Origin of the sequence: Zavarzinia aquatilis (genome assembly GCF_003173035.1) — a bacterium.
Classification (GTDB): Bacteria; Pseudomonadota; Alphaproteobacteria; order Zavarziniales; family Zavarziniaceae; genus Zavarzinia; species Zavarzinia aquatilis.
In genome coordinates, this window is record NZ_QGLE01000002.1 from 449,909 (window position 1) to 506,995 (window position 57,087).

The window sequence follows — 57,087 nt, forward strand, 5'->3', positions numbered from 1 at the left end:
GGCGAATATTCGTCGGGCATCACCGTGCCGCTGCGTCAGGCGATGGAAAAGGCCGGCGTCGTCCACATCAACTGCGGTTCGTCCTCGGTGAAACTGCGGAAGTCCGGTGGCGGCCTCGCCTTCTCGGTCATCGGCCTCGACGACGTCATGTCGAAATTCGCCGCCACGGCCCTGAGCGCCAAGGGCTTCAAGAAGGCGGCGGTGATCCTGCCCAACAATGCCTATGGCGAGAGCATGAGCGGCGAATTCGCCAAGGCGTTCACGGCCGCGGGCGGCAGCGTCGTCCACACCCTGCTCTATACCGAGGGCCAGTCGAGCTATCGCCGCGAGTTGCAGCAGATCGCCAAGTTCGAACCCGACATCTATGTCTATTCGGCCTATGGGCAGGAAGCCGCGATCATCAATCGCGAGGCCTTCGAACTCGGCCAGAAGAAGACGCCGTGGTTCGGCATCTATCTGTCGATGTGTATCAGCGACGCACCGAAGGAAACGGTCGAAGGCCAGCTCGGCGCCGAGGTCAATTTCATCGGCCCGAACAGTGCCTGGTATCAGGACGCTTACACAAAGAAATACGGCGAAGCCTTCCGCTCGGCCTTCAACGGCTATCTCTACGATGCCGTGACCATGGCGGCGCAGGCGGCCAACGCCGCGGGCAGTGCCGACGCGGCCGCGATCCTGAAGGCGGCCCATGCCCTCGACTACGACGGCGCCACCGGGCCGATCAAGCTCGACGCCGACGGCGAGCGTTCGCAACAGGAATATCTGCTGGTCACCGTCAAGGACGGCGCCCTGGCCACCCTGTAACGCAACCCGACCGAAACCGGAGAGAGCAGCCATGCAGTTCGTCGTCGACGCCCTGCTCCGCGCGGGCGACCTGATGCTCGTCACGCTCGGCCTCAGCACCGTCTATGCCCTGGTTCGCTTCCCGAACCTGGCGCAAACGGAATACGCCACGGTCGGCGCCTTCATGGGCCTGCTCTTCGCCGGTTTCGGCCTGCCGCTGTGGGCGGCGGCGCTTGCCGCCTCGGCGATCACCGGGGCCTTCGCCGTGGCCCTGCACCGCCTGACCTTCGCGCCTTTGCTGAAGGTCTCGCCGGTGATCGCCATGATCGGCTCGCTCGCCGCGGCGATCATCGTCCGGTCGGTGATCCAGGCGACCGCCGGCACCCGTTCGACCCGTTTCGATCTGCCGATCGAGGCGCCGATGACGGTGCTCGGCGCCGCCATCACCCCGACGCAGGCAGTGATCCTGACAGTTACCGCCGTCTTCGTCGCCGGCTTCCTCCTTGTCCTTTATCGCACCGGCCTTGGCCGTTCGATGCGGGCGGTCGCGACCCAACCCGAACTGGCGCGGGCCTGCGGCATCGACTCCGCCCGGGTGGTCGACGCCATCGGCTTCATGGGCGGGGCCTTCGCCGCCCTGGGCGGCGTCTTGCTCGCGGTCGGCAGCCAGGTTCATTTCAACATGGGCCAGGACCTGCTGCTGCCGGTCTTCGCCGCGGCCATCGTCGGCGGCCTCGGCAGTCCGGTCGGCGCCGTCTTCGGTTGCCTTGCCCTCGCCATCGTCGAGACGCTGGTGACCAATCTCAACTTCGGCTTCCTGACCGGGGACGACTTCCTCTATGTCCCGCTCGCCTATGGTCCGGCCGCCGGCTTCTGCCTGCTGGTGCTGACCCTGATCGTCCGGCCGAACGGCCTCTTCTTCCGGGAGAGCGCACGTGTCTGACTTTATCGTCCACATCCTCATCATCGCCGCGACCTATGGCATCGCATCGGCCAGCCTGAACCTGCAGATCGGCGTCGCCGGCCTGATGAATTTCGGCCAGATCGCCTTTTTCGGCATTGGCGGCTATGCCGTCGCCATGACCGCCAGCGCAGGTCTGCCGCCCGTCGCCGGTATTCCCCTCGGCGTTGTGCTGGCGGCCGGGGCCGGCGCCGCCATCGGCCGGCTGGGCCGCAACCTGAAAGCGGAATATTGGGCCATCGCCACCCTTGGCATCGCCGAGATCTTCCGCATCGTCCTGATCAACGAAGGCTGGGCGACCGGCGGCGCCGGCGGTATCGGCGGCGATCTCTCGCTGCTTCCCGGCATCAAGGAACCTGAGGCGACCTGGGCCATGCTGGGCATCGCCCTCGCCGGCCTCGTCCTCGCCTTCGCGCTGGTGCGCGGCCTGACCGAGCGGCAGTTCGGCCGTATCCTCCGCCTGATGCGCGAACAGCCGGACCTCGCCGTCTCCTTCGGTCACGACATCGTCGCCTACAAGGTGAAGGCGATGGCGGTCGCCGGCGCCATCGCCGCCTTCGGCGGGGCGCTCGCGACCTCCTACATCGCCTATATCAGCCCGGGTGACCTCGTCTCCTTCGGCACCTTCATGCTGTGGACCATGGCGATCATCGGCGGCATGGGCAATAACCGAGGGGCCGTGCTTGGCGCCTTCGTGGTCCAGTTCATCTTCGTCGGCGCCCTGTTCCTGAAGGATGGGCTGGGCCTGCCGTCGGAACTCGCGGGCGCGCTCCGCATGTTGATCGTCGGCGTGCTGCTGCTCGCCTTCCTGATGATCCGACCCGAAGGGCTGCTGCCCGAGAGGCTGCGCAAGATCCATGCTGAAGACTGAAGCCATCGCCAAGCATTTCGGCGGCCTCGAAGTGCTGTCGGATGTCAATCTTTCGGTCGGTGCCGGCGAGATCGTCGGCCTGCTCGGGCCGAACGGCTCGGGCAAGACCACCCTCCTCAACATCCTGTCGGGCTTCCTGCGCCCGTCCGGCGGCCGCATCCACTATGGCGGGCGGGACATCGGCGGAATGGCGCCCGAGGCCATCGCCCGCCTGGGCATCCGGCGGACCTTCCAGCTGCCCCGGATGCCGGAGAAAATGTCCTGCGCCGAGCTTTTGCTGACCGCGGTGGAGCAACCGGCCGGCGCCCGCCTGCTCGCCTGGCCGGGCCGCGCCCGGGCGGAAGCACGCGATGCCCGCAAGCGCGCCTTCGAGATGCTGGAGCATCTGGAGCTGACCCGCGTCGCGCATCAGCCGGCCTCGGGCATTTCCGGCGGCCAGCAGAAGCTGCTGGCGCTGGGCGCCGCGATCCTGGGCGGCGCCCGCCTGCTGCTCCTCGACGAGCCGACGGCCGGGGTCAACCCCACTTTGCGCCTGCGTCTGGTCGAGACCCTGCAGGACATCCGCCGGCAGGGCGTCACACTCGTCGTCGTCGAGCACGACATGGGTTTCATCGGCCGGCTGTGCGACCGCTGCGTCGTCCTTGACCGGGGCGTACTGATCGCCGACTGCAAGCCCGAGCATCTGATGGAGAACGAACGGGTGGTCGAAGCCTATCTCGGCAAGCGCGAGACGCGGCCCAAGGCGCCCGACGCCCTCCTGCGCACGGCGGAGGCCTGAACATGGCCCTGGCGTTGAACGGCATCGCCGCCGGCTATGTCCCCGGCGTCGACATCCTGCGCGGCCTCAGCCTGACCGCGGCACCGGGCGAGATCGTCACCATCATCGGCCCCAACGGCTCGGGCAAGTCGACCAGCCTCAAGGTCGCGGCCGGTTACCTGCTGCCCCATACCGGCACGGTCGCCATCGACGGCGAAGCGGTGCAGGCGCGGCCCATCGACCAGCGGGTGCGCAAGAATGGCATCGCCATCGTGCCGCAGTCGAACAATGTCTTCGGTGCCCTCACGGTCGCCGAGAACCTCGACCTCGGCGGCGGTTTCCTGCCTTCGGCCGAACGGCGTCGCCGGATCGAGGAGTTGATCGAGGCCTATCCCCTGCTAGGGCGGAAGCGGCGCGAAAAAGCCTATACGCTGTCGGGCGGCGAGCGCCAGATCCTGGCACTGGCCCGGGCCCTGATGCCTTCGCCCCGCTATCTGCTGCTGGACGAACCTTCGGCCGGCCTGTCGCCCCTGATGCTGCACGAAGTCTTCCTCGCCGTGCGCGAGATCGTGCGGAAGCTCGGCATCGCCGTCCTTCTGGTCGAGCAGAACGCGGCCGAGGCGCTGGCGATTTCCGACCGCGCCTATGTCCTCGTGCTGGGGCAGGTCGCCCTCGAGGGACCGGCCGCATCCGTGTTGGCGGACGATCAGGTCCGCCAGCTCTATCTGGGCGGCGCCGCCGTCTGATCCACCCCCTGAGGAGAAGAGAATGACTGCCATCGAACGGCTCGACATGGGCCCGCGCATGAGCCAGGCCGTGATCCACGGCGATACCGTCTATCTGGCCGGCCAGGTCGCGCTAGGCGCCCCCGGCCAGTCGGTCACGGCGCAGACGACCGATATCCTCGCCCGGATCGACGGCCTGCTCGCTCGCGCCGGCACCGACAAGACGAAGATCCTGTCGGTTACCATCTGGCTGGCCGATATCGCGAGTTTCGCCGAGATGAACGCGGTCTATGACGCCTGGGTCCCGGCCGGGCACACGGCCGCGCGGGCCTGCGTCGAATCGAAACTGGCGGCACCGGATTTCACGGTCGAAATTCAGGCCGTCGCCGCCCGCTGACCGGCGGAACAAAGGGTTTAGGGATGGAACGCGCGGCGAAACCGATATCGCTCGACGACAAATACGATCTGGCGAAGCACCAGGTCTATCTGACCGGGACGCAGGCGCTGGTGCGCCTGTGCCTGATGCAGCGCGAGCGCGACCGCCGCGCGGGCCTTGCCACGGCGGGCTTCGTCTCCGGTTACCGGGGCTCGCCGCTGGGCGGGGTCGACACCCAGTTCACCCGGGCGGGCAAGCTGCTGGCGGCCTCTGACATCCGCTTCCAGCCCGGCCTGAACGAGGACCTGGCGGCAACCGCGATCTGGGGCACGCAACAGGCGACCATGCGGGGCGAAGGCCGGGTCGACGGTGTCTTCGCCGTCTGGTACGGCAAGGGCCCCGGGGTCGACCGCACGGGGGACGTATTCCGTCACGCCAATCTGGCCGGGACCGATCCGAAGGGCGGTGTGCTCGCGCTCCTCGGCGACGATCATGTCGCCGAATCCTCGACCACCGCGCATCAGAGCGAATTCGCCCTGGTCGACGCCATGATGCCGATCCTCTCGCCCGCGGGCGTGCAGGAAATCCTCGACTTCGGCCTCTATGGTTTCGCCCTGTCGCGCTATTCGGGCTGCTGGGTCGGCCTGAAATGCGTGAAGGACACAGTCGAATCGACCGTCGCCGTCGACGGCGACGTGGAACGGGTGGCGATCCGTCGGCCCGAAGACCTGACCCTGCCCGAGGGCGGCCTCGGCATTCGCCCGCGCGACGGTTTCCTCGCCATGGAGGAGCGGCTTCACGCGGCCAAACGCCCGGCGGTCGAAGCCTTCACCCGGGTGAACCGTCTCGACCGCGTGGTGTTCCGGGGCGGCGCCCGCCCGCGCATCGGCGTCGTCACCGCGGGCAAGAGCTATCTCGACGTGCGTCAGGCCCTGCAGGACCTCGGCATCGACGAGGCGGCGGCGGACAACCTCGGCCTCTCGCTCTACAAGGTCGGCGTGGTCTGGCCGCTGGAGCCGCAGGGCATCGCCAGCTTCGCCCTCGGTCTCGATCTCGTCATCGTGGTCGAGGAGAAGCGCGGCCTGATCGAAGGCCAGATGCGCGACATCCTTTATGGCCGGGATGGCGCGCCCATGATCGTCGGCAAGCACGACGAGACGGGCGCCCTGCTGTTCCCCGCCCATGGCGCGCTCGACGTGAACGAGGTTGCGATCGCCATCGGGCGCCGACTCGGGTCCGGCACGGCCGCCCTGGCCAACCGGCTGGCGGCGATCGAACAGGCGCAGCAACGGCTGATCGAGGCCGGGGATGTCAGCAGTCGCACGCCCTATTTCTGCGCCGGTTGCCCGCACAACACCTCGACCCGCCTGCCCGAGGGCGCGCGCGGTTACGCCGGCATCGGCTGTCACTACATGGCGCAGTGGATGGACCGCTCGACCGAAGGCTATGTCCAGATGGGCGGCGAAGGGGCGAGCTGGGTCGGCGAAGCCTCCTTCTCCACCCGGGGGCATATGTTCCAGAACCTGGGCGACGGCACCTATAACCATTCGGGTTCGCTCGCGATCCGCTTTGCCGTCGGCGCCGGTGTCAATATCACCTACAAGATCCTGTTCAACGACGCCGTGGCCATGACCGGCGGCCAGCCCCACGATGGCGGCCTGACGGTCCCGAAGATCGCCGCGCAGGTCGCGGCCGAGGGCGTCGCCCGCATCGCCGTCGTCACCGACGAGCCGGAGAAATATCCCCCCGGCACCACCTGGCCCGCCGGCACGAAGGTGCATCACCGTAGCGAGCTGATCCCGGTCGAGGCCGGGCTGGCCAAGGTGCCCGGCGTCACGGTGGTGATCTACGACCAGACCTGCGCCGCCGAGAAGCGCCGCAGGCGCAAGCGCGGCACCTTCCCCGATCCCGACCGCCGCGTGATCATCAACGAACAGGTCTGCGAAGGCTGCGGCGATTGCGGCGTGCAGTCGAACTGCGTCGCGGTGCAGCCGGTGGAGACGCCGCTCGGCCGCAAGCGCCGGATCGACCAGTCGTCCTGCAACAAGGATTTCTCCTGCGTCGAGGGCTTCTGCCCCTCCTTCGTCTCGGTCTCGGGCGCCAGCCTGCGGAAGCCGAAGCCGGTCGCGACCAGGGCCGACCTGTCGGAGCTGGCGGCCCCCGTGCTGCCCGTGATCGACGGCACCTACAATATTCTGGTCACCGGCGTCGGCGGCACCGGGGTGGTCACGGTCGGTGCCATCCTGTCGATGGCGGCCCATCTCGAGGGCAAGGGTTTTGGCGTCATCGACATGGCCGGCCTCGCCCAGAAGGGCGGCGCCGTTTATTCCCACATCCGGCTGGCGGCGACGCCGGCCGATATCACGGCGATCCGCATCGGCGCCGGGGGCGCGGACCTGCTGCTCGGCGGTGATATCGCGGTCGCGGGCACGGCCAAGGCCCTGACGGCGCTGGAACGGGGGCGGAGCAAGGTGGTGGCCAACACGGCCGAAGTGCTGCCCGGCGATTTCACCCGCGACGCCGATTTCTCCCTGCCGGTGGAGCGGGTGAAGAAGGCGCTGGAAGGTGCCGCCGGCAGCGATGCCTGCCGTTTCGTCGACGCCAATCGCCTCGCCCTCGCCCTGCTGGGCAACACGATTGGCGCCAATCTGTTCCTGCTGGGCCTTGCCTGGCAGGCCGGGGCGGTGCCGCTGGCTTACGCTTCGCTTATGCAGGCGATCGAGGTGAATGGCGAAGCCGTCGCGATGAACAAGGCAGCCTTCGACTGGGGCCGCCGCGCCGCTGTCGATCCCGCGGGCATCGCCACCCTTGCCAGCGCCAAACCCGCCCCCGTGGCGGCGGAAACGCTGGACGCCCTCGTGGCGCGGAATGCCGAATTCCTCACCGCCTATCAGAATGCCGCCTATGCCGCCCGTTACCGCGATTTCATCGCGGCGGTGCGCAAGGCGGAGCCGGTGGGGCGCGACGAGCTTGGCCGCACCGTCGCCCGCAACCTGTTCCGCCTGATGGCCTATAAGGACGAATACGAAGTCGCCCGCCTGTTCACCGATGGCGCCTTCGCCCGGCAATTGGCCGAGACGTTCGAGGGCGAGACCCTGCGCCTCCGCTTCCATCTGGCGCCGCCGCTGCTGGCCAGGCACGATCCGGTCAGCGGGCGGCCGCGCAAGATGACCTTCGGCCCCTGGGTTCTGCCCGTCTTCCGCCTGCTCGCCAAGGCCAAGGGGTTGCGCGGGACCTGGGCCGATCCCTTCGGCAAGACGGCGGAACGGCGCATGGAACGCCGCCTGATCGCGGATTACCGGGCGACCATCGGCGACCTGTTGCCGCGGCTGGGCGGGCTGGACTACCAGACCGTGGTCGCCCTGGCCGCCCTGCCGGAGAAGATTCGCGGTTTCGGTCCCGTGAAAGACGCCGCGGTCGCCGCGGCCACGGCCGAACGCGGCCGGCTGCTGGTCCGTCTGGCTACGCCGGAAGTGCCCTTGCGCGAGGTCGGGACTTGACGGTGATCACCTGAATACAGGCGTGTCGAACGGTTTGACAGAAGGGGTGCCGCGTGCCATCACCGGCGCGAACAAGGATGCGAAACGCATGACCGCAGCAAAGCGCCCCGCCGCCACCGGCATTCCCCCCGAGAACGCCCCCGCATTCCCCACCGGCGCGGCCCGCCGGGGCCGGGCGGCGGCCGGGGCCGACAAGCCCGAAGGCACGGCCGTCACGCGGACCTATGACGCGCTGCGCGGCCTGATCCTGAACTACGAGATCAAGCCGAACGAGCGCCTGAACGAAGTCGAGCTGGCGGCGCGTTTCAACGTCAGCCGCACGCCCCTGCGCGAAGCCCTGAACCGTCTGGTGGTCGAGCGGCTGCTGCGCTTCGAGCCGTCTATCGGTTTCTACCGGGCCAAGATCGACGTGCAGGAGATCGTGAACCTCTACGAGTTCCGGGTGATGCTGGAGACCGAGGGCGTCAAGCTGGCGGTCGAGCGGGCGACGGACGACGAGATCGCCGAGGTCACCGCCTTCTGGAAGAATGCCTTTGCCCGCCGCGCCACCGTCACCACGGCGGAGCGGATCGCCAATGACGAGCAGTTCCACGAGCGGGTCACCGCCCTTGGCCATAACGACGAGCTTGTCCATGCCCTGCGCGGCGTCAACGCCCGCATCCATTTCATCCGCTGGGCCGACACGCAGGGCGGTGACGAGCACGAGGCGAGCTATCACCGCCACCTCGAACTTCTGACCGTCCTGCGCGAGCGCGATCAGGCGCGGGCCATCGCGGTCCTGCGCAACATCATCGTGATGCGGCAGGAGGAAATCGTGGCGATCCTGAAGGAAGGCGCCGCCCGGCTCTATCTCGCCAACGTGTGACCGGCTCGTTCTTCACGCCGATCATCCGCGTCTCGTCAGCGCCGGGCGAATGCCCGGCGCGCGATGATGACGAAGGCGATGATGATCAGGACCGTGAAGAGCAGGGCCGGTGCAAGCCCGATCCAGGCGATCCAGTTGCTGTCACCGTGGCGGTTCGCGCCGAAGGTCAAGGCGCGGTTGGATGAAAGCAGCGCCGCCCAATAGAACAATGTGTTCGCCCAGCCGGTGCCGACCAGCATGAAGCCGACGGTACGGGCGCCCCGCTCGCCGAAATCCAGCACCGGCAGGGCGAGTGCGATGACGATCACCAGGATCGCGTTCAGCATCCCGCCCAGATGGGCCCGCACCCAGGCATCGGTCGTGCCGAAGATGTCGATGGGCGTGATGCTGCCCGGTATCAGCTCGAGCCCGCCGAGCAGGCTGATCAACAACCCCACGCCCGCGCCGAATGCCACGAGCATGATGAGGGCGCCATGCCCGATCATGCGCGCCTGAAGACTGCTGCTCATATAAACCCCCGATTCAAGGAAACGGGCCGGGGCAAACGCCCGGCCCGAAGATTTCACTGCCGCTGGAGGCGGTCAGGCCGCCTGCGACGCCCCTGCGGGCTTGCCGCCGGCCTCGGCTTCGTCGAACCAGTCGGGCCAGCCGGCCAGGCGGTTCTGTTCGCGGGCGATCTTGCGCTCCTCCGCCGAGGCGAACTCGTTGTCCCACCGCTTCAGCGCCGGCTTGATGATCATGTTGTGCCAGAGCGGCGGGATCAGCGCCGACAGGAAGCAGACGAAGACGCTGGGCATCCGGATGGCGGTGCGGTCGGGCACCAGATTGTAGAAGGTCTGGTAGGAGTCCAGGTGATGGTCGGCGTGGTTGGTGATCTCATAGGCCATCACGCGCGAGAAGAAACCGAGATGGTTCCAGACGTGACGCCGGGCGATGGGCGCGCCTTCGACCCGGATCAGGCCATAATGCTGGAAGTAGTTGAAGGATTCGACCCAGACCCGGGCGATCAGCACGCCGGCGATGCCGACCGCAAGGGCGGTCCACCCGCCGATCAGGAAGATCGCCAGCTGGAACAGGGTCTGCGCCACGATCGCCTTGTACAGGCGATGGCCGATCGACCAGCGGCCCTTGCCCCGCTTCTCGAGCGCGTCGCTTTCAGCGCCCCAGGCTTCCCGCGTGCTGCGGAAGATGGCAGGACCGGTGAAGCCGTAAAGGCTCATGCCGCGGGCCGCGGTATCGCCATCCTTCGGCGTCGCCACGTCGATGTGATGCCCGATGACATGGGCGATGTCGCGCGTGCAGTCGAGATAGCAGACCTGGGCGTAATGACCGACGAAACGGGCAAGGGCGCTGCGCTGATGGTAAAGTTCGTGCGACGACGGCACCAGCGGCACCACGCCGAGCCAGGCGCAGCTGAGGGCGCAGCCGACGAGCTGCCAGCCGGTCAGTTCGCCCTGACCGATCTGCCAGGCGGCGACGAGATAGAGCGCGGGCGACAGGATGGTGCTGAGCCAGACCGGGATATAGGCAATCGACTTGCTCTTGATGCGCCGCACCGACATGTCGTCGGGCAGGATGCTGTCGAGGAGCGCGAAGAACGGAAAGCTGGCGATACCGATGAAGACCCAGTCGCCACCGGCGACGAAGCCGGCCGCCGTCGCCAACTGGACGAGCACCGGCACATAATAGATCAGGTATGAATACATCCTCGCGGTCCTCCCGTGCTGTGCCGGCGGGCTTTCGTTACCCGACTTCGGTCCGGCATCCATGATGGCGGCGGGGCGATGCACGCTCCGCCACACACTGCCGGCGAGTGTGGGGCATCCCCTCGCCCGCCGCGCCCGACGGAAGGTTGGCCCGATCACCGGACCCGCCGCGCCCGTATTTCGGTCCGCCATCCTTTCGTCGGTTTCCGCCATTCCCGGCGCGGTCTTCCATCCGTCGAGCCCTGTCCGATTCCATAGGCCAGGCAGAAGAGAACAATGGGAACGCTGGAAGGGAACCTCGCCATGAACACAGCCGCCTTCACGACACAGCAGCGAGAGCTCGAGCGTCTGCTGCAGGTCCAGAAAGCCGCGCATCTGGCCGCGGGCCCCCTGAGCGCCGAGACGCGCATCGCCTGGCTCGACCGCCTGATCGGCCTGATGGTCGACCGCCAGGACGACATTATCGCCGCCGCGAACGAGGATTTCGGCAATCGCAGCGGCGTCGCCACCCTGCTGGCCGATGTCTTCGCCGTGATCGGCTCGCTGAAATTCGCCCGCGAGAACCTGCGCGACTGGATGCGGCCGGAGTCGTTCGAGGCTGCCTTCCCCGACGCCGTGGCCCGCGTCGAATATCAGCCGCTCGGCGTCGTCGGCATCCTCAGCCCGTGGAATTTCCCGTTCAACCTGACCTTCGCCCCCCTCGCGGGCGTGGTCGCCGCGGGCAACCGCGCCATCATCAAGCCGTCGGAATTCACCCCCGCCTGTTCCGAGCTGCTGCGCGACATGATCGCAGGCGCCTTCGACGAGAGCGAAATCGCCGTGGTTACCGGCGATGCCGGTGTCGCCGCCCATTTCGCCACCCTGCCTTTCGATCACATCCTGTTCACCGGCTCGACCTCGGTCGCGAAGCATGTCGCCCGGGCGGCGGCCGAAAATCTGGTGCCCCTCACGCTCGAACTGGGCGGAAAATCCCCAGTCATCGTTTCAGAAAGCGCGCCCATCGCCGACGCGGCCGCACGGGTGATGACGATCAAGACCCTGAACGCCGGCCAGATCTGCCTCGCGCCCGATTACGTGATGCTGCCCGAAGGCAAGGTGGAGGAGTTCTCCACCGCCGCCGCCTCTGCCGTCGCGGCCATGTTCCCGACGCTGAAGGACAATCCGGATTACACCTCGATCATCAACCAGCGCCATTACGACCGGCTGCGCTCCTATATCGACGACGCAAGGGTCAAGGGCGCGCGGATCGTCGAGATCAATCCGGCGGGCGAGGATTTCAGCCAGCAGGAAGCCCGCCGCCTGCCCCCGACCCTAGTGATCGACGCGCCTGACGACGCGAAGATCATGCAGGACGAAATCTTCGGCCCCCTGCTGCCCGTGCGCACCTATCGCGCGGTCGAGGAGGCCATCGCCTATGTCAATGCCCGGCCCCGCCCGCTCGCGCTCTATTTCTTCGGCCAGGACGAGGCTGAGGAACGGCTCGTGCTCGACCGCACCACCTCGGGCGGCGTGACGGTGAACGACGTCATGAGTCATGCCTTCGCCGAGAACATGCCCTTTGGCGGCGTCGGCGGCTCGGGCAGCGGCGCCTATCACGGCAAGGCCGGCTTCCTCGCCTTCAGCCACGCCAAGTCGATCTATCGCCAGAGCAAGGCGCCGGAAGCCGAGTACTTCCTTCGACCGCCCTATGGCGATGCCATCCGGCAGTTCCTGGCCAGCGCGATCTCGCGCTGAGCCCTTACTTCCGTCAACGGTGAATTGCGACAGAGAACCATGGCAAGTCTGCTCAAGAAACTCTTCGGCCGGAGCGAGCCGCGAGTGGCGAAAATCAACCCGCTCGGCGTCGAAGTCACCGTTGACGGATCGCAGACCCTGCTCGAGGCGGCGCTCTCTCAGGGGGTCGCCTTCCCGCACAACTGCACGGTCGGCACCTGCGGTTCCTGCAAGTGCCGCCTGACCGAGGGCCGCGTCTCCGCCATCACCGATTTTGGCTATACCTTGTCGAAACAGGAGCTCGACGCCGGTTACATTCTCGCCTGTCAGGCCCTCGTGAAGGGTCCGATCACCGTCGAGATCGAGAGCGCCGGCAGCGACCTGCCCGCACCCGCGCAATTCAGCGGCCGCATCGCCTCGGTCGAAGACCTCACGCATGACATCAAGGCCGTGACGATCACTCTCGACCGGCCGATGGAATTCGTCGCCGGGCAATACGCCGACCTGACCGTGGCCGGCCTGCCCGCCCGCTCCTATTCCTTCGCCACGGCACCGGAGCGCGGCGGCCGCCAGGACATCAGTTTCTTCATCCGCAAGGTTCCCGGCGGCCAGTTCACCGAGAAGCTGTTTTCGGGCGCGCTCGACGGCGCCGAGGTCGCGGTGAACGGTCCCCACGGCCATTTCTACCTGCGGGGCGGCGAAGCCCCCATCGTTTGCATCGCTGGCGGCAGCGGTCTCGCGCCCCTGCTCAGTCTGTTGCAGCACGCGCGGAAGAACCGCGTGCGGCGGCGCTGCGTCATGCTGTTCGGTGCCCGCACGCAGGCCGATCTCTACAAGGTCGAGCAGATCGAGGAGATCGCCCGCGACTGGCTGCCGTCCCTGCGTTTCATCCCCGTGCTCAGTCACGAGCCGGCGGACAGCGGCTGGACGGGCCTGCGCGGCCTCGTGACCGAACATGTCGCCGCCGCCCTGCCCGAAGGCGAGCGCGCCGAATTCCAGGGTTACATGTGCGGGCCGCCCGGCATGATCGACGCCGCCATCGCCGAACTGACCCGCCTCGGCCTGCCGCTGGCCTCGATCCATTACGACAAATTCACGGACGCCAGCACCGGCAAGCGCTGACACCCGTGGCGGCGCCGGGGTTCAACGTCCCCGGCGCTGCATCGCGCCCTGATTGAGATAGAGATCGTAAATCTCCTGATCGTTCACGCGCATCCGGTCCCCGGACGACAGTTTCGCCACCTGTTCGATCCGGGTCATGCGGCCGGTCTGGACGTTATAGGCATGGACGTGGGTCCACGACCAATAGGGATGCTGGCCATCCATCACACGCGATGATCCGTCATCATAGAGCGAATAGGCGCCATCGAACGAGCGGAACAGGTCGCCGCGCCGGTCGAAACTGATCATGCCGATGGGCAGCATGGTGCGCAGGTCGAAACGCACCTGCTTCTTCGAGACGGGTGCGCGCGGAAACTTCACCGGTTCCGCCTCGACCGTGATCGTCTGCGGCACCAGTTCGACCGCCGTATCGTAGAAAGTGTTGCCCCTGGCGCCGCCATGGGTCGGTACCTGCCAGTTCTCCCGCGCGCTGGACCAGTTACCGGACAAGGGCGCCAGCGCCGGCCCGGTGGCGACGACCTTGTAATTGCCCCAGGTCAGGAACGGATCGCCCGCAGCCCAGGCATCGGACAGATAGAGATCGGAGCCGGGCAGCATCGGCTCGAAACGCTGGTTGGTGGGATAGCGGCGGATGCGCTTGAAGGTCGGCACATAGCCGAAAAGATCGGGAAACTCCCGCTGGTCGTAGGGCCAGATGTTGAGGAAGGAGCCACCGCGCACATCGTCGGGCGACATGAAGAAGATCGACTGGTAACGCAGCTTGTCCTCATCGCCCTCGAGATAGGGCCTGGGGTCCATGGCGACGCGGGCCACCGGCGACATCTCGGCCCAGATCGCCTCATAGCGGTAGTCGACATCGCCCTTGGTGCCGACGTCGCATTCCTTGATGGCATAAACGCATGAATCGTGCCGTCCCCACGACAGGGTGAGGCCGGCGAAAGCCTCGAGGCCATTGGTGGTCGCGGGAAACGGATTGCCACCGATCCAGGGGCGCCCGTCCTCGTTGACGACATTACCGTTGGCGTCGAACCGTGCCTTGCCGGCGTTGCGCAGCGTCGCCTCCATGTATTCCCAGGGCGAGAGACGCATGACGTCTTTGGTCTCCGGTGCCAGGCGCAGGCGCCGGCCCATGGTCCTGATCTGCGCGATCTGGATCGGATCGAGCAGGTCGGCCACCAGATCGACATTGCCGGCGTCGATGTCCTTGCCGGGAGCGAGCTTGCCCTTGGTATAGGCTTCAATCGACAGCAATTCGTCCGGAAAGGCGGCGTCGGCCGTGCCCTTGGCCGCGATCGCGGGCCAGAGCGGCGCGAGAACACCGGCGGTAACCACACCCCGCGCTATCTGATCGAGGAAATGCCGGCGTGTGAAGCCCGCGTCGAAGCGACGGATATGCATCTTGTCTTCCCGAAAAAAAAAGGAGGGGAACCGGCAAGGCCGGTCCCCCTCGAGGTGAGCCGGGGGAGATCCGGCCTTGGGAGAAATGAGCCCTCCACGTTTCAAAAAGAGAGGGGAACGGAACAGGTCCGTTCCCCCCAGTGGAGCCGGAGGAGGGCCGGCGATCAGAACTGATAGGTCACGCGCAGCGAAATCTCGTCGGCGAAGTCGATCGACGAAACCGCATTCTTGTTGTCGTCCTTGCCCGCGATCACCGTGGCGTGCAGATCGACCTGCCACTTGTCGTCGGGCTTCCACCGCACACCCGGCTGGATGTACCAGCCGCCGCGCAGGTCGTAGAGCACGGCCCACTCGAAACGCCATTCAAGCGATGGCGACGGCTGGAAGCCGGCGAAGGCGACCGCCTGATAATTGGAAATCCCGCCGTGGAGGCCGTTCTCGTCGCCGCCATAACCCTGAAGATTACGGCTGAACAGGTCACTGGCCGACTTGTAGATATATTGCGCGACCAGATAGGCGGCCGGGAAATCCTCGCTCCAGCGATACCATTTCTCGGCCACCGCGGCGAAGGCCCACTCGTCCTCGACCAGGAAATCCTTGCCGAGCGAAGGGGCCGTATAGACCTTGTTCGGCGTGTAGGTCAGCTCGACGCGGCCGATCAGCTGCTCCATGAACGAGCCCGGCGAGCCGCTGAAGACATAATTGGCGCTGGCGCCGAAGACATTCTCGTAGGGGAAAATCCGTTCGATATGACCGCGCAGGCCGCCGGACAGCCAGAAGAACGTATCGAGTTCCGCGCGGGCCAAAGCGGGATCTTCGCCGACGTTATAGGCCGTGAGCGCGCCGGTCGACGGCTGGAAATCGTCGACCGCGGAATTGAGCGCCTGCACGCCATCGAGGCGGACCGCCCCCGCGTAATAGAACCATTCCTCCTGGCTCTTCACGCCGCGCTCCTGATCGACCTCGAACGGGGTTTCGGCCAGGGTCTTGCCCGAGCCGGGCAGGATCGGAATATCCTTGTCGACGCCGGATTTCGTCCAGCGGATGGCACCGTCCGGGTTATGACGCGAGACGGCGATGAACTGCAGGCCGAGATCGCCGAGCTGGGCCCGGATACGACCGCCGACATTCCACAGGTCATCGGCATAGCCCCGATAGCGTTCGTGCAACGTGAACTGGTCGGGAATGAGGTTGTAGGGCGACGACGGCGTCGGGAAGATCGAAGGCTCGAACTTCTGGATGAAGCCTTCCACTTCCCAGTCGGGCGTCAGCTGATAGGACATGCGCAGGCCAAGGCCCGGCACGCGCTTGTCGGAATATTCCTCGAGCCCCGGGTCGAGGATCAGGTGGCGCCGCAGGTCGAGCCCGTTCGGCACGTCCATGACACGGAAGAACACCGCCTCGCCCCAGGCGATCTGCTGATTGCCCAGCTTGGCGTAGAAGGAGCCGTTGGTGTAATTGATGGTCGCGTTCGGCAGGTCGACCATGAAGTCCTTTTCGGCGTATTCGAGCGGCGTGCCGCCCCCGCCGCTGTGGAACTGGGTCTCGTAGAAATTATTGTTGCCCGAAACGTCCTTGTACGGGTTCCAGTCATAGACCGCGCGCACCGTCGCCGACGCACTCCAGTTCGCGTCGATCGCCGCCTGCATGTTGACCTCGATGCGGGTCATCATCAGGTTGAAATCGTTGCTGGTCGAGCGCACGTCGCGGTACCCGGTCGGCGGCACGGTCACCGACGAGCCAAGGAGCGGATTGGTCAGATCGTTGAGCTGCGGCAGCGACAGGGACGACAGGAGGTTGTTCACGGCCTGCAGGCTGCCCAGGTCCGCGCCCAGCGGCTCGAGCGGCACCTTCTTGCCGTTGAAGGGATCGCCCGCCTGATTGTTCGGATTCTCCTGGTCCGTGATCTTCACGGCGATCTGCTGCTGGACGAAACCCGATATCGAGAAATCGACACCAAAGGCAGGCATCACCAGACCGACCAGCGCGCAGCTTCCCATAAGGCCGGCGATCAACCTTTTTTCAGAACGCTTCATGTTTCATTCCCCCTGACGTCCCCGCTCGTTTTCGTTCGTGTTCGGCGCTTATTCCGCGGTCACCCTGACCACGCGCCCTGCCTGCCCACCGAGCAGCCAGGCGCCATTGCCGCCCCGGGCGATGCCCTGGTACCAGCCGGTCGCGATGTCGCCGGGGGCGATGGGCGCCAGCGCCGAGCCATCGTCGGCACCGACAAGCAGCGAGCGAAGCCCGGTCACCAGCACCTTGCCGGCGCCGTTGCGCCTGACGCCGAGGAGATTGGTGGTGACATTCGTGTCGACCACGCTCCAGCTGACGCCCTTGTCCGCGGTCCGCAACACACGGCCTTCCTGGCCGACGGCGTAACCGATGCCATCCTCGCCGATCGCGATATCGAACAGCGACGCCGTGCCCTTGTGCACCAACGCCCAGGTCTTGCCCTGATCGGTGGAGCGGAGGATCGACTCGAATTCCGCGGTCGCGACAATCGTCCCGTCCTCGGACACGGAGACGGCATAGACGTGCGGCTCGAAACCTTCGGTATTGGTGGTCGACCAGTCATAGCTCACCGGCGCCCAGCTGCGACCAGCGTCGGTCGAGATCAGGATGGTGCCGAAGCCGCCCACGGCGACAGCGAGACCGGCCGCGTTCATGTCGACGGAAAACAGGCGCGCGTCGCTGACCTTGGGCACGACCGACCAGGTGCCGCCGTCCTGCCACAGGATCAGGCCCTGCTGGCCGACGATGAGGCCCATGCCGTCCTTGAGCTGACAGCCGAAGGGCGCGCCGGTGAAGGAGGCCGTCGCGTCCCGCTTCCAGGTCGCGCCACCGTCGGCGCTGTCGAAGATCAGGTTGGGCGCGCCGACGGCGACCATGCGGTCGTTGTCGCGGCTGAGGCAGTAAAGCGCTTCATGCGCGGTGCCCTGATTCAGGACGTCGAAGCCGATGGTCCCGGCCGAGGCCCCCGCCGGCGCGAGGCCGGCGAGGGACAGGGTCAGGGCCAGGGCGAGATGGCCACGGATACGCATGGACCTCTCCCCCCGCCACATCACGAGCTGCCGAGGCGGCGGATCGCCTGGATGGTGAGGAACTGTTCGTAGAGATTGCCGCTGTTCCAGCTCGGCTTGTAACCGCCGCCGATTTCCTCCGCCATGTAGAACCGGCTGAGGCGATTGGACTGGATGTCGTGGGCCATGCAGGACTGCACCGACCACACCACCTCGCCGTTGCCATCCTTCACGGTCTTGCCATTGCGCTCGTAACGGCCATAGGGCGCCTCGACCAGCTTCCACAGCTCGCCGCGGCGGTCATAGGTGTTGCTGACCAGGCCCTGCATGTTGCGAACGTCGACATAGGTGCGGCGCTTGCCCACCGGGGCGCGGGGGTAGCCGGTCGGCTCGGAATCAATGACCAGGACTTCAGGCTTCAGCTCATACTCATATTCATAGAAGCTGATGCCCTTGGGGCCGCCATGCACTTCCGGCTCCCAACCCGGCCGGTCACCGTGCCAGTTGGAGCCCGCCGCCGCGAGATGCGGCTTGGTGTCGACGATCTTGTAGTTGCCCCAGGTCAGCATCGGATCGCCCGCGTGCCAGGCGTCCGACAGGAACAGGGTCAGACCCGGCACCAGCGGCTCGAAACGCTGGTTGGTCGGGAAGCGGCGTTCGCGCTTGAAGGCCGGCAGGTAACCGAACAGGTCGGGGAACTTGCTCTGGTCGTAGAAATGGTTCGACAGGAAGGAGGTGCCGCGCACGTCGTTCGGGGACGAGAAGAACACCGTCTGGAAGCGCAGCATGTCGTCGAAGCCCTCGAGATAGGGCTTGTTCGGATCGCTGGTCAGGCCGGCAACGTTCTGCTCCACCCAGCAGAAATCGTATTTGTAGGCGATTTCGCCCGAAGGCGAGATGTCGCAGTCGCGCAGGGCGTAGAAACCGACATCGTTACGGCCCCACGACAACGACAGATTGGCGTAGACCTCCTCGCCGGTCTTGGCATTGGGGAAGGGATTGCCGCCGATCCAGCGCTTGCCGTCCTGGGTAACGACATTGCCAGCGCCGTCGAGCTTGGCCTTGCCGGCATTGCGGACGGTCGCCTCCAGATACTTGTTGCTGTTCAGCACCAGGGGATCGGTCGCGGTCTTCACGATCTTGATCCGCCGGCCCATTTCCTTGATCTGCTTGAAGGTAATGGGATCGAGCAGGTCCTTGACGATATCGACATTGCCGGCATCGACGATGTCGCCGGTCTTGATCTTGCCCTTGGTATAGGCGTCGATCGACTGCAGCTCTTCCGGATAGGCCTTGGCGGTGTCCTGCGCATTGGCGATCAGCGGCCACAGCGGCTGCAGGACACCGGCGGCGACCACGCCCTTGGCAGTCCGTTCCAGGAACTGACGACGACTGAAGCCGGCATCGTACTTGCGGATATGCATGTTTATTCCTCCCGATGGATATGGATTCTGGTCGTGCGGCGCATTACTGCGCCGCCGCCATGGGCTTCAGCTCGGCCTGCTCGAGGGCGCGGCCTTCGGTGTATTGGGACAGGTCGATGGATTCGCCGACCAGCAGGTCGTCGCGGGTTACGAAGTGCGGCTTGAACAGCCAGACCATCAGCGGCACGACGACAATGGCGAGGACCATGTTGATGGTCATGACCATGACGAGGAGCAGGCCCATGTCGGCGAGGAACTTCAGGTCCGACAGGAAATACCAGGGCAGGATGCCGACCGCGACGATGGAGGCGGTGAAGAAGATCGCCTTGCCGGTGGTCATGATCGCCGCGCGGATGGCGTGATCGTAACGCTTGGTCGCCTGATATTCCTCGCAGATGCGCGAGAGCAGATAGATGCCGTAGTCGATGCCGACGCCGATGCCGATCGAGGCGATGGGCAGGGTGTTGACGTCGAGGCCGATGCCGAGTTCGACCATCACCGCGCCCAGATACAGGTTGGCAAGGTTCACCGGGATCAGCAGGAAGAAGCCGGCGGTGATCGAGCGATAGGCCAGCGCGCAACCGATCAGGATGACGAGGTTGAGCGCGCCGAGGATGATGTATTCGTAATGCGCGACGGTGTCGTTGATCGACTGCTGCAGGGCGATCGTGCCCGTCGCCAGCCGGATGGTGAAGGCGGGGTGATCGGCACCCACCATTTCGACCGCCTTGCGCACCTGGGCCAGGGCGTGATCGACCGTTTCCTGCTTGTTGTCCTTGTACCAGAGCGAGACCGTGGCGTTCTGCTGCTCGAAGTCGGTGACATGCAGGAAGGCCTTCGGGCTGGTGCCCAGCATGACCGCGCCCACCGCCGCGCCCGTCGCCTCGTTGGTCGGATCGAGCGGCGACCACTTCGGGTTGCCGCCGGCGAACAGGCGGTTGGCCTCGGGCAGATAGTCGGCGAAGGACAGGCTCGCGCGGGGCGGATTGTCCATGTGCTCGATCAGATACTGCAGCTTGGCCATGATCGCGATCGTCTCGGCCTGGCGGGCGACGCGGTCGGGATTGGTCTGGTTCTTGGCCTCGAGCACGATCTCGAGCGTGTTCACGCCGGGGAAGCTGCGATTGATCGCCGCGACCGCCGTGTTGAACTCGCCATCTTCCTTGAGGATGTTGCTGCCCTCGACCGGGTTGCCGACCTTCATCTGCAGGAACTCGTAGGTCGAGACCCCGGTGATGATCAGGAACACGACCGTCGTGACACGGGCCGCGCGGCCATAGGTCAGCGTGGCGACATGGCCGAGGAAGCGCTTGATGGCAGCGTGCAGGCCGTGGTCGCCGTCGGCGCCGGTGATCTGGCGCACATTCTTCGGCGGCGGCAGGAACGAGAGCACCAGCGGCGACAGGAAGACGTTGGCCGGCACCAGCATGGCCGCCCACCAGCCGCAGAACACCGCGAAGCGTTCCATGGCAGGGATCGGCGCGACGGCGATGAGCAGCAGGCCGGCGACATCGGTGAAAATGCCGAGCACGGAAGGCGCCATCATGACCGAGAGCGCGATTTCCGCCGCCTTCCGGCGGTTACCGACATGCAGATAAATCTCGTAATAGCGCTCGGTGAACTGCACGCAATGACTGAACGAGCGCGCGACGAGCAGCAGCGGCACGACCATGATCAGCGGCTCGATCGCAAGGCCGAGCCAGCCGACGAAGCCGAAGCCCCAGATCGCCGTGACCACGGAGGTGACGAGCGGCGAGAGCACGCCCGCGAGATTGCGCATGTAGAGCACGAGGCAGAGGATGAGAGCGATGCCGGTGATGGCGAAGATGCCGATCATCTGCTGCTGGTAGCGATAGACCCATCCGGTCAGGGCCGGCATACCCGCCATATGCACTTCATGCTGACCGTCGCGCGCCTTCTCGACGATGCCCTGGAGATATTCGAAAGTCTGACCGTAATCGAGCAGGCGCTCGATGAAGGTCGCCGTGATGATGGTCGCGGTACCGTCCTGCGAAATGTAAAAGCGGCGGGCCAGCGGCGCCATGTCGACCCGGCGCTTGAACTCTTCGATGTCGGCGGCGCTCTTCGGCGCCGAATCGCCCATGACCGGCTGGGTGTCGATGCCATAGGGGGTCGCCTCGGCGTAGCGCACTTTCTCGGTCGAGATCGAGATCACCTGGTCATGGTCGACCGCGGGCGCCAGGTCGACGTCACGGGTCAGGTTCCAGATCTTCTGCAGGGTCTCGACGTTATAGATATCGCCGTCGGTGCGCTTGACCATGATGGTCACGGTCAGCGGATTGCCGAAATTCGGGTGATCCTTGAACGTCTCGACGAAGGGATGCTCGGCCGGCAACAGGTCGGAGAAGATGGTCTTCAGCTCGACATTGCGGCAGCCCCACCCGAAGAAGGCCGTGATGAGGGCGATGACGAGAATCGAGATGCCCCGATTGTTCATGATCGCGTGTGAGAGGCGGTAACTGAAGTTCTGCACCTTCGCGAACCTTCCGCTGGAATAAGCACGAGATGGGGGCTAACCGTCGTCGATGGCGACGGCCGGCGCCGGGGGATGCCGCGCCGCGGGGCGCGCCGGATCAGGCGAAGGCTTCGGCCCCGCCGGTGGTAATTGATCTGATTACTGTTCGGAACCGGGCAAACCGATGCCCCGCGCGCAGACGTCCCGTCATCGCTTCCTTCCCCAGCCGCATGTCTTACGACTTATGTTGTTAGTTCGATTCCCGCCGATGGTACGCATACGAACGGAAATCATTCTTGCCTGCAGAATGGCCGTCGCGGTTGGGTATTGGACCAGCCAGAAGGTTGGCCCCTGCCCCCGTTTCGGTTTGAACCGCGGGAGCCTGGCGGCAAAAAGAAAGCGGCGCGGGAATGACCCGCGCCGCACGGCGTTACTTCAGGAAAAAATGAGGATCAGGCGAGGTCGGCGAACTGGCTTTCCGCGAACTCCTGCGGAGCGGATTGCTCGCCCCTTGCCTCTTCAGTGCGGCGCAGATCGACGCGGCGGATCTTGCCAGAGATCGTCTTCGGCAACTCCTCGACGAATTCAAGGCGGCGCACCCGCTTGTAGGGTGCGAGGCGGGCGCGCAGATGGACATAGATCGAGCGCGCGGTGGCTTCGTCCGGTGCCGCGCCCGCGGCGAGAATGACGAAGGCCTTGGGCACGGCGAGGCGCAAAGGATCGGGCGACGGCACCACTGCCGCCTCGGCCACCGCCTCATGTTCGATCAGAATGCTCTCCAGCTCGAACGGGCTGATGCGGTAATCCGATGCCTTGAAGACATCGTCCGCCCGGCCGACGAAGGTCAGATAGCCTTCCGCGTCGCGCTCCGCGACATCGCCCGTGCGATAGACCTCGCCATCGGTTGCGGTCATCCGCCCCTCGACCTCGTAACCGAGCATCAACCCGGCCGGGCGCGCGTCGCCCGATAGCGGCAGGCAAACCTCGCCCTCACCCGCGACATTGTCGTCGGCGTCGAGCAGCACATGGCCGTAGCCCGGCAGGGACCGACCCATGGAGCCGACCTTCAGCTTCTGCCCCGGCGGATTGCCGATCTGCGCCGTGGTTTCGGTCTGGCCATAGCCATCGCGGATGGTCAGGCCCCACACGCGCTCGACATGTTCGATCACCTCGGGGTTCAGGGGTTCGCCCGCCGAACACAATTCCCGCAAGGCGGTCTTCCAGCCGGCCATGTCCTGCTGGATCAACATGCGCCAGACCGTGGGCGGCGCGCACATGGTGGTAACGCCTGTCGTTGCCAGAACGTCGAGAAGCTGACGCGCATTGAAGCGCGGCTGGGTGACGATGAAAACCGTCGCGCCCGCGTTCCAGGGCGCGAAGAACGAGCTCCAGGCATGTTTGGCCCAGCCCGGCGACGAGATGTTCAGATGCACGTCGCCCGGCTGCAGGCCCAGCCAATACATGGTGCTGAGGGCACCGACCGGATAGCTCTGGTGCGAATGAACCACCAGCTTCGGCTTCGCCGTCGTGCCCGAGGTGAAATAGAGCAGCATCGGATCGGTCGCCGGGGTCGGCGCATCGGCGACGAAAGCAGAATCATGGCTGCCGTCATGAGCCGCGGCGAGGCTGGTCCAGCCCGGCGCGCTGCCGTCGACGACGATGCGGCCGACCGCGTCGACACCGGGCAGGCCGGAGAATTTGCCGGTCTGGGCGGCGTCCGTGACGATGTGGCGGACACGGCCCCGGGCGAGGCGATCGGCCAAATCCTCGGGCGTCAGCAGGGTCGTCGCCGGGATGATCACCGCCCCCAGCTTGATCGCGGCCAACATGCATTCCCACAAGGGCACGACGTTACCGAGCAGCAGCAGGATGCGCTCGCCACGTTTCACGCCCTGCGCCCGCAGAAAATTCGCGACCCGGTTGGATGCCGCCGACATCTGCGCGAAGGTGACGGAGATTTCCGCCCCCTCCGGATCGTGGATGCGCAGCGCCGGACGGTCGCGGAATTCGGCCTCGGTCGCCAGGACGGCGTCGAACCAGTCGAGCGCCCAGTTGAAGTGCCGCGGCCGGGGCCAGCGGAAGCCGGCGAAGGCGGTATCGTAATCGGTGCGGTGGCGCAGCAGGAAGGCGCGCGCCTCGGCGAAGGTGGGGGCCTGTTCGATGGCCATGATCAATCTTCCTTGTTGGCGGCGAAGGCGGCCCGGACCATGCCCAGCCCTTCGATGGCGGCCTCGTAGCAACGGCCGCGTTCCACGGTGACCATGGGGCCGAGGGCCCCGGACAGGACGGTATCCCCGGCCAGCAGCGGCCGGCCGAGCCGCGCCATGGTCTGCGCCAGCCACAGGGTGGCATTCAGCGGGTGCCCGAGGCAGGCGGAACCGACACCGGCGGAAACCTGCCGGCCGCCCTCGGTCATCGCCATCTTGGCGTCGCGCAGCTCGATATCCTTCAGGAGGCGCGGCGTGGTGCCGAGGACATAGAGGCCGGATGAGGCATTGTCGGCCACCGTGTCGAGGAAGCTGATCTTCCAGTCGGCAATGCGGGAATCGACGATCTCGATCGCCGGCAGGGCGAAGTCGATCGCCCGCAGCAGGTCGGCGACGGTCAGGCGCTCGTCGGTCAGATCGCGGCCGAGGACGAAGGCGACCTCAGCCTCCACCTTCGGCTGGATCAGCCGGTCGGCGGCGACGTCCCAGCCATCGGGCACCGCCATGTCGTCGAACAACATGCCGTAGTCCGGCTGGTCGACGCCGAGCTGGCGCTGCACCGCGGGCGAAGTCAGGCCGATCTTGCGCCCGACCAGTCGCCGCCCCTCGGCGAGGCGCCGGTTTGTGTTGACCTCCTGGATCGCATAGGCGCCCGAAGGGCCATCGGCAATTTCGGTCTTGATCGGCGAAATGGCGGCGCGGTCACGGCCGGCGGCGTCCAGCCGGTCGGCCAGCGCCTGAATGATGCTGTCGCTCATGATCCGGTCAATCCGCGATGAAGTCGGCGACGAGCTTGTTGAAACGCGCCGCGTGCTCGATCTGCGCCCAGTGGCCGCACTGGCCGAAGACGTGAAGTTCCGAGCGCTCGATCAGCCGGTGCAGCCCGAGCGAGACGTCGAGCGGCACCACCTTGTCGTCGCGGCCATGGATGATCAGGGTGTGGTGCTGCACCTTGGCGATCTCGGCCGGATCGCTGCCCAGCGCGTCGAGCCAGCGCTGATGCGGCTTCGGGAACAGGGCGGCGAAGGATTCCTGGAACCCCGGCCGAATGCTGGCCTGATAGCGCAGCTCGGCCAGTTCGTCGGTCACCAGCCGGCGGTCATAGGCGAAAATGTCGAGAAGACCCTTCATCGCCTCGAAGGACGGCTCGTAACCCCAGACGGCGGCGAGTCCATCGGTCACCGGGAAGGTGAGGCCGGCGCTGCCCATCAGGACAAGGCGGCCGACCCGGTCGGGATACTGGATCGCCATGGCGAGGGCGATGGCCCCGCCGAAGGAATTGCCGACGATATCGACCTGCGGCAGGCCGAGTTCGTCCATCAGATCGACCAGCTGCCGGATCCAGGCTGCGCGGGAATAGGCGAAACCCTCCGGCCGGTCGGTGTAACCGAAACCGACCATGTCGGGCGCGAGCACGCGCACGCGCTTGGCGAGGTCCGGCATCACCAGGCGCCAGTTGGCCCAGCCGGTCACGCCGGGGCCGGAGCCGTGGATCAGCACCACGGGCTTGCCTTCGCCAAGGTCGTGGCAATTGGTGTTGAAGCTGCCGGTCCGGATCGAACGGGCGATTTCGGGGCTTTGCGTCGTCATGGTCGTTTCCTCTGGTTTCCTCTTGTTTCGCTCAGGCGCCCTTGATCAGGCCGCCGGGCCTCGCGCCCCACATGCACAGGCTGGCGGGCTCGAACGAGAAGCTGCGCGGGCGATGGCTGGCCTCGTCCTTGATCTCGTCGACGCCGCAGGAATATTCGAAGACCATGCCGTCCGGTCCCCGGAAGTAGATGAAATTGGCGCCCGAGGTCGGGTGGCGGCCGGGGCCGAAGACGATGGGCACGTTATTCCGGCGCAGCAGGTGATAGTTGCGCAGCACGTCGCCGCGCTCTGCCACCTGATGGTTGATGTGCTGGATACCCGGCCCCGCCGCCCGCACCAGGGCGAGCGTGTGGTGGATCGCGTTGATCCGCATCAGCGGAATGTCGCCGATGCGATCGCTGACCCGGGCGTTACAGACCCGGGTCCAGAAGATCTCGTCGCGCACTGGATCGGTCGAATTCAGGCCGATGTGGTTGAAACCGGTGATCGCCGCGTCCCGCGCGCCGACATAGCGCGGCCCGCGATATTCGGGCTTCAGCACGAGTTCGATGCGGTTACCACTGGGATCGTCGAAGGCGATGAAATCCTTCACCTTGCGCTCCGCCGCCCCGCCGGCCGTGCCGGCGCTGACCCTGTGGCCCAGGGCTTCGAGGCTGGCGGCGGCGGCCTCCAGTTCGGCGGCATCCGCGACCTCGAAGGCGGCGGTCTGATCGGCCGGATCGCCCGCGACATAGCACAGCGTATGCGCCCGCGCGTCGGAGCGGAGATAGAGCGACTTCGCCGTCCGCTCCGTCACCTCGAGGCCGAGGACACGGGTCGCGAAATCCTCGGCCAGCGCAAGGTCGGGCGTGCCGAGGCGGATATAGGTGATATCGTCGAGACGGATCATCGGCCGGCCTCCGTGCGCCATTCGGGAACATCGGTGCAGACGCTGCCCCAGGTGCAGAGCGAGCTTTCGGTCAAGGCAAAGCGGCGCGGCCGCAGCGGCTTCGGCCCGACCTTGTCATCACCGGCCAGCAGGGTGAAAATATGCCCCTCCGGCCCCGCGAGATGCAGGAAGGCGAGGCCCGAGACTGCCTGACAGCCCGGCCCCTGCAGCACGCGGACCTGACGCTCGCCCGCGAAATAGAGCGCCTGCATCACATGATCGAGGCCTTCGACCGTGAAGGCGACGTTCAGGATGCCGGGGCGCGCCGCCGGATGCAGGGCGATACGGTGGTGGTGCCCGTCGATACGCAGATAGGCGATATCGCCGACATAATCGCTGATCACGGCGCCAAGGGCCTGCCAGAAGGCGAGATCGCCGGAGAGATCGGTGGAGCGCAGGCCAATGCTGTGCAGGCCGGTGATGCCGCTGTCGCGCAGCAGATGGCAGCGCCGGCCGTTGAAATGGGGTCGCAGCACGAGGTCGAGCGCATTGCCGCTGCGGTCGGCGGTCAGCAGGGCGGCATCGACGTGGCGCGCGCGGCATTCGGCGGGGCTGGCCCGGCGGGCGGCAAAGCCGGCGGCGGTCAGGGCCGCCTCCGCCGCGTCGAGGGCGGCGTCGTCCCGCAGCTCGAAGCCGGCGGCGGCCTTGGCGTCGGCGGCGATGAAGGACAGGTCGTTCTGGTGCTGGCTCGCCCTGAAGCAGGCGGCGCCTTCGGTGGCGGGGCCGGGCGGCAGCCCCAGGATATCGCCCGCGAACTGGCCGGCGACGGCGCGATCCGTCACGGGCAGGCGCGCATAGGCTGGCGCGACGAGAAGGGGTTCGGTCACGTCTTCTTTTTCCTTGGCTTGATATCGGCTGCCGGTACCCGCGCCGCGACATAGGCACGGACCATGTCGCGCAGCAGGGCGAACTGGATTTCGTCCTTCTTCGGGTCGTCGTCCCAGAATTTGCGCAGCGCCTGGCCGCGCACGATGCCGAGCACGATGGACAGAAGGCCGGGCGCGGTCTCTGCCGGGATGCCGGCCTCGACCAGGGCTTTCGTCCAGGCCACCTCGACCGGCAGGCGGGCGGTGCGGGCGATTTCCAGCACCTCGTCGCGCACGGAAGGATCGGTCGCCGCCGAGACGACGATATCGACCGAGACGAGAAATGGCTTGCTGAAGAAGAAGTCGCGGGCATCGTCGATCAGTTGGTCGAGGATGTCGCGGCCGGGGTCGATGGCCGCCGCGCGTTCGCGGCTGCGCTCCAGCGCCTCGCCATAGACATGGCGCAGGGTCGCGACCACCAGCTGGTCCTTGGTCGGGAAGTGATGCAGCTGCGCCCCGCGCGAGACCCCGGCGACGCGGGAGACCTCGGCGGTGCGGAAGCCGGCATAGCCATGCGCGCCCATGACCTGCGCCGCCGCGTCGACGATCCGCCGCCGCATGTCCTCGGACCTTTCGGCCTGGGTGCGGGCGCGCTGGTCGGGCACCGGATTGATCCGGGGCCGGCCGCGCGGACGGCGGGTCGTGGACGTGGCGGCGTTGTCAGACGACGACATGGATGTTTCCTTCGATCAATTCGACCGGATAGGTCTTCAGGGCTACCTCGCAGGGCATCCCCGTGGCCTTTCCAGTCGTAATGTCGAATGTGCCGAAGTGCCAGCTGCACTCGACGGTGCAACCGTCGAGCGTGCCTTCCTCGGACAGGGAAACTTCGCCATGGGTGCATTTGTCGGCGGTGGCATAGACCGTGCCGCCGACCCTGTAGAGGGCGATGCGCGAGCCGTCGGGCAGGGTCTCGCCCCGGATTTCGCCTTCCGGGATATCCTCGAGGGCGCAGAGTTTCACGCTTTGCGTCATGTTTCTTCCCTTCAGAGCATCGTGCTGCCGCCGTTGACGCTGATCACCTGCCCGGTCACGAAACTCGCCTCGGCCGAGGCGAGATAGGCGACCATCGAGGCGATCTCGGCCATTTCGCCGGCGCGGCCCATGGGGATGACGTCGATGAATTTCCGCGCCACGTCCGGGGCTTTCGCCACGAAGGCGGCGAGTTGCTCGTTGTTCACCGCGCAGGGCGCGACGGTGTTGACGGTGATGCCGTCGCGGGCGAATTCGCGGGCAAGACCGCTGGTCATGCCGTGAACCCCGCCCTTGGCGGCGTTATAGGCGGCATGGTCCCACAGGCCGTTGCGCACGGAATCGGCGCCGAGGTTGACGATCCGCCCATAGCCCCGCCGCTTCATGCCGGGCAGCGCGTGATAGCTGCACCAGATAGCGGTCCAGAGATTGCGGTCGATGGTCGTCCGCAGCGTCTCGGGCGTGTGGTCGAGGAAGGGGCGGATGATGCCCCCGCCCGCGTTGTTCACCAGGATGTCCAGAGCGCCGATGCCCTCCTCGGCCCTGGCGATCAGGCGTTTCGCCACCTCTTCCTGCGACAGGTCGCCGGCCTCGGTCGCCGGCATTTCGCCGTGACGGTCGCCGAGTTCCGCCGCCGCGGCCGCCAGCGCCGCCTCGTCGAGATCGGCAAGGACGAGCCTTGCCCCCTCGGCGGCGAGGCGGTCGGCGATGGCGAGGCCGATGCCCCGCGCCGCCCCGGTCACCACCGCCACCCTTCCGGCGAGTTTCCCGCTCATGCCGGCGCTCACAGGATGAAGCTGACGCGGCCCTGCGGGCGCAGGCCGTCGCTGGCGAGGATGCAGCGCTTCTCGCGGATGCGGAGGCCGTCCCCGGTCTTCACCAGCTTGTGGATGTTCGAGCCGAAATAGACGTCGGTCTGGCCATCCTTCGAGCGGTAGGTGACGAAGACCGAGCCGACCTCGATCAGGTCGCCTTCCGCCTTGCGGATCAGCACGTTGCTGATCAGATGGCGCAGCTTGGAGCGCGGGTATTCGGCATGGGCCGTCCGCTTCATCAGCCGCGTCACCCGCTCGCCGAGGCGGAAGCGGTCGTCGGCGATGTAGAACAGATTGTTCTCCGCCGCCGCGTCCTCGGCCACGTCGGTCGAGGGGACGTAGTAATGGGCGTCGTCGGTGAAGAGTTTCAGCCAGTCCGGCAGCTGCCAGTTGTCGATCAGCAGGGCTTCCTGGAACAGGAATTCCTCGAGGTCGGCGCGGTTCACGTTGGTCATCGCTGTTTCCCCCGTCACGCCGCCGTGCCGCCGATGCGGCTGTTCCATTGGGTCCAGAAGGCGCGCATCTGGGCTTCGTCGTCATAGGCGGGCGGGTTGCGGTTCATGCCCTTGGAAATGTCGTTCCAGGCGACCTCGCCCGCGTTGGCGTAGCCGCGCTGGCACTGTTCCAGCGCCTCGATGTCGTCCGGGGTGGCGAAGCCGCCCGGCCCGAGGAATTCGAGGAAGTTGAACAGGCGGTATTCGCGCGCCCAGCTGCTTTCCTCGCTCGGGCCGAGGGCCCAGGCGTTGATCTGCATGTAATCGGTCGAGACCGGATAGAAGGTGCGGATCGTCACCGCCATGATGTCGTTGATGACGAGATTGGGGAAAATCACCAGATTGCGGTTGCGGGTAGCGATGCGCTCCGCCCGCTCCTGCCCGTGGCGCTCGACGAGGCGGGCAAAGATCGCGTCGATTTCCGTCTTGCCCTGCTCGCCCCACATCGGGATCCACTGGGCCACCGGCCGGCCCCAGGGCGCCTTGTATTCGACGACGGCGTGGCCATTGCCGAGGTCCCGCCCTTCGCCCACCAGCGCGACATTGGCGAGGCCGCCGTTGGTATTGCGCAGATAGTCGAGATAGGTCGCGTGATTGGTCGCGGCGTGATAGCCGTCATAGGAATTCTCGGCCAGCAGCTTCCAGTTGGCGCGGATCGAATATTCCTGCGTGCCGCCGACGACGGTCATGCCGGCTTCGGACTGATCGGCGACGATGTCGATATATTCCGTGGCCTTGCCCAGATAGTCGGTCAGGGGCACCGCGTTCTCGTCGAAGCAGACGAAGGCGAAACCGCGGTAACGCTCGAAGCGCGGCACCGGCTTCAGGCCTGACGACGGCCGGTCCTTGAAGCCTTCGGGATAGGCTTCCTCATCCGGCAGATGGCGCAGGTTGCCGTCGAGGCCGAAGATCCAGCCGTGATAGAAGCACTGGAACGATTTGGCGTTGCCGCTGCGCTCGCGGCAGACCCTTGCGCCGCGATGGGCGCAGGTGTTCAGCAGGGCGCGGAATTCGCCCTTGGGATTCTTCGCGAAGATGACGTGCCGGCCGCCGACCTGGCGGGTGACGAAATCGCCCGGCTTCGCCAGCTCGGATTCATGGCCGAGATACAGCCAGCAGCGGCTGAAAATACGCTCCCGCTCCGCCTCGAGGATCACCGGATCGACGAAGCTGCGCCGGGCGACGCTGAAACTGTGGTTTTCCCGATCAACGAGGACCAGGGGATTCTGGCCGTCCAATCCGCTCATCTGCTTCTCTCCCTGTGATTATCGTGTCGCGGCCTTGCGCAGGTCGAAGGCGGTATCGCCGGCCTCCTGCGCGCTGAGGGGACGGCCCGCGGCGACGAGGCGGCGCAGCGACGCCATGTCCTTCGGCGCATTGACGGTGACCGCGCCGATGACGGTGCCGCCCGCCAGCGTCAGCGCCGAAAACCGCCCGGTCGCCGGATCGCCCCGCAGCACGGTGGTGCCCGGCGCGGCCGCGTGGCCGACCACCTGGATGTTCAGATCGTATTGATCGCTCCAGAACCACGGCGGATCGCGATAGGCCATCGCCTCGCCGACCATGGTGCGGGCGGCGGCCGCCGCCTGATTCTGGGCGTTGGCCCAGGTCTCGATCCGCAGCACGCGGCCGTTCCACGGACAGAACCGGCTCGCGACATCGCCGGCGGCGAAGACATCCGCGACGGAAGTCCGACCACATTCATCGACCAGGATGCCCTGGTCGATCTCGGCGCCGAGGCTGCGGGCCAGCGCCAGCTCGGGCTCGACCCCGATGCCGACGACGATGACATCCGCCGGCACGGTCTCGCCGCCTTCGATCTCTACGCCCGCGGCCGATTGACCGACCGGCGCCCGGCCCAGCCGGAAGGTGACACCTTCCCGCTCGTGGCGTGCCTTGACGAAATCGGCGACCACCGGCGGCAGCGCGCGGGCCAGCAATCCCGGCGCGGCCTCGATCACCGTCGCCGTGGCGCCGGCCTTGACCGCCGCCGCCGCCACTTCCAGCCCGATCACGCCGCCGCCGACGATGGCGACGCGGACGCCGGGCGCGAGATGGCGGCGCAGGGCCTGCGCATCCTCGATGGAACGCAAGGGCAGGACCGGCAGGGGGCCCGCCTCCACCGCCGGCAGGCGGCGCGGCGTGGTGCCGGTCGCGATCAGCAACTTGTCGTAGGGGAACTCCCGCCCGTCGTCGGCCACGACGACATGGCGGCCGGCATCGCCCGTGACGATGCGGGTGGCGGGCACGACATCGACGCCGAGCGCGCGCCAGCCTTCGCCGTCGCGGATCATGATCACCGGCGCGCCGTCCTCGAGCAGGGTCGCCTTCGACAATTGCGGCCGCTCATAAGGCATGTGGGCTTCGGCGCCGATCAGGGTGATGGTCCCGGCATAGCCGGCGCCGCGCACGGCTTCCGCGGCCCGGGCGCCGGCCTGGCCCGCGCCGACGATGACGACGCCGGGCGTCGCATTCCTGTTGCCCTGCATGATGGCTTCCATCCCCTTAGCCGCGCCCCTGTCCATCGGCGCTTGTTCTTATTTTTCTACAAACAGTTCGGACTGCTTGTAAATAGAAAAAATTACAGCATAGTGGGCGCCGACGAAATCAAGTGCGGGAGGAAACCGCCGTGCCGCCAGTCATCGACACCCATGCCCACTTCGTGCCGGCGTATTTTCCCGCCGGATCGGGCCGCACGCCGCTGTGGCCGGCGATGGAGCATCGCGCCGACGGACAGGCCGCGATCGTGATCGGCGGCAAGCCGTTCCGCGTGCTGACCCCCGCCAATTGGGATGTTCCGGCCCGCCTCGCCGAAATGACGGCGCAGGGCATCGACCGTCAGGTGCTCTCCCCCATGCCCGAGTTGCTCTCGCACTGGTTCCCGGCCGATGACGCGGATGATCTTTGCCGTTACATGAACGATTCGCTCGCCGCCATGATCGCCGCGGCACCCGACCGTCTGAGCGGTATCGGCATGGTCCCCGTTCAGGACCCGGCCCGCGCCACCCGCCGCCTCGCCGAGATCAAGGCGCTCGGACTGCGCGGCATCGAACTGGGCAGCCATGTCGACGGCGTCGCCCTCGGCGATCCCCGTTTCGACGAACTCTATGCCACGGCGGAAGACCTCGACCTCTGCCTGATGATTCATCCCCTACATCCCGCGGGGAAGGACCGCCTGCCCGGGCATCCGGCGCTGGCCGCCGCGGCCGCCTTCCCGCTCGACACCGCGCTGGCCGGGGCCAGCCTGCTGTCGGCGGGGATACCGGCGCGGTTTCCCCGATTGCGCATCATGCTGTGCCACGGCGGCGGTGCCCTGCCGTGGATTCTGCCCCGTCTCGACCGGGTCTGGTCGCTGGGCGGCCCCCTTGGCGCCGTGTTCCCGGAAAGGCCCAGCGCCATGGCCCGGCGCTTCTTCTACGACAGCGTCGTCTACGACCCGGTGACCTTGCGCTACATCGCCGACGCGCTGGGCGAGGACCGGATCGTGATCGGCTCCGACTTTCCCTTCGTCATCCAGCAGGACCAGCCGGGCGATTTCGCGGCCGGAGTCCTGCCGGCCGCGGCGCTTTCCCGCGCCGCCCTCGCCTTCCTTGGCCTGCCGGCCGAACATGGTGGCTGACCTTTCCCGTCAGCCGCCGCCGGCATACCAGTAGCCGCCCAGCACGATGACGGTGACGAGCGCCAGCCAGACCTCGAACACGAGGCGCCAGGGCATCACCCGGCCGTGAAGCTCCATGAAGCGGGTGAAGACCAGCCTTATCTTCACGGCGGCGATCAGGATGACGAGCGTCACCGCGAGGCCCGGCGCCCCCGCCTCCTCGAAGACGAGCCAGCTCGCCACCGTCGCCCCGGCCAGGGCCAGCCATGTGCCCCACAGGGGGGGCGCGAAACCGTCCCGCATCACACCCTCATCAGATAGAGCATGGGAAAGAGCATCAGCCACAGGAGATCGACCATGTGCCAATAGCTGGCGATGGATTCGGTCCAGATCACCTCGCCCTCGCGCGCGGTCCCGAGGCGCAGGAACAGCACCACCAGCATGACCATGCCGCCGATGAAATGGAGGAAATGCACGCCGGTGAAGACGAAATAATAGGTGAAGAAATCACTGGTCAGCATGGTGATGCCGGCCGCGATCTTGCCCGCATATTCCGACAGTTTCAGCACGCCGAACCCGGCCCCGGCGAGGAAAGCCAGCACGATGTGCCGCCGTGCCGCCCTGCGCTGTCGGTGCCGCACCGCATGGGCCGCGCCGACCATGAACCAGGACGCCGTCAGCAGGAACAGCGTGTTCACCATGCCGATGGTCGGATCGAGCAGCCGGCGCGCTTCGTCGAAGGCGGTGACCGCCTGCGCCCTCTCCCAGACGAAGATCAGGAAGAACAGGCCGAACATGAAGATATCCGCGGCGAGGAACGTCCACAGTCCCGCGTCGCCCGGTGGCGGCACACGAGGTGCCGCCACCGTCGCACGCCCGCTCATTCAGCGGCCTGGGGCATCAGACCGGGGGCCGGCCGGCGCAGGCCGTGGCGGGCCAGCTTCTCGTCCTCAAGCCGGCGGATGGCGCGCAGGACATGGAAGGTCAGCGTCGGACACCAGACGAACCAGACCGAGAATTCGATCCAGAAATTCAGGATGCCCGCCCGCTCGAACGGGCCGCTCTTGAAGAAGGGCATCAGGCATTCGGCGGCGAAACTCACCCCGACCCAGATGCCATACCAGGCGAGCCAGCGTGGCACCAGCGGCACGTCCCGCTTGTCGCCGAGGAAGGCGACACCGAGGGCGATCATCTGCAGCGTCGTCACCGAGTAGCCAAGGTCGATCAGCAGCCACGACCAGTCGTAGAGCAATTGCAGCACGGCATCGGGCAGCGCCTCCGGCCGGTAGGCGCCGGCGAGCCAGCCCGAGCAGGAGACGAGGATCGGCACCACGGTCAGCCCCGCGCCCCAGACCGTCAGGGTCGAGAGAATATTGCTCTCGCCCTCCACCTTTTCGACCACCTTGGCGATGGCGAGGCCCCAGACCATGTAGAGCACGGCGAAGCTCATGGCGATGACCATGCCGAGGCGCACCGTGTTGGCATTTTCCCGGAAATAGGCCGCGATGTCTTCCGCCGGCAGGGCGCCGGAGAACGGGGGCAGGTTGAAGCCCATGATCCCCCAGAACACGATAAAGACAGACATGAAGGCCGGACCGGCCCAGGCGCACAGGCGCCAGTATTTGAATTCATCCAGCACGATGCGTCCTCCTCTATAGGGCTCCCCGGCCCGTGGTTGGTTACGCCTGCACAGGAAAGGGCGGGCGGCACCGCCGCCCGCCGGAACATCAGAACTGACGGGTTACGCGCATGAACACTTCGTCGGCATAATCGACGGTCGAAATGGCGTTCTTGTTGTTGTCCTCCGCCGCGAAGAGCGTGGCGTAGAGATCGACCTGCCAGTCGGTGTCCGGCTTCCATTTGACGCCCGGCTGGAACATGGCTCCGCCCTGAAGGTCATAAAGCGCGGTCAGATCGAAGCGCCATTCCAATGTCTCGGACGGTTGCTGGATCGCGACGGCGAGGGCGTTAAAGCCGCCGTCGATACCGGTCGAGGCCTGCGAGGCGGTTCCGCCGTAACCATCGAGGGGCCGGCCCAGAAGATCACTCGCCGATTTGTGCAGATACTGGAAGACGATATAGGTCGCCGGGAAATCCTCGCTGAAGCGATGGTATTTCTCGAACACGAGGGCGAAGGCGAGTTCATCCTTCTTCAGGAAATCCTGCGACAGGTCGGGACTGGTGAAGGTCTTGTCCGGCGTATAGGTCAGCTCGAAGCGACCGATCAGCTGATCGAGCAGCGTGTCGGGCTCGCCGCTGAAGATGTAGTTCGCGCCGAAGCCGAAGACGTTCTCGTAAGGATAGAGCCGCTCGATATGGCCCCGCGTGCCGCCCATCAGCATGAACAATGTGTCGAGCGAGCGGCCGACCTGCGCGAAATCGTCGGTCTGGGTGATCCCGAGGGAGCCGGCAAGCGCCCCCGCCGCCGCGAAATCGCCCAGCGCCGCATTGAATGCGCCGACGCCTGAAAGCCGCACCATGCCCGCATAGTCGAACCATTCGGTCGCCGAATAGACGCCATTGGCGCCATCGACCTCGAACGGTGTCTGGGCCAGGATCGCCCCCGTGCCCGCTAGGCCGGCGATATCCTTGTTCACCCCCGAGGCGGTCCAGCGATAGGCACCGTCGGGATTACGCCGGCTGGTCGCCATGAACTGCAGCCCGAGGTCATCGAACTGCGCCCGCAGGCGACCGCCGACATTCCAGCTGCCATCGACCTGGGAATAGCGATCGTGAACGGTGAACTGATCGGGGATCGCGTTGTAGGGCGTGGAGGGATTAGGCACCACGGAAGGCGAGAATTGCTGAACGAAGGCATCGACCTCCCACACCGGGTCGATCTGCCACGACGTGCGGAGGGCGGGCGACGACACCCGCTTGTCCGAGAATTCCTCGGCCGCCGGATCGAAGATCAGATGGCGCCGGAGATCGAGGCCGCTGGGAACGTCGAGCACCCGGAAGAACAGGGCCTCGCCCCAGGCGATCTGCTGGTTGCCCAGGCGAAAGAACAGCGGCCCGGTCGAATAATCGACATAGGCCGCCGGCAAATCGACCATATAGTCCTTGCCCGAGACCTCGAGCAGCGTGCCCCGCTCGCCACCGCGGACCGGCGTCTCGAAAAAGCTCGTATCGCCGTTGTCATCGTAGACATTCCAGTCGTAATAGCCCCGCAGCGTGGCATGGAACTTCAGCGACGGATCGAACACAGCATCGAGGTTCACCTCGAGCCGGCTGGCGAAGAGATTGAAGTCGTTTTCGGCCGAACGGGTCGGGCGGGTGACCGAATTGCCGATCGGGATCAGCGGATCGGTCGCGACGGCAACCCCATTGTAGGGATTGCCCGCGGTGTTGAACGGATTCTCCCGATCGTCGACCTTGACCGCAACCTCCTGGCGAACGAAGCCTGAAATGGAAATATCGACAGCGCCGGCAGGCGCCGACATCAGCAGGACGGGTGCAACACCAAGAGATGCAACCATCCGGTTTCGAGTAAAGGACATCGTGATTTTCCCTTATGCGTGTTTTTGTTTTTTTGGACGCACGAACCCGGCCGCCGCCGATGGTCCGACGGCGGGCGGGACGTTTCATTCACGGGCGAAAACGCCCGTAGAAATCAGATCACGAGGACGGGCTTGATCGCACGGCCGGCAACCGTGTCGTCGAAAGCCTCGTTGATGTCCTCGAACCTGTAACGCTTGACGAGGCGGTCGAACGGCAACCTGCCCTCGAGGTAATAGTTGACGAGCTGAGGAATGAAGACCTCGGGATCGCTGTCGCCTTCGGTATAGGCCTTGACCCCGGCGCCGCGCACCAGCATGTCCATGATGTTGACGGGCAGCATGGCGTCCGGCGGCGGCATCCCGACGAAGCCGAGCTGGCCATTGGGCAGCAGGGTCTGGAAGGCATTGCCGATGACGGCCGGAATGCCGGTCGTGTCGAGCGCGTGGGTGACGCCGCCCGGCCCCGCCGCCTTCACCGCCGCGACCACATCTTCGACGCCGCGCGGGTCGACGACGGCCGTCGCGCCGAGTTCGAGCGCGAGGTCGCGCCGCGCCGCATTGGGCTCGACCACGACGACATGGCTCGCTTCGGCGATCCGCGCCGCCATCACGGCGCTGAGGCCGACCGCGCCGGCGCCGAAGATCGCGACGGCATCGCCACGGCCGACCTTCAGCGAATTCAGGATGGAGCCGGCACCGGTCTGGATGCCGCAGCCGAGCGGGCCGAGAATCTCGAGCGGCGCCTGCTTCGGCACGACGACAGTGTTGCGCTCCCGCGCGATCAGATGGGTTGCGAAGGACGACTGACCGAAGAAGCGGGCATTCACCGCCTCGCCACCGCCCCGGCTCATCGGGGTGCTGCCATCGCCCGGGCGCACGGCGCCAAAATTGGACGCCATGAAATTATAGCAATAGGACGGCGCGGAGCGCGCGCAATTGGGACAGGCGCCGCAGGAATCGAAACTCATCACGACATGATCGCCGGGACGGACATGGGTAACACCGCTGCCCACCGCCTCGACGATGCCCGCGCCTTCATGACCGAGCACGACGGGCATGGGCATCGGAAAGTCGCCACGGCAGACGACATCGGTGTGGCAGACTCCGACGCCGACGACGCGCACCAGGATCTCGTCCCGGCGCGGCTTCTGCAGGCTGACATCCTCGATGGTGAACGTGCCACCGGGCGAAGACAGCACGGCCGCCCGGCCGGCCACGACTCCGCGCTCGGCGCCCGGGGACTCCCGGAGCGCATCTGCAATAGACATGTTTTTCCTCCCTTGATCGAGCGGCACGCAACAAGCAGACGACCGCCGTCGATTCACTCCGGAGGCAAATGTCCGGCCCCTTCGGCCGGGCTGTCGCCTGACGAAAGGTTTGGCCGTCTCCGATACGGGGCAAATTTAGCCGCCAACCCGAGGCAATTTTCTGGAACGGCTGACGATCCACGGCAGCGCGGCAGACATAAAAGTGATATGTTTTGAATTCTTTCTGAAGAGAAAGAGCACAACCGGATAGCCACGGCATTGCGACCATAAAAACGGCGACCGGAAACTGGGGGGTAAGGAGGATGCACCCATGCGAGGACAATCGCGTCTGGCTGAACACGCGGCAACGCAACAATCGCGCCCCTGCACGACGGACAACCGGCGGTCGTCGATGAGCGAGGTCACGGCGGAGGCGAGCGGCGCCCGCTCGATAGACGAGAATTCATTCATCGGCGCCGGCCGCTTCGAGCCGCCCCGATACGCCTTCACGCTTGCACCGACGCGCGTCATGCAATCTTTCGAGGCGGCGGGGCCGTTGCCGAAGGTAACGACCATCGTTGCGCCGACGGGTTATGGCAAGACCGTGCTGATGACCCAGATCCATCGTCTGGCGACCGCGAGCGGCGCGCGCACCTTCTGGCTCGGCATCGACGATCGCGAAGCCGATCTGCCGATGATCCTGACCCTGGTCGAACATGCGATCGGCCTGTCCCGCCTGGACCTGAACAGCGCGTCGATCGAGGACCCGCGCGGCAGTCTTCCCCACCGGGTCGACCGGATGATCGCGCATCTCGCCCGGCTGCCGGGCGAGGTCGTGATCTTCATCGACAACATCAACAGTTGCAGCGACCCTGGCCTTTCGCTCCTGCTCGACGCGCTGACCTTCCGCACCCCGAACACGGTGAAATTCTGCGTGACCTCGACGGACCCGGTGCCCTTCGATTCCGGGCGGGCCCGGATCGAAATGAAGCTGCGCCGGATCACCGTCTCGGAACTCGGCTTCGACTTCAGCACCACGGCCGCCATGCTGCGCGCCTCCGGTCTCGATCACCTGAGCAACGAGCATATCGCCACCGTCGTCTCCAAAACCGAGGGCTGGCCGGCCGCGATCCGCCTGATCCAGCTGATCCTGAGCAACGAGGGCGACAACACGGAAGGCCTCGAGCATTTCTCGGGCGCCGACGCCGATCTGGCCGCGCTGTTGTCGCGGCGCCTGATCGCCAGTTTCGATCCCGATCTGGTCGATTTCCTGCATGACATCGCCGAATTGCGCGGCTTCTCCGTCGAGCTGGCGGCGGCGGCGACCGGCAACCCGCGGGCGGCGCATTGGGTTCGTTTCCTCGTCGAGCGGAACGTGCTGATTGTCCCGCTCGACCGGGGCCAGACCTGGTTCCGTTTCCACAGCCTGTTCCGGCAGTTCCTGCTCGCCGATGCCGCCGGCCGTCAGACACCGGAGCGGCGCCGGCAGGTTCTGCTCGCCGCCACCGAATGGCTGCGTGCCAAGGGCGATCGCGCCTATGCCCTCGAACTCGCGCTGGCGGCGCCGCTGCCCGAACAGGCTTCCGCCATTCTCGAGCAGCTGGCCCGCCCGATGGTGCGCGACCGCGGCGACCTTTCGACCTTCACCCAATGGGTGGAACAGGCCAAGACCCTGGGCGCGACCCTCGGCCTCGACACGCTGCTCTGGTACGCCTGGGCCCTTGCCTTCAATCGCCATTACGAGCGGGCGGGTGTAACGCTCGACGAGCTGGCGGGCCGTATCCGCGAGGTGGCGCCGGACGACGACGGCAAGGGGCCGCTGTGGTCGCCCCACCGCATGGCGCAGATCATCTTCAACTTCCACCTCGACCGCATGGACGCGGTCCGGGCCGAGGCGCCGGGCTGGCTGGCCGATTACCCGGATGCGGGAACGTTCGACTTCGCCGCGGTCGCCGGCGCCTATGCCATCGCCAGCGCGATCATGCATGATTTCCAGACCGCGCGGCGCGCCCTCCGGCTCGCGCAGGATTCGATCATCCGGGTCAGAAGCGATTACGGCCTGTCCTGGGTCGCCTCGGTCAGCGCCATCGTCGAGTTGATGCAGGGCGATCCCATCGAGGCCGAACGTAATCTGCGCGATGCCGAGGAACAGGTACGCTCCAACATCGGCGATTCGGCGGCCATCGTCTCCGTCCTCACCCTCGGCCGGGCCCGGGCGGCGGCGGACACCGGACGCATCACCGAGGCGGTCGAGATGGTCCGTCAGGCCATCGAACAGGGCATCAACGAGGGCATCCTCGACACCGCCTGGTTCGGCATCGAAGTCGCGCTGCAATGCCCCGACAGCGGCGAGGACCAGCGCAACATCGAGGTGCTGCAATCCATGGCGCGGCGCTATGCCCGGCGCCTGCCGTTCCTGGTCGAACTGGCCCTGATCCGCTGCGCGCTGCGCCATGGCCGCACCGCCGACGCCATGGACAAGGCGGAAGCCCTGTCGATCTGGTCACGCCCCGCCGGCTTCCATCCGGAAGCCCTGACCGGGTTTTCGGCCATGGAGCGGTCGGCCGCGACACTCGCCGGCATCGACCTGCTGATGGCCGCCGGTTCGCTGAGGGAAGCGGAAACCCTGATCGAGCAGGAACTGAGGAGCGCCCAGGATACCGGTCGGCGCCGCGACCAGATCGAGCTGCATCTGCTGCAGACAGCCTTCATGCTGCGTTCCGACAATCAGGACGGGGCGATCAAGGCCCTGGCGCGGGCTGTGGTCACCGCCTCGAAACGCCATCTCATGCGTTCCTTCCTTGAACAGCGGGATCTCGTCGTTCAGGTCATCCAGTCGACCCCGATGAAGAAGTTCGGCCTGACCCTGCCGGCCGATCTCGCCTTCTTCGCCAAGATCTGCGATGCCCTCGGTGTCAGCCCGGCGGCATCCCGGCCACAGACGGCGGATAACGACGGCTATATCGTCGAGGCCCCCACCCCGCGCGAAATCGAGTTGCTGCAATTGCTCGATTCCGGTCTCGACAACAGCCAGATCGCCTCGCGCCTGTCGCTGTCGGTGCCGACGGTCAAATGGCACCTCTACAACATCTACTCGAAACTCGGCGTCAAGAACCGTGCCGGCGCCCTGGCCAAGGCCCGGGCCCTGCGCGTCCTGCACCGCCAATAGAGCAGAAAAAAAGCCGGCGGTCCCAGGGACCGCCGGCCAGTGACCTCCTTCGCCGACCGGGGCTCAGTCGGCGATACGCCGGAGGTTCGACGGCGTGTAGAAATCGTCATCTGCACGCCAGTCGAATTTGATCTCGTAAGGCTCGTTGTTGTTCATGCCGAAGGCGATGTAGCGATCGCCCAGCAGGTCGTAGAGCGTCTCGACGCAGTAGAACGGCACCGTCGCCTCGGTATACTGGAGCAGATGCGCCTCGGAGACGCGCCACAACTCGCCTCTTCCGTCGTAATGCTCGCCCCCAACGATCGACCAGCTGTCCTCGTCGAGATAATAGGTGCGCCGGGCATAGAGATGGCGCATCCCTTCCTTCAGCGTCGCCTCGACCACCCAGACCCGATGCAACTCATAGCGTAGCAGCTCCGGATTGAGATGGTTGGGCTTCAGAATATCGGTATAGGGAATACCCCGGGCATCGAGACGATTGGCGTTATAGGGAATATAGACTTCGCGCTTGCCGAGCAGCTTCCAGTCGTAGCGGTCGAGACCGCCGTTGAACATTTCGTAATTGTCGTTGGTGCGGGCACCGTCCGAGCCGATGCCCGGATTGTCATAGCCGATTTCCGGCGCCCGCATCACCCGTCGCGCACCGGCGTTGTACATCCAGGCCTGACGCGGCTGACGCACCGGGTTCAGCCGGTCAATGCCGAGCAATGTGGTGCCGGAAAGCTGCTGCGGCTGCAGGATCTTCTGCACGATCTTCAGCACGATATCGGCATTATCCGGGGTCTCGGGCGTGCCCGAGCGGAAGGTCAGCAGATCGTGATAGATCATCGGCGTGAAGCCGCCGTCGCGCTTGACCACAGCCTGGATCACCCGGCGGTCGAAGGCCTGGCCGCGATAGCGCACGAGATGGTTCCAGATCGCTTCCTGACCGGTCTTCGGAATGGGAAAGGGCACCGTCGACAAGCCGAGGTTGGACAGACCGTAACCGCCGTCCTCCAGCTCGACCTTGGTCGCCTGTTCCTTGATCCGCTGATAGACCTCGGGCGGCAGGGCCGCCGTCCGGTGCGTCGGATAGACGTTCATGTAGAATGTGTCGCCATAACGCTTCAGCAGCGCGATCTGGCCCGGCGTCAACCTGTCCTTGTATGTCTCGACATTCGCCGCCCGGATGGTGAAGAGCGGCTTTTCGTTCGGGAAGGGATCGGGCCGCGAAATGCCGGGCACGACACCGGGCAACATTCCGGTCAGGCCGCCGTCCCAGGCCGGAATGCTACCGTCAGCATTACCCGCCTTTTCGGCGCCGAGCGGCGTCAGATCCTGACCGAGGCGCGCCGCCTCCGCTTCCGTGATCTTGGCGAGGGCCGGACCACTGCCGGCCATGAGCGCGACCAGCGCCGCGCCCAAGAGAGTTTTCCTGTTCACGCTTGCAATCCTCCCCAACTCAGAACCGGGCCGTCGCGTTGATCGACACGAAATCGCGATCTTTGCCATAGTTGTAATCGCCGCCCATGAAGCGGACGTAGGACGTGCCGAAGCCGTAACCGCCGCTCTCGAAATCGACACCAACGCCGAGCGCCATGCGCCCCTCGACATAAGTGCTGTCGGACGCGGTGCCGGTGACGTCATGAGCCCAGGACACGAAGGGTTTCATGTTCCAGCCGAACACAGCATCCGGATAGTCGAGTACCCCGCGCGCGCGGTAACCCCAGGAGAAATCGGTGACGTAACCATCATCAGCGCATTTCTTCGCGGTCGTCTCGACGCAGGTTCCGGTGCGGTTGTAGAGACCGTAAACCGCCGTGCGGCCATAGCGCCGGTCGCCCGGCAGGCCTTCGAGCGCCTCGAAGCCGACTTCGCCGATCAGCGTGATGCCGGCGGCGCCAAGCGCGGGCGGCAGCAGCTTGAAGGCCGCGACCTGCGCGCGATATTGCTCCGCCTCGTCGTAACCATGGAACAGCTCGCCCGAGCCGACCTTGACAGCGGAGGACAGCGGCGACTGGGCCGAGGCGCCGCCGCTGCGGAAGGCGGCGAGCAGGTGATTGGCGTTCAGCTGCACCGGCATATCCGGCCGGAAGGACGCCTCGCCGAAGACGGAAACGCCGCCAAGCACGGTCGAGAAACCGACGCCGAACAGATTGATGTCCTCGGGGAACTCGATCACATAGCGGAAGTTGCCGCCGAGCGGATCGCCGACGATGAAGGAGGAGGCCCCATTGGCCGGGGTCGAGTTGTAGACGCTGATATAGGGCGCCCGGCTGTGGTAGCGCATGTAGTAGGTCGAAAATTCGACATCGAGTTCGGCCGCGTAGTAACGCAGGGCGAAACCGAACTGGCCGTCGTCGCGCGCCTCGATATCGGCGCCGCGCTTGGCGACATTGCCGACCGTGATGCCGGTCAGATCGTCCTGCGCGGCGCTGAGGGTGAACAGGGTGCAGCCCCGCGCGACCGCGTCGACGGTCGAGAAATAGGTGCCGCAGCCGTCAATGACCGTGGGCGCCCATTTCAGCTGGTAGAAGGCCTCGAGCGAGAGATCGCCGGTGAGGCCGAGGTTGCCATAGACCATCTCGACCGGCAGCAGGCCTTCCTTCAGCTCGGCGCCCGGCCGGCGGAAGGCGGAAACGTCGATCGGATTGATCGAATTGATGCCGCCGCCAATGAACAGGCCCTCGCCCCAGCTCACCACCTGGCGGCCGAGGCGAAGCTCGAGCGGCCGGTCCGCGACATCGACCTTGCCCCGGACATAGGCATCCATCAGCGAGATGCCCTTGAACTTCGCGAGGTCGTCGAAGGTCGCGTCGCTGAGCGGCCGCCCGGCGGCATAGCCGTTGACGAGATTGCCGTGCCGGCGGTCGCCCGAATCCAGTTCGTGGTCGTACCAGGCCTTGGCACTGATCGTGCCGCCGAAGTCGCCGTAATCGACCTTCAGTTCGCTGAAGATTTTGTAGACGTTGGAGACGACGTCGCCCTTCTTGAAGTTCAGCGACGGATCGTCATAGGCGCTGGTCGACGAGAAGCCGCCCGGCATGTTGCCCGCGGCGACGAATTCCGTGCTGGGATCTTCCGCGCGGATCAGCACGCCCGCGCTGATCACCGTCGAAAAGGTGATGTCGGCACCGGCGGCCTGGAATTCGACCGCCCCGGCCGGCGACGCGACAAGCTGCCCGCAGGCGCAAAGCACGGCCACCGACAGGACGGATGTCCTGAAGTACGATTGCATCGCTAGTCCTCCCTGTCGGCCCGAAGGCCACCCCCAGCCGGGCGGTTGAACTCCGCCGGCAATTGTACGCTTTGTTTTGGTACGCTACCGCACTATTAATATGGACACTAGCTCACTTCCGCAGATCGAAGCAAGTGCCCATCGAAAGTATTGGCTACATTCCCTTTCCCTCTGCATCCTGGCCCCGGCGGGCGTATGCCATGGCCCGAGGCGGCCCGCCCGGAGATCAGGATCCACCACCCACGACCGGGATTTTAATGCGCATGTGCACTAAATACAGGAGGCCAGGGGCCATCCCCGCCAAGGATCGGTCGCGGGATCACTGTCTTCCGTATTTAAACAACATACAAGCCGTTTAAACTGTTTTTATTAAAATAAACATCCCCACCACGAGGAAACCATGCCCAGCCCTTCGCCCCTCAATCGCCGCATCCTGCTGACCGCTCGCCCGCAAGGTGTACCCCGGCCGGAGCATTTCACGATGGACGCCGCTGAAATTCGCCCGCCCGCTCCGGGTGAATTTCTGGTGCGCAATCACCACCTGTCGGTCGATCCCGCCCAACGCGGCTGGGCCAACGACGAAGGCAACTACAGCGACCCCGTGCCGCTGGGCACGGCGATGCGCGCGCTCGCGGTCGGCGAGATCGTCGAGAGTCGGGCGGATGGCTTTTCGGCCGGCGATTTCGTCTATGGCTGGTTCGGCTGGCAGGACTATTGCACCGCGACGCCAGCCGCCGTGCTGCGCCTTGTCACCGAACGCGACCTGCCGCTGACGGCCAGCCTCGGTGTGCTCGGCATCAACGGGCTCACCGCCCATATCGCCTTTCACACCCTCGGCCGGCCCCGGGCGGGGGAAACCGTGGTGGTCTCGACGGCGGCGGGCAGTGTCGGCAGTTTCGTCGGCCAGCTGGCCCGGATCGCCGGCTGCACCGCCGTCGGCGTCACCGGTTCGGACGACAAGATATACGCCGCCACCGGCCGCTACGGCTATGCCCGGGCCGTGAACTACCGCGCCTCGCGCGATATCGCCGCCGACCTCGCCATCGCCTGCCCGGGGGGCATCGACATTTTCTACGACAACACGGGCGGCGAGATCGGCGATGCCGCCCGTGCCCTGATGAGGACGGGCGGGCGCATTGTCCAATGCGGCACCGCCTCCATTCCGCATTGGACGCCACTGCCCCAGGGTCCGCGTTGCGAGCGGCAGGTACTGACCAAGCGCCTGTCCTGGTCCGGCTTCGTGATCTTCGATCACCTGGCCGATTTCCCGCAGACCGCGGCGAAACTGGCCGATCTGATCCGGGCGGGGCAGATCACCTATGACGAGGATATCACGAAAGGGATCGAGCGGGCGCCCGAGGTTCTAGCCGGTCTCTATCGCGGCGAGAACCTGGGCAAGGCCATCGTTTCGCTGGTCTGAAACGACGTGCGGGGCGGTGGCCGGCGCCGCCCCGCTTTCGCCCCTCAGGCGACCAGCCGGGCTTTCGCTCGCTCGTCCCGGTAACGCGCGAGGGCCAGCGGCCCGCCGACATAGGCGGGATAGCCGAGGCCGGACACCATGGCATAATCGACCGTGCGCCGGTCCGCCTCGGCCACCGTCACCTTTCCCGCTGCCGCGGCGGAGGCGAGCAGGAGCCGGGCGGCGAGCGCCCGCTCCGGCCGGTCCTGATCATTCTCGAACCAGAAATGACCGGCCTTCGCCGGCATCTGCGCGGCAGCCTCGACCGGCGCCGCCGCGCGGATCGCCGCCATCGCGGCGCCAAGACCCAGAACGTCGAGGGCAGCCTTGGCCAGCGCCTCGTCCCCCGCCCGCTCGCATTCGAAGCGAAGGGCACCCAGCACGGCCGCCTTCACCAGATCCAGCGACGGCGGCAGGGTATCGGCCTTGGCCCGCCTGTCATGCTCCAGCTTGCCGAGGAACAGGGTCTGGATCATGTTCCGCGGCTCCGGCCGCTGGATGAGGCCGGCGAAGACCGTCATTTCCCATGCGATGGCGCGGTCCATGTCCTGGCCGATACCGCCCCGGATACAGTCCAGAATGGCGAAGGGCGCCGGGTAGAATTCACCGGGTTGGCCCAGGGCGCGCGACCAGGCCGCGTCGATCAGGGCCGACACCGCCTTCAGGTCGATGGCAGGCGCATCCGTCCTGTCCCAGGGCTGGGAGGCTTCGGGGGCCGACAGAATCCAGTGTTCGGCCGCCGCCACCTCCTCACCCGGCGCCACCACGGCGTGGGCAAGGCCGGCGGCAAGGGCCGTCGCTGGGGTGAAGCGCCCGCCGTCGAGCAGGATCGGCAAGGCGGCCTCGACCCCGACCACGCGCGGCATCCTCTGGGTGCCGCCGGCACCGGGCAACAGGCCGACCAGCGATTCCGGCAGGCCGAGGGCCGTCTTCGGGTTGTCGGTCAGCACCCGGTAATGGGCGGCCAGGGCGAATTCGCAGCCACCGCCGAGGGCAAGGCCATCGACCGCCACCGCGACCGGCTTGCCCGCCGTCTCCAGCGCCCGCAGGCCCCGGCTCAAGGGAAAGAAGTGATCATAGGCGACCCGCGTCCGCTCCTCGGCCGGGCTCGCCATGATCATGTCGTAGGCGACGCCCAGTTCGTTCAGATCGGCGCCGGCGCAAAAACCCGTCGCCTTGCCCGAGCGCAGCACGACACCCCGAACGTCGCTGCCGCGCAGCCAGTCGGCGAAGCGGCCGATTTCGTGGATCGCGGCGTTGGAGAAGACGTTCATCGTCCGGCCCGGCATGTCGAAGACGAGATGGATGATGCCGTCGCGGCTTTCCTCGATCCGGAATTCGCGCAAGTTCGGATAATCGGTCATCTGTGCCTCCCCTGGGCTTCGGTCTTGTGGCGGCGTGCCCCGCCATATGGTACGCATACGAACTATATGGCGGGAGGAAAAGCAAGATGGAACTTCAGAACCAGCGTGTCCTCGTGATCGGCGGCTCCTCGGGCATCGGGCTTGCCGTCGCCCGGCGCGCGGCCGCTTCCGGCGCGGATGTCACCATCGCCGGCAGGTCGGCGGCGCGGCTGGAAGAGGCGGCGAATGTCCTCCCCTTCCCGGTCGCCACGCTGCCCCTCGACATCGCGGACGACGTGGCCCGGGAAGTCCTGGCCGGCACCACCCCCTGGCACCATGTCGCGGTCACGGCCGGCGACGTCCGCACCGGCCCGATCCGCAAACAGTCGACGAGCGATGCGCAGAGCGGAATGAACGCCAAATTCTGGGGCGCCTGGCGCGTCGCCGCCGCCACGCCGATCATCCAAGGGGGCTCGCTGACCCTGACGTCCGGCGCCTTCGCGCTGCGGCCGGCGCCGGGCCGCGTCATCGCTGGCGCGATCAACGCCGCGATCGAGGGACTGGCGCGGGGGCTCGCCCTCGAACTGGCGCCGACCCGGGTCAATGTCGTCTCCCCCGGTCTTGTCGACACGCCTTTGTGGTCCGCCCTGCCGGACGACAAGCGCCGCGCCTATTTCGAGAGAACCGCCGCCGCCCTGCCGGCCCGGCGCATCGCCACAGCCGACGATATCGCCCGGCTGTATCTCACCGCCATGACGACCCCGATCCTGACCGGCACTACCCTGCTCGGCGACGGCGGTCATGTGCTGATCTGAAGGCACCCCAACCTTTCGGTTCTGTCCATCATCATACGCATCCATACGATGATGACTTCCGGGAGGAACAATCATGCAAGAACAAACAATCGACAGCGGGATCGCGAAAACCTTCGCCTATACCGGCGTCGCGCTGGTCCTGTCGCTCGTGGTAACGCAAGGCTGGCTGATGGGCTTCATTCCGCCCCCCTCGCCCGCGCTGCCGGCGGATGAACTGGCCCGCATCTTCATCGAGCGCAAGGTGGGCATCCGCATCGGCACCCTGATCCAGTGCATCTGCTACACCTTCTGGTCGACCTGGGCGATTTCGATTGCCTTCTACATCCGCCGGATGGAACGAGGCATTCCCGTGCTGACCTATGCCTCCATCGCCAATATCGGCGGCGGTTACGTCTTCTTCCTGCTGATGCCGATCACCTGGGCCGCGCTGGCGTTCCGGCCGGAGGAACTCGATCCCCATTTCCTGCAGGTGATGAACGATCTCGTCTGGTTCATCTTCATCCTGAGCTGGCCGCCCTTCGCGCTGTTCATGATCTTCATCGCGGTGGCGATCTTCAAGGATTACAATGTCCCGACGATTTTCCCGCGCTGGGTTGGCTTCTTCAACCTGTGGACGGCCGTGCTGATCATCCCGGCCGGGCTGATCGAATTCTTCAAGACCGGGCCCTTCGCCTATGACGGCCTGATTTCCTTCTGGTTCGTCTTCGCCGTGTTCTTCGGCTGGATGCTGGTGATGAGCACGGTCACGCTGCGCGCCATCGCCGCCGACAAGCGCGCCCGGGCCGCGTGATGAGCGCCCTTCCATCGGCAAGGGCCATGCCCCGCCAGCCCGGCCATGTGCCGGGCGAAGCGGGCGTGTGGCTGTTCATCGCTGGCGACCTCGTGCTGTTCTCTCTGCTCTTCGCGACGTTCCTGTCCTATCGCGCCGACGCGCCCGAGGTCTTCGCGGCGGGGCGCGCGCATCTCGATCAGACCCTCGGCCTCGTCAATACCCTGTTGCTGCTGACCAGTTCCTGGTTCGTCGCGACCGGCGTTCGGGCGGCACGGCGCCGGGCAAGTCGCACGGCGGTCGCCTGTTTCGCCTTCGCGCTCGCCTGCGGTCTTGGCTTCGGCACGGTCAAGGTTCTCGAATATGGCGCCAAGTTCGAGGCCGGCCTGACGCCCGAGACCAGCGATTTCTTCATGTTCTATTTCGCCTATACCGGCTTCCACATGATCCATGTGGTGATCGGCATGGGCGTGCTGCTGGCCATGATCGCCTATCTGCGCGGTCGGCCGCCGCAAGCGGTAAACCTTCAGCATATCGAAAGCGGCGCCAGCTTCTGGCACCTCGTCGACGTGCTGTGGATCGTTCTCTTCGCCCTCCTCTATCTTCTGGTGTGATCATGCGCGCGCTGCTCCTTCATCGCCTCTCGGCGATCTGGCTCCTGCTCGTGCTGGCCACCGTCGCGTCGTGGGAAATCGGCCATGGCCTCGGCATTTCCGACCATCGGCTGGCCAGCGTCGCCATCGTGGTCGTCGCCATGATCAAGGTCCGTTTCGTCGCCCTCGATTTCATGGAACTGCGGGACGCCCCCCTGGCCTTCCGCGTCGCCGCCAATCTGTGGACCGCCGGCATCGCCGCCGGCCTGTCCGCCATGATCCTGACGGCCTGATGACAAACAAAAAGGCGGCGGGTCCGAAGGTCCGCCGCCTTTCGTTTGCCGCTCAGATGCTGCGGCTGAGCAATTCCTTCATGATCTCGGAAGAGCCGCCATAGATGCGCCGGACGCGGGCATCGCGCCACAGCTTGGCGATGGCATATTCGTTCATGTAACCGGCCCCGCCATGGAGCTGGAGCGCGGCATCCATGATCTCCCACTGGACCTCCGTGTGCCACAGCTTGGAAGCCGAGGCTTCGGCGGCGGTCAGCTTGCCCGCGACATGGCGCCCGATCGCCCAGTCGAGATGGGCCCAGCCGACCTGCAGCTTGGCCGCCAGATCGGCGAGGGTGAAGCGGGTGTTCTGGAACTGGAACACTTTCTGGCCGAAGGCGACCCGCTCCTTGGTGAAGGCGACGGCCTCGTCGAAGGCGCGCTGGGCCGCGGCCTGCGCGGTGATCGAGATCGACAGGCGCTCCTGCACCAACTCGTTCATCAGGACGGCGAAGCCCCGGTTCTCGGCCCCGAGGACATGGGAGACCGGCACCCGGACATCGGCGAAGAACAGCTCGCTGGTGTCGGACGAGAACTGGCCGATCTTGTCGAGGTTGCGCCCGCGCGAGAAGCCGGGGCGATCCGCCTCGACCAGGATCAGGCTGGTGCCCTTCGCCCCCTCGCCCGGGTTGGTCTTGGCGACGGTGATGACCAGATCGGCGTTTTGACCGTTGGTGATATAGGTCTTGGAGCCGTTGACGATGTAATCGCCGCCATCCCGGATCGCCGTGGTGCGCACGCCCTGAAGGTCGGAGCCGGCGCCCGGCTCGGTCATGGCGATGGCGACGATGGTTTCGCCCGTCACCATGCGCGGCAGCCAATGGGCCTTCTGCTCCTCGCTGCCGTGGTTCTGCATGTAACCGACGGTGATGTCGGACTGCAGGGTCACCGTGTCGGTCGAGCCGGCATAGGTCAGCTCTTCGTTGAGGACGGCGTTATAGCGGAAATCGAGGCCGAGGCCGCCGTATTCCTCCGGCACCGAGGGGCAGAGGTAACCGGCCTCGCCCATCTTGCGCCAGAAGCTCTTGTCGACGATGCCTTGCTCTTCCCAGCGGGCGAGGTTCGGCGTGAACTCCCGCTCGAGGAAGCGGCGGAACTGGTCGCGGAACAGGTCGAGCGAGTCGTCGCCGCTCGTGCGGGTCGCGGTTTGCAGCATGATCAGAACGCCACCTGGTCGGCGCCCTTGAGCGCGAGGATGTCCCGGGCTTCGGCCGGCGTCGCGATCTCGAGGCCAAGGCCTTCGAGGATCTGGCGCACCTGGGTCACCTGGGCGGCATTGCTCTCGGCGAACTTGCCCTTGCCGAGCCACAGCGAATCCTCGAGGCCGACGCGGACATTGCCGCCCATGGCCGCGCCCATGGCCGCGACCGGCATCTGCGCGCGGCCGGCGCCCAGCACCGACCAGCGGTAATTGTCGCCGAACAGGCGGTCGGCCGTGCGCTTCATGTGCAGCACGTCCTCCTGATGGGCACCGATCCCGCCGAGCAGGCCGAACACGGTCTGGATGAACAGCGGCGCCTTCACGAGGCCCATCTGCCAGAAGTAATGCAGATTATAGAGGTGACTTGTGTCGTAACACTCGAACTCGTAGCGGGTGCCGGTCTCGTTCAGGGTGCGCAGCGCGTATTCGATATCCTTGAAGGAATTGCGGAACACGAGATCGCGGGAATTCTCCAGCATCTGGGGTTCCCATTCGTGCTTGAACTCCTTGAAGCGGTTCAGCATCGGGAACAGGCCGAAATTCATCGAACCCATGTTGAGGCTGGCCACCTCCGGCTTCCACACCGTCGCCGGGCGGATGCGTTCCTCCACCGACATGAAGGGCGAGCCGCCGGTGGTCAGGTTCACGACGAGGTCGGAGCGCTGCTTGATCACCTTGAGGAACGGCTCGAAAGCTTCCGGCGACTGGTCGGGCCTGCCGTCGACCGGGTTGCGGGCGTGCAGGTGGACGATGGCGGCGCCGGCCTCGGCCGCGCCAATCGCCGCTTCCGCGATTTCTTCCGCCGTCACCGGCAGATAGGGCGACATCGAGGGCGTGTGAATCGACCCTGTCACCGCGCAGGTGATGATGACCTTGTTGGCCGTGGCCATGATGCTTCCTCCCGGTGCTTCCTGGTTATTCGGCGGCCTGTGCGCGGCCGCCCTTTCGCGACGAGAACAGGTCGCGGGCGATGATCATCTTCATCACTTCGATGGAGCCGCCGGCGATCTTGATGATGCGGGCATCGGCATAGGCGCGGCAGATCGGATATTCCCACATGTAACCCCAGCCGCCATGAAGCTGCAGGCATTCGTCCACCGCCTTGCAATGCAGGTTGGCGGTGATCATCTTGGCGATGGCGGCGTCGACCGGATCGAGCTTGCCCTGCATGAACAGCTCGATGCATTTGTCGGTCAGGACCCGGGCCGAAACCGCCTCGGCCTGAAGCTCGGCCAGCTTGAACTGGGTGTTCTGGAAATCCGCCACGGTCTGGCCGAAGGCCTTGCGCTCGGCGGTATAATCGGCGGTCCAGCCGATCACGGTTTCGGTCACCGTCGCCGAGCGGACGGCCTGGGCCAGACGCTCCTGCGCCAGCTTGGTCATCATCTGCTGGAAGCCCCTGCCCTCCTCGCCGAGGATGGCGGAGGCCGGCACGCGCACATTGTCGAAGAACAGCTCGGAGGTGTCCTGGGCGTGCATCCCCAGCTTGTCCAGGTTCTTGCCCCGGCGGAAGCCTTCGGTATGGGTATCGACGAGGAACAGGGTGACACCCTTCGCCCCCGCCGCGCTGTCTGTCTTGGTCGCCAGCACGATGACGTCGCACAGCTGACCGTTGGAAATGAAGACCTTCTGGCCATTGATCAGGAAATCGTCGCCATCCCGCGTCGCCCGGGTCCGGATCGCCTTGAGGTCGGAGCCGGCATGGGGCTCGGTCATGCCGAGGGAGCCGATCGCCTCCCCCTTCACCATCTTCGGCAGCCAGTGGCGCTTCTGCTCCTCTGTGCCGAAGGACAGGATATAGGTCGCGACCAGATCGGTATGGATCAGGAAGCCGGGACCGGAGGCGCCGACGCGCCACAATTCCTCGAACACGACGACATCGAACAGGTAATCGAGGCCGAGGCCGCCGTATTCCTCCGGCACGGTGCAGCACAGGAGGCCGGCCTCGCCCGCCTTCAGCCACAGCTCGCGGGGGACGATGCCATCCTTCTCCCACTGGGCATGAAAGGGCACCACTTCCCGCTCCATGAAGCGGCGAACGGTTTCCCGGAACATGTTATGCTCTTCACTGAAGAGAGACCGCTCGATCATCGTGTTTCCCGCCCTTGATCGGTAGTTTATCGTACGCTTGCGTACTATTAAGACAGAGTCGCGCCCATGGCAAGACCGCTCAGAGGCGGCGGGCGAACTCGCTGTATTCCCGTGCCAGTGATTCGCGCTGGTCGGGCGCGGCGATGGCGATCAGGGCCGCGGCCCGGCCGCCATGGTCCCGCCCCCGCAGATCGGCGACGCCCTGTTCGGTCACCACGAGGTCGATATCGAACCGGCCGAGGGAGACCGGGCCACTTGCCGCGCCCGGCATCACGATCCGGCTGACGCCCCGCGCCATCGACGGCAGGGCGACGATGCGCAGGCCCCCGTCGCTCAACCGCGCCCCCCGTGCGAAATCGGAGGCGCCGCCGGGGCCGGACATCAGGCCCTTCGGCGTCAGCTCGGCATAGGCCTGACCGAAGAGATCGACCTCGATCGCCGAATTGATCGCCATGAAACGGGGAATGCGGGCGATGACATCGGTCGCATGTGTATGGGATACGCCCTGAAAGGCGAAAGCCTCGCCCCCGACCGCGGCATAGAGCGCGGGCGCGCCGATGGCGACCCCGCCCTTGACCGCGACGCCGGGCGCCAGCGCGCCCGCCTCGAGAAGGTCGAGCACGCCGTCGCCGATCAGGCCGGAGTGGATGCGCAGATCGCGGTGACCGGTCAGATTGCGCATCAGCGCGCCCGGCACCTTGCCAAGGCCGGTCTGGATCGTCGCGCCGTCGGGAATGATATCGGCGATGTGGCGGGCGATGGCATCCGTGTCCGGATCGCTGCCACCGGTCGCCATGCCCGGCAGGTCGAAGCCCTCGTCCTCGATGACCGCGGTCAACTCGGCCCAGGGAATGCCTGCATGGCCCCTCGTCGCGGTCATGCGCGGGTTGACATGGGCGATGCGGACGGGAATGCGCGGCCAGATATCGGCGAGGAAGTCGACGATGGGGCCGAAGCTGCAATGGCCCGTGCCATCGGGCGGCGCCACCGGAAACAGCGCGGCCGCGATCGGCGCGCGGCGCAGGTGGCTCAGGATATCGGCATAGCAGAAGGGCAGGAAACGGACCCTGTCGCCCGCCGCCCGCAATTCCGGGGTCAGGAAGAAGGTGTCGACCCGGCACCTCGGGTTGGCCAGATAGCTCGCCCGGTTCAGCCCCGAGACGAAGATGCCCGTGAAGGTCATTTCGCCCAGGGCGTCCCCGGCGGCCATGACCGCCTGGTTCAGGACCGCGGATTCCCCGGAGCAGCCCTGAACGTAAACAAGGCCGCCCGGCGGCAGCACCCTGGCCAGTTCGCCTGGCCGCAAACGGACCGGTGCCACCGCCGCGCCTTTCCCCAAGCCTTAGCGCAAATGCTTGTGGAAATCGGGCGCCCGCTTCTCGTTGAAAGCGGCGACGCCTTCCTTGGATTCGGGCGTGTCGTAATAGAGTTTCACCGCGTGCAGGGCGAAATTGGCGATGCCCCGGATCGAATCCGAATCCGCGTTGAACGAGCGCTTGGCGAGGGCGAGGGCCGTGGGCGAGCGTTGGGCCAGCTTGTCGGTCCAGTCCTTCACCGCGGCATCCAGCTCGGCCAACGGCACCACCTTGTTGACGAGGCCCATCTCCTGGGCTTCGCGGGCGGTGTAACGCTCGTTCAGGAACCACATCTCGCGGGCGCGCTTGTCACCGATGTGACGGGCGAGGAAGGCCGTGCCCCAACCGGCGTCGACCGAGCCGACCTTGGGTCCGACCTGGCCGAACTGGGCGCTTTCGGCCGCGATGGTCAGATCGCACAGGGTGGCCAGCACATTGCCGCCGCCGATGGCGAAACCGTTCACCCGGGCGATCACCGGCTTGTGCACGTCGCGGATCAGGCCCTGCAATTCGTCGATCGGCAGGCCGACCACGCCGCGCCCGTCGTAGGAACCTTCATGGGCCGACTGGTCGCCGCCGGTGCAGAACGCCTTTTCCCCGGCGCCCGTCAGCACGATGCAGGACACCTCGCGGTCGTTGGCGGCGCGGTGAAAGGCCTGGATCAATTCCTCGATGGTCTGGCCGCGGAAGGCGTTATAGACCTTGGGCCGGTTGATGATGATCCAGGCGGCGCGGTCGCGCACGTCGTAGATGATGTCTTCGAAAGCCTTGTCCTGGCTCATGGCGTTCCCCTGTGTTCGCTTCGTCTGTGATCGGTCAGATCATGTTCATGCCGCCGGAGACCGAGATGGTCTGGCCGGTGATGAAATTGGCGTCTTCGGAGGCGAGGAAGGCGACCATGCCGGCGTAATCCTCGGGCTCGCCCATGCGCTTCAGCGGAATGCCGCGCACCATGGCGTCCTTCCACTTGATCGCGTCGTCGCCGGTGCCGAGCACGGACTGCATCATCGGCGTGTTGGTCGGGCCGGGGCAGACGGTGTTCAGCAGCACGCCCTTGCGCGCCAGTTCACGGGCGATCGACTTGGTGAAGGAAATCACCCCGCCCTTGCAGGCCGAATAGACCGCCTCGTCGCTGGTGCCGACGCGCGCCGCGTCGGAGGCGATGTTGACGACCCGTCCGCCGCCCCGCGCCACCATCAGCGGACAGACCGCGTGATGGGTGTTCAGCGGACCGTAGAGGTTGATGCGGATGATCTTGTCCCACAGCGCCTGATCGGACTTGAGGAAGGCGAGCGGCTTGTCCCAGCCGGCGTTGTTGCACAGCAGCCAGATCGGGCCCAGATCGGCCTCGACCGCGGCGACCGCGGCCTGCACGGCGGCATAGTCGCCAACATCGACCTGATAGGTCTTGATGACCGCGCCGCTGCCGGCCAGGGTCGCCGTTTCCTCGCCCGCCGCCGGGTTCAGGTCGAAAATGGCGACCTTGGCGCCCTCTTCGGCCAGACGCAGGCTGATGGCACGACCGATGCCCTGACCGCCACCGGTGACGATGGCGACTTTATTCGACAGTCCACGCAAGTTTCTTCCTCCCTCGGAACATGATCTCTAGGAGGCGTCGGCCCCGACCTCTTCTTCGTCGTGCTCGACGCGCTCCCCACCCAGCAGCTCGAGAAGGTTCTCCTTCATCGCCCGCAATGCCTTCACCATCACCTGCAACTCGGCCTCGTCGATGCCGCGCAGGATGTCCTCCTCGGCCCCGGCGACGCTGTTCCTGATGTCCTTGATCAGCTTGGTGCCGACCTTGGTCAGGAAGACCCGCTTCACCCGCCGGTCGGTCTGATCCGCCCGCCGCTCGACGAGGCCGTTGGCCTCGAGCCGGTCGATCAGCCCGCCCAGCGCCACCTTGCCGAGGTCCAGTTCCTCGGCCAGGGCGACCTGGGGCATCCCGTCCCGCCGGGACAGGAACGCCAGCACCCACCACTGCGAACGGGTCACGTTCAGCGGCTTCAGAACCCGGTCGGTCACGTTGCGGCGCAACCGCGATACATCGTGCACTAGGAAACCGAGTCGCAATCTCCAATTCAGATCCGGGCCCATGGACTTCTCCTTCAAAAACGGCAGAATCCATGTACTAGCGCCAATCTGCTCCTTCTGCATCAATCACTCGCGGCACCTTTATCGTACACTTGCGTACCATAAGCAAGCGAGTTATTAAGTCGATCCAACGGGACTGGAAACGGATCGACGATGGCCACCAGAAGCATCACGGGATTGGGCGCCTATCTGCCCCTGCTGCGGCTCGACCGCCAGACGGCGGCGAAGGCCTTGCGCTGGTCGGGCCTCGGCGGCCCCCGCACCGGCCGCCGCGCCGTCGCCGCCTTCGACGAGGACGCGCTGACCCTCGCGGTGGAGGCGGCGCGCCTCGCCACCGCCCCGGCCGGCGCCATCGCCAAGGCCGTGGTCGCCACCACCTCGGCGCCCTTCTTCGAGCGGTCCCAGGCCGGCATCCTGATCGACGCGCTGCATCTGCCGTCCGCGACCCGGGCGCAGGATGTCGGCGGCAGCCGGCGGGCCGGCGTCTCCGCCCTGCTCGATGCCCTGCTGGGCGGCACGGGCGATGTCCTGATCGCGGCCGGCGAGCGTCGCCCGACCCAGGTCGGCAACGGCCTGCAACTGGCCTGGGGCGATGGCGCGGCCGCCGTCCTTGTCGGCGATGGCGAGGGCGCCCGGCTGCTCGGCCATGCCTCGCTGGCCCACGACCTTGTCGATGTCTATGCCTCGCGCGAGCATCCCACGCCCTATCAGGCGGAGGAGCGTTTCATCCGC

At 66.1% G+C, this 57,087-nt stretch carries 50 protein-coding genes and 1 pseudogene (2 of these 51 only partly in view); 18 read left to right on the forward strand and 33 right to left on the reverse strand.

What is annotated here, in order from left to right:
• The 8 genes and pseudogenes from DKG74_RS05590 to DKG74_RS05625 form a co-directional block, all read left to right on the forward strand.
• A protein-coding gene (locus tag DKG74_RS05590) for an ABC transporter substrate-binding protein (protein ID WP_207779244.1) crosses the window boundary here: on the forward strand, window positions 1-804 show its 3' portion. It extends 318 nt beyond the left edge of the window; only the last 804 of its 1,122 coding nucleotides appear in the window; its start codon lies beyond the left edge, outside the window; the stop codon is at window positions 802-804.
• Window positions 805-835: 31 nt separating this feature from the next.
• Window positions 836-1,726, forward strand: a complete 891-nt coding sequence (locus tag DKG74_RS05595) for a branched-chain amino acid ABC transporter permease (RefSeq protein ID WP_165837543.1) — start codon at window positions 836-838, stop codon at window positions 1,724-1,726.
• Window positions 1,719-2,615 carry a branched-chain amino acid ABC transporter permease gene (locus DKG74_RS05600; protein ID WP_109903483.1) on the forward strand — a complete coding sequence of 299 codons (897 nt, stop codon included), beginning with the start codon at window positions 1,719-1,721 and terminating at the stop codon, window positions 2,613-2,615. Before DKG74_RS05595 ends, DKG74_RS05600 begins: the two co-directional genes overlap by 8 nt.
• Entirely contained in the window at window positions 2,602-3,393 is a 792-nt protein-coding gene (locus DKG74_RS05605) for an ABC transporter ATP-binding protein (protein ID WP_109903485.1), read from the forward strand. Before DKG74_RS05600 ends, DKG74_RS05605 begins: the two co-directional genes overlap by 14 nt.
• A gap of 2 nt (window positions 3,394-3,395) precedes the next feature.
• A pseudogene (locus DKG74_RS05610) lies at window positions 3,396-3,896 on the forward strand (ATP-binding cassette domain-containing protein); the annotation flags it as partial.
• A 244-nt stretch (window positions 3,897-4,140) separates the two neighbouring features.
• Window positions 4,141-4,494 carry a RidA family protein gene (locus DKG74_RS05615; protein WP_109903489.1) on the forward strand — a complete coding sequence of 118 codons (354 nt, stop codon included), beginning with the start codon at window positions 4,141-4,143 and terminating at the stop codon, window positions 4,492-4,494.
• A 23-nt stretch (window positions 4,495-4,517) separates the two neighbouring features.
• The gene (locus tag DKG74_RS05620) at window positions 4,518-7,973 is read left to right on the forward strand and encodes an indolepyruvate ferredoxin oxidoreductase family protein (protein ID WP_109903491.1); all 3,456 of its coding nucleotides are present in this window, start codon (window positions 4,518-4,520) and stop codon (window positions 7,971-7,973) included.
• A gap of 88 nt (window positions 7,974-8,061) precedes the next feature.
• On the forward strand, window positions 8,062-8,838 hold the full coding sequence (locus DKG74_RS05625) for a GntR family transcriptional regulator (protein ID WP_133251508.1): 777 nt from the start codon (window positions 8,062-8,064) through the stop codon (window positions 8,836-8,838).
• A 35-nt stretch (window positions 8,839-8,873) separates the two neighbouring features.
• Here the strand turns inward: DKG74_RS05625 and styC are convergent, their stop codons facing one another.
• Together styC and DKG74_RS05635 are read right to left on the reverse strand one after the other, a co-directional pair.
• Window positions 8,874-9,347, reverse strand: coding sequence for a styrene-oxide isomerase StyC (styC, locus tag DKG74_RS05630; protein ID WP_109903495.1), 474 nt, complete (start codon window positions 9,345-9,347; stop codon window positions 8,874-8,876).
• Between the two features lie 72 nt (window positions 9,348-9,419).
• Complete coding sequence (locus DKG74_RS05635) at window positions 9,420-10,544, reverse strand: alkane 1-monooxygenase (protein ID WP_109903497.1); 1,125 nt, start codon at window positions 10,542-10,544, stop codon at window positions 9,420-9,422.
• Window positions 10,545-10,847: 303 nt separating this feature from the next.
• Between DKG74_RS05635 and DKG74_RS05640 the strand changes: the two genes are divergently transcribed.
• Window positions 10,848-12,278, forward strand: a complete 1,431-nt coding sequence (locus DKG74_RS05640) for a coniferyl aldehyde dehydrogenase (protein WP_109903499.1) — start codon at window positions 10,848-10,850, stop codon at window positions 12,276-12,278.
• 39 nt (window positions 12,279-12,317) lie between these two features.
• Entirely contained in the window at window positions 12,318-13,379 is a 1,062-nt protein-coding gene (locus DKG74_RS05645) for a 2Fe-2S iron-sulfur cluster-binding protein (RefSeq protein WP_109903501.1), read from the forward strand.
• A 21-nt stretch (window positions 13,380-13,400) separates the two neighbouring features.
• On the opposite strand, the gene DKG74_RS05650 is transcribed toward DKG74_RS05645, so the two are convergent.
• The 16 genes from DKG74_RS05650 to DKG74_RS05725 all read right to left on the reverse strand — a co-directional run bounded on the left by DKG74_RS05650 (window position 13,401) and on the right by DKG74_RS05725 (window position 32,061).
• A complete protein-coding gene (locus tag DKG74_RS05650) occupies window positions 13,401-14,777 on the reverse strand; it encodes a DUF1329 domain-containing protein (RefSeq protein WP_109903503.1) in 1,377 nt (458 codons plus the stop codon).
• 164 nt (window positions 14,778-14,941) lie between these two features.
• Window positions 14,942-16,813, reverse strand: a complete 1,872-nt coding sequence (locus tag DKG74_RS05655; protein ID WP_109903505.1) for a DUF1302 family protein — start codon at window positions 16,811-16,813, stop codon at window positions 14,942-14,944.
• Between the two features lie 48 nt (window positions 16,814-16,861).
• Complete coding sequence (locus DKG74_RS05660) at window positions 16,862-17,821, reverse strand: WD40/YVTN/BNR-like repeat-containing protein (RefSeq protein WP_109903507.1); 960 nt, start codon at window positions 17,819-17,821, stop codon at window positions 16,862-16,864.
• Between the two features lie 20 nt (window positions 17,822-17,841).
• Window positions 17,842-19,224: a DUF1329 domain-containing protein gene (locus DKG74_RS05665; RefSeq protein ID WP_109903509.1), complete on the reverse strand. Its 1,383-nt coding sequence runs from the start codon at window positions 19,222-19,224 to the stop codon at window positions 17,842-17,844.
• A gap of 43 nt (window positions 19,225-19,267) precedes the next feature.
• Window positions 19,268-21,682 (reverse strand): efflux RND transporter permease subunit, encoded by a 2,415-nt coding sequence (locus DKG74_RS05670; protein WP_207779245.1) that lies wholly within the window; start codon window positions 21,680-21,682, stop codon window positions 19,268-19,270.
• Between the two features lie 470 nt (window positions 21,683-22,152).
• Entirely contained in the window at window positions 22,153-23,868 is a 1,716-nt protein-coding gene (locus DKG74_RS05675; protein ID WP_109903513.1) for an AMP-binding protein, read from the reverse strand.
• Window positions 23,869-23,870: 2 nt separating this feature from the next.
• Window positions 23,871-24,665: a 2-keto-4-pentenoate hydratase gene (locus DKG74_RS05680; RefSeq protein WP_109903515.1), complete on the reverse strand. Its 795-nt coding sequence runs from the start codon at window positions 24,663-24,665 to the stop codon at window positions 23,871-23,873.
• A 7-nt stretch (window positions 24,666-24,672) separates the two neighbouring features.
• A complete protein-coding gene (locus DKG74_RS05685) occupies window positions 24,673-25,497 on the reverse strand; it encodes an alpha/beta fold hydrolase (protein ID WP_109903517.1) in 825 nt (274 codons plus the stop codon).
• Between the two features lie 31 nt (window positions 25,498-25,528).
• On the reverse strand, window positions 25,529-26,386 hold the full coding sequence (locus tag DKG74_RS05690; RefSeq protein WP_109903801.1) for a VOC family protein: 858 nt from the start codon (window positions 26,384-26,386) through the stop codon (window positions 25,529-25,531).
• Window positions 26,383-27,252 carry a VOC family protein gene (locus DKG74_RS05695; protein WP_109903519.1) on the reverse strand — a complete coding sequence of 290 codons (870 nt, stop codon included), beginning with the start codon at window positions 27,250-27,252 and terminating at the stop codon, window positions 26,383-26,385. Before DKG74_RS05695 ends, DKG74_RS05690 begins: the two co-directional genes overlap by 4 nt.
• Window positions 27,249-27,965: a TetR/AcrR family transcriptional regulator gene (locus tag DKG74_RS05700; protein ID WP_109903529.1), complete on the reverse strand. Its 717-nt coding sequence runs from the start codon at window positions 27,963-27,965 to the stop codon at window positions 27,249-27,251. Before DKG74_RS05700 ends, DKG74_RS05695 begins: the two co-directional genes overlap by 4 nt.
• The gene (locus DKG74_RS05705) at window positions 27,952-28,266 is read right to left on the reverse strand and encodes a non-heme iron oxygenase ferredoxin subunit (RefSeq protein ID WP_109903531.1); all 315 of its coding nucleotides are present in this window, start codon (window positions 28,264-28,266) and stop codon (window positions 27,952-27,954) included. Before DKG74_RS05705 ends, DKG74_RS05700 begins: the two co-directional genes overlap by 14 nt.
• Before the next feature lie 11 nt (window positions 28,267-28,277).
• Window positions 28,278-29,039, reverse strand: a complete 762-nt coding sequence (locus DKG74_RS05710; protein WP_109903533.1) for an SDR family oxidoreductase — start codon at window positions 29,037-29,039, stop codon at window positions 28,278-28,280.
• A gap of 8 nt (window positions 29,040-29,047) precedes the next feature.
• A complete protein-coding gene (locus tag DKG74_RS05715; protein WP_109903803.1) occupies window positions 29,048-29,533 on the reverse strand; it encodes an aromatic-ring-hydroxylating dioxygenase subunit beta in 486 nt (161 codons plus the stop codon).
• A gap of 14 nt (window positions 29,534-29,547) precedes the next feature.
• Window positions 29,548-30,819, reverse strand: coding sequence for an aromatic ring-hydroxylating oxygenase subunit alpha (locus DKG74_RS05720; protein ID WP_109903535.1), 1,272 nt, complete (start codon window positions 30,817-30,819; stop codon window positions 29,548-29,550).
• Window positions 30,820-30,837: 18 nt separating this feature from the next.
• Window positions 30,838-32,061 (reverse strand): NAD(P)/FAD-dependent oxidoreductase, encoded by a 1,224-nt coding sequence (locus DKG74_RS05725; RefSeq protein WP_165837544.1) that lies wholly within the window; start codon window positions 32,059-32,061, stop codon window positions 30,838-30,840.
• 140 nt (window positions 32,062-32,201) lie between these two features.
• On the opposite strand from DKG74_RS05725, the gene DKG74_RS05730 reads away from it, so the two are divergent.
• Entirely contained in the window at window positions 32,202-33,191 is a 990-nt protein-coding gene (locus DKG74_RS05730; protein ID WP_165837545.1) for an amidohydrolase family protein, read from the forward strand.
• A 9-nt stretch (window positions 33,192-33,200) separates the two neighbouring features.
• Here the strand turns inward: DKG74_RS05730 and DKG74_RS05735 are convergent, their stop codons facing one another.
• From DKG74_RS05735 to DKG74_RS05755, 5 genes are all read right to left on the reverse strand, one after another.
• A complete protein-coding gene (locus DKG74_RS05735) occupies window positions 33,201-33,473 on the reverse strand; it encodes a cytochrome C oxidase subunit IV family protein (RefSeq protein WP_109903541.1) in 273 nt (90 codons plus the stop codon).
• Window positions 33,473-34,054, reverse strand: coding sequence for a cytochrome c oxidase subunit 3 (locus tag DKG74_RS05740; RefSeq protein WP_109903543.1), 582 nt, complete (start codon window positions 34,052-34,054; stop codon window positions 33,473-33,475). The genes DKG74_RS05735 and DKG74_RS05740 overlap by 1 nt, the downstream gene beginning before the upstream one ends.
• Window positions 34,051-34,809 (reverse strand): DUF4386 family protein, encoded by a 759-nt coding sequence (locus DKG74_RS05745; protein WP_109903545.1) that lies wholly within the window; start codon window positions 34,807-34,809, stop codon window positions 34,051-34,053. The genes DKG74_RS05740 and DKG74_RS05745 overlap by 4 nt, the downstream gene beginning before the upstream one ends.
• A gap of 88 nt (window positions 34,810-34,897) precedes the next feature.
• Window positions 34,898-36,649, reverse strand: a complete 1,752-nt coding sequence (locus DKG74_RS05750; protein ID WP_207779246.1) for a DUF1302 family protein — start codon at window positions 36,647-36,649, stop codon at window positions 34,898-34,900.
• A gap of 134 nt (window positions 36,650-36,783) precedes the next feature.
• Complete coding sequence (locus DKG74_RS05755) at window positions 36,784-37,938, reverse strand: NAD(P)-dependent alcohol dehydrogenase (RefSeq protein WP_109903549.1); 1,155 nt, start codon at window positions 37,936-37,938, stop codon at window positions 36,784-36,786.
• Window positions 37,939-38,329: 391 nt separating this feature from the next.
• Here DKG74_RS05755 and DKG74_RS22165 point away from each other — a divergent pair, with 391 nt between their 5' ends.
• Window positions 38,330-41,086, forward strand: coding sequence for a helix-turn-helix transcriptional regulator (locus DKG74_RS22165; RefSeq protein WP_165837546.1), 2,757 nt, complete (start codon window positions 38,330-38,332; stop codon window positions 41,084-41,086).
• A gap of 63 nt (window positions 41,087-41,149) precedes the next feature.
• On the opposite strand, the gene DKG74_RS05765 is transcribed toward DKG74_RS22165, so the two are convergent.
• Together DKG74_RS05765 and DKG74_RS05770 are read right to left on the reverse strand one after the other, a co-directional pair.
• Window positions 41,150-42,508, reverse strand: coding sequence for a DUF1329 domain-containing protein (locus tag DKG74_RS05765; RefSeq protein WP_207779247.1), 1,359 nt, complete (start codon window positions 42,506-42,508; stop codon window positions 41,150-41,152).
• 19 nt (window positions 42,509-42,527) lie between these two features.
• Window positions 42,528-44,303 (reverse strand): DUF1302 domain-containing protein, encoded by a 1,776-nt coding sequence (locus DKG74_RS05770; protein WP_109903555.1) that lies wholly within the window; start codon window positions 44,301-44,303, stop codon window positions 42,528-42,530.
• A gap of 400 nt (window positions 44,304-44,703) precedes the next feature.
• Here DKG74_RS05770 and DKG74_RS05775 point away from each other — a divergent pair, with 400 nt between their 5' ends.
• The gene (locus tag DKG74_RS05775; protein WP_109903557.1) at window positions 44,704-45,723 is read left to right on the forward strand and encodes an NADP-dependent oxidoreductase; all 1,020 of its coding nucleotides are present in this window, start codon (window positions 44,704-44,706) and stop codon (window positions 45,721-45,723) included.
• A 44-nt stretch (window positions 45,724-45,767) separates the two neighbouring features.
• Here the strand turns inward: DKG74_RS05775 and DKG74_RS05780 are convergent, their stop codons facing one another.
• The gene (locus DKG74_RS05780) at window positions 45,768-47,126 is read right to left on the reverse strand and encodes an enoyl-CoA hydratase-related protein (protein ID WP_165837547.1); all 1,359 of its coding nucleotides are present in this window, start codon (window positions 47,124-47,126) and stop codon (window positions 45,768-45,770) included.
• 86 nt (window positions 47,127-47,212) lie between these two features.
• Between DKG74_RS05780 and DKG74_RS05785 the strand changes: the two genes are divergently transcribed.
• From DKG74_RS05785 to DKG74_RS05800, 4 genes are all read left to right on the forward strand, one after another.
• Window positions 47,213-47,920, forward strand: coding sequence for an SDR family oxidoreductase (locus DKG74_RS05785; protein ID WP_109903561.1), 708 nt, complete (start codon window positions 47,213-47,215; stop codon window positions 47,918-47,920).
• A 73-nt stretch (window positions 47,921-47,993) separates the two neighbouring features.
• Window positions 47,994-48,710: a hypothetical protein gene (locus DKG74_RS05790; protein WP_109903563.1), complete on the forward strand. Its 717-nt coding sequence runs from the start codon at window positions 47,994-47,996 to the stop codon at window positions 48,708-48,710.
• A gap of 26 nt (window positions 48,711-48,736) precedes the next feature.
• Complete coding sequence (locus DKG74_RS05795; RefSeq protein WP_165837548.1) at window positions 48,737-49,303, forward strand: cytochrome c oxidase subunit 3; 567 nt, start codon at window positions 48,737-48,739, stop codon at window positions 49,301-49,303.
• A gap of 2 nt (window positions 49,304-49,305) precedes the next feature.
• Window positions 49,306-49,575: a cytochrome C oxidase subunit IV family protein gene (locus tag DKG74_RS05800; protein WP_207779248.1), complete on the forward strand. Its 270-nt coding sequence runs from the start codon at window positions 49,306-49,308 to the stop codon at window positions 49,573-49,575.
• A 52-nt stretch (window positions 49,576-49,627) separates the two neighbouring features.
• Here the strand turns inward: DKG74_RS05800 and DKG74_RS05805 are convergent, their stop codons facing one another.
• The 7 genes from DKG74_RS05805 to DKG74_RS05835 form a co-directional block, all read right to left on the reverse strand.
• The gene (locus DKG74_RS05805; protein WP_109903569.1) at window positions 49,628-50,770 is read right to left on the reverse strand and encodes an acyl-CoA dehydrogenase family protein; all 1,143 of its coding nucleotides are present in this window, start codon (window positions 50,768-50,770) and stop codon (window positions 49,628-49,630) included.
• A gap of 2 nt (window positions 50,771-50,772) precedes the next feature.
• Complete coding sequence (kce, locus tag DKG74_RS05810; RefSeq protein WP_109903571.1) at window positions 50,773-51,705, reverse strand: 3,5-dioxohexanoate:acetyl-CoA acetone transferase; 933 nt, start codon at window positions 51,703-51,705, stop codon at window positions 50,773-50,775.
• A gap of 25 nt (window positions 51,706-51,730) precedes the next feature.
• The gene (locus tag DKG74_RS05815) at window positions 51,731-52,906 is read right to left on the reverse strand and encodes an acyl-CoA dehydrogenase family protein (protein WP_109903573.1); all 1,176 of its coding nucleotides are present in this window, start codon (window positions 52,904-52,906) and stop codon (window positions 51,731-51,733) included.
• A 79-nt stretch (window positions 52,907-52,985) separates the two neighbouring features.
• Complete coding sequence (locus DKG74_RS05820) at window positions 52,986-54,227, reverse strand: acetyl-CoA hydrolase/transferase C-terminal domain-containing protein (RefSeq protein ID WP_133251509.1); 1,242 nt, start codon at window positions 54,225-54,227, stop codon at window positions 52,986-52,988.
• A 21-nt stretch (window positions 54,228-54,248) separates the two neighbouring features.
• Window positions 54,249-55,043, reverse strand: coding sequence for an enoyl-CoA hydratase-related protein (locus DKG74_RS05825; RefSeq protein WP_109903577.1), 795 nt, complete (start codon window positions 55,041-55,043; stop codon window positions 54,249-54,251).
• Window positions 55,044-55,077: 34 nt separating this feature from the next.
• Window positions 55,078-55,839, reverse strand: coding sequence for an SDR family oxidoreductase (locus DKG74_RS05830; protein WP_109903579.1), 762 nt, complete (start codon window positions 55,837-55,839; stop codon window positions 55,078-55,080).
• A gap of 27 nt (window positions 55,840-55,866) precedes the next feature.
• Entirely contained in the window at window positions 55,867-56,286 is a 420-nt protein-coding gene (locus tag DKG74_RS05835) for a MarR family winged helix-turn-helix transcriptional regulator (protein ID WP_207779249.1), read from the reverse strand.
• Window positions 56,287-56,508: 222 nt separating this feature from the next.
• Here DKG74_RS05835 and DKG74_RS05840 point away from each other — a divergent pair, with 222 nt between their 5' ends.
• Window positions 56,509-57,087, forward strand: partial view of a 3-oxoacyl-[acyl-carrier-protein] synthase III C-terminal domain-containing protein gene (locus tag DKG74_RS05840; RefSeq protein ID WP_133251510.1) — the 5' portion only. Its footprint extends 852 nt past the window's final position; only the first 579 of its 1,431 coding nucleotides appear in the window; its start codon is at window positions 56,509-56,511; its stop codon lies off the right edge, out of view.

What these genes read in the sequence shown, in the direction of transcription:
- DKG74_RS05595 (WP_165837543.1), top strand. Translation starts at nt 836, where the DNA reads ATGCAGTTCGTCGTCGACGCCCTGCTCCGCGCGGGCGACCTGATGCTC.
- DKG74_RS05605 (WP_109903485.1), top strand. Translation starts at nt 2,602, where the DNA reads ATGCTGAAGACTGAAGCCATCGCCAAGCATTTCGGCGGCCTCGAAGTG.
- DKG74_RS05615 (WP_109903489.1), top strand. Translation starts at nt 4,141, where the DNA reads ATGACTGCCATCGAACGGCTCGACATGGGCCCGCGCATGAGCCAGGCC.
- DKG74_RS05620 (WP_109903491.1), top strand. Translation starts at nt 4,518, where the DNA reads ATGGAACGCGCGGCGAAACCGATATCGCTCGACGACAAATACGATCTG.
- DKG74_RS05625 (WP_133251508.1), top strand. Translation starts at nt 8,062, where the DNA reads ATGACCGCAGCAAAGCGCCCCGCCGCCACCGGCATTCCCCCCGAGAAC.
- styC (WP_109903495.1), bottom strand. Translation starts at nt 9,347, where the DNA reads ATGAGCAGCAGTCTTCAGGCGCGCATGATCGGGCATGGCGCCCTCATC.
- DKG74_RS05635 (WP_109903497.1), bottom strand. Translation starts at nt 10,544, where the DNA reads ATGTATTCATACCTGATCTATTATGTGCCGGTGCTCGTCCAGTTGGCG.
- DKG74_RS05640 (WP_109903499.1), top strand. Translation starts at nt 10,848, where the DNA reads ATGAACACAGCCGCCTTCACGACACAGCAGCGAGAGCTCGAGCGTCTG.
- DKG74_RS05645 (WP_109903501.1), top strand. Translation starts at nt 12,318, where the DNA reads ATGGCAAGTCTGCTCAAGAAACTCTTCGGCCGGAGCGAGCCGCGAGTG.
- DKG74_RS05650 (WP_109903503.1), bottom strand. Translation starts at nt 14,777, where the DNA reads ATGCATATCCGTCGCTTCGACGCGGGCTTCACACGCCGGCATTTCCTC.
- DKG74_RS05655 (WP_109903505.1), bottom strand. Translation starts at nt 16,813, where the DNA reads ATGAAGCGTTCTGAAAAAAGGTTGATCGCCGGCCTTATGGGAAGCTGC.
- DKG74_RS05660 (WP_109903507.1), bottom strand. Translation starts at nt 17,821, where the DNA reads ATGCGTATCCGTGGCCATCTCGCCCTGGCCCTGACCCTGTCCCTCGCC.
- DKG74_RS05665 (WP_109903509.1), bottom strand. Translation starts at nt 19,224, where the DNA reads ATGCATATCCGCAAGTACGATGCCGGCTTCAGTCGTCGTCAGTTCCTG.
- DKG74_RS05670 (WP_207779245.1), bottom strand. Translation starts at nt 21,682, where the DNA reads ATGAACAATCGGGGCATCTCGATTCTCGTCATCGCCCTCATCACGGCC.
- DKG74_RS05675 (WP_109903513.1), bottom strand. Translation starts at nt 23,868, where the DNA reads ATGGCCATCGAACAGGCCCCCACCTTCGCCGAGGCGCGCGCCTTCCTG.
- DKG74_RS05680 (WP_109903515.1), bottom strand. Translation starts at nt 24,665, where the DNA reads ATGAGCGACAGCATCATTCAGGCGCTGGCCGACCGGCTGGACGCCGCC.
- DKG74_RS05685 (WP_109903517.1), bottom strand. Translation starts at nt 25,497, where the DNA reads ATGACGACGCAAAGCCCCGAAATCGCCCGTTCGATCCGGACCGGCAGC.
- DKG74_RS05690 (WP_109903801.1), bottom strand. Translation starts at nt 26,386, where the DNA reads ATGATCCGTCTCGACGATATCACCTATATCCGCCTCGGCACGCCCGAC.
- DKG74_RS05700 (WP_109903529.1), bottom strand. Translation starts at nt 27,965, where the DNA reads ATGTCGTCGTCTGACAACGCCGCCACGTCCACGACCCGCCGTCCGCGC.
- DKG74_RS05705 (WP_109903531.1), bottom strand. Translation starts at nt 28,266, where the DNA reads ATGACGCAAAGCGTGAAACTCTGCGCCCTCGAGGATATCCCGGAAGGC.
- DKG74_RS05710 (WP_109903533.1), bottom strand. Translation starts at nt 29,039, where the DNA reads ATGAGCGGGAAACTCGCCGGAAGGGTGGCGGTGGTGACCGGGGCGGCG.
- DKG74_RS05715 (WP_109903803.1), bottom strand. Translation starts at nt 29,533, where the DNA reads ATGACCAACGTGAACCGCGCCGACCTCGAGGAATTCCTGTTCCAGGAA.
- DKG74_RS05720 (WP_109903535.1), bottom strand. Translation starts at nt 30,819, where the DNA reads ATGAGCGGATTGGACGGCCAGAATCCCCTGGTCCTCGTTGATCGGGAA.
- DKG74_RS05725 (WP_165837544.1), bottom strand. Translation starts at nt 32,061, where the DNA reads ATGCAGGGCAACAGGAATGCGACGCCCGGCGTCGTCATCGTCGGCGCG.
- DKG74_RS05735 (WP_109903541.1), bottom strand. Translation starts at nt 33,473, where the DNA reads ATGCGGGACGGTTTCGCGCCCCCCCTGTGGGGCACATGGCTGGCCCTG.
- DKG74_RS05740 (WP_109903543.1), bottom strand. Translation starts at nt 34,054, where the DNA reads ATGAGCGGGCGTGCGACGGTGGCGGCACCTCGTGTGCCGCCACCGGGC.
- DKG74_RS05750 (WP_207779246.1), bottom strand. Translation starts at nt 36,649, where the DNA reads ATGGTTGCATCTCTTGGTGTTGCACCCGTCCTGCTGATGTCGGCGCCT.
- DKG74_RS05755 (WP_109903549.1), bottom strand. Translation starts at nt 37,938, where the DNA reads ATGTCTATTGCAGATGCGCTCCGGGAGTCCCCGGGCGCCGAGCGCGGA.
- DKG74_RS22165 (WP_165837546.1), top strand. Translation starts at nt 38,330, where the DNA reads ATGAGCGAGGTCACGGCGGAGGCGAGCGGCGCCCGCTCGATAGACGAG.
- DKG74_RS05770 (WP_109903555.1), bottom strand. Translation starts at nt 44,303, where the DNA reads ATGCAATCGTACTTCAGGACATCCGTCCTGTCGGTGGCCGTGCTTTGC.
- DKG74_RS05775 (WP_109903557.1), top strand. Translation starts at nt 44,704, where the DNA reads ATGCCCAGCCCTTCGCCCCTCAATCGCCGCATCCTGCTGACCGCTCGC.
- DKG74_RS05780 (WP_165837547.1), bottom strand. Translation starts at nt 47,126, where the DNA reads ATGACCGATTATCCGAACTTGCGCGAATTCCGGATCGAGGAAAGCCGC.
- DKG74_RS05785 (WP_109903561.1), top strand. Translation starts at nt 47,213, where the DNA reads ATGGAACTTCAGAACCAGCGTGTCCTCGTGATCGGCGGCTCCTCGGGC.
- DKG74_RS05790 (WP_109903563.1), top strand. Translation starts at nt 47,994, where the DNA reads ATGCAAGAACAAACAATCGACAGCGGGATCGCGAAAACCTTCGCCTAT.
- DKG74_RS05795 (WP_165837548.1), top strand. Translation starts at nt 48,737, where the DNA reads ATGCCCCGCCAGCCCGGCCATGTGCCGGGCGAAGCGGGCGTGTGGCTG.
- DKG74_RS05800 (WP_207779248.1), top strand. Translation starts at nt 49,306, where the DNA reads ATGCGCGCGCTGCTCCTTCATCGCCTCTCGGCGATCTGGCTCCTGCTC.
- DKG74_RS05805 (WP_109903569.1), bottom strand. Translation starts at nt 50,770, where the DNA reads ATGCTGCAAACCGCGACCCGCACGAGCGGCGACGACTCGCTCGACCTG.
- kce (WP_109903571.1), bottom strand. Translation starts at nt 51,705, where the DNA reads ATGGCCACGGCCAACAAGGTCATCATCACCTGCGCGGTGACAGGGTCG.
- DKG74_RS05815 (WP_109903573.1), bottom strand. Translation starts at nt 52,906, where the DNA reads ATGATCGAGCGGTCTCTCTTCAGTGAAGAGCATAACATGTTCCGGGAA.
- DKG74_RS05825 (WP_109903577.1), bottom strand. Translation starts at nt 55,043, where the DNA reads ATGAGCCAGGACAAGGCTTTCGAAGACATCATCTACGACGTGCGCGAC.